Here is a 54,452-nt window from a genome sequence, read left to right as displayed (position 1 = left end):
AAAAGGAACCTTAATGAACAAACAGGAACTGATCGACGCCGTCGCCGCCCAAACGGGCGCCAGCAAGGCTCAAACCGGCGAAACGCTGGACACGCTGCTCGAAGTCATCAAGAAGGCCGTGTCGAAGGGTGATGCGGTTCAGCTGATCGGCTTCGGCAGCTTCGGTTCGGGCAAGCGCGCAGCACGTACGGGCCGCAACCCGAAGACGGGCGAAACCATCAAGATCCCGGCAGCCAAGACGGTCAAGTTCACGGCTGGCAAGGCGTTCAAGGACGCCGTCAACAAGCGTTGATTCAGCGCCTGTTCCAGGAAAAAAACCCGCCGAGAGGCGGGTTTTTTGTTGGGCGCTCGCAGCATTTTCGCCACAGTTCGCGCCACTCTTGCAAGATTTAACGGTTGCTTTTCGCAGGCCGTTTTTTTACCGCGTATTACGCGTGCACGATCTGCGCGTCCGGATCTTCGTCGTCGTGCGCGTCGACATCCCATGCCGGGAACGGATCGTCGAACGCGGTCCATTGCGCCGCACCGAGCGTGAATTCCGCATCGGTGAGCAAGCATGCGTCGAGTTTCGCGCGCCATGCATCGGCATCGAGCCCGATGCCGATCAGCACGAGTTCCTGACGGCGATCGCCGACCGAACGGTCGTCGAGGTCGCCCTGCCACTCCGTGCGAATTTCGGCGAGCAACTCGTCATCGTCCGGCCATTCCGAGCGATCCTGCGCGGCCCACCAGAGGCCTGCCGGGCCATGCCGGCACACCCCGCCCGCCTGCGACAGCGAACCCGCGATGTCGTTGCGCGTCGCCAGCCAGAAGAAGCCCTTGCTGCGCAGCACGCCCGGCCACTCCTGATGCAGCAGCGCCCAGAGTCGTGCCGGATGAAACGGCCGGCGCGCGCGGTAAACAAAATTGCCGATGCCGAATTCGTCGGCTTCGCCGTGCACATGCGCATGATGCGGATCATGGCACTCGGGATCGTCGCAATGCGTGTGATCGTGATCGAGCGACGCGAGCCAGCCCGGCGCGTTCGCGGCTTCGTCGAAATCGAAGCGCCCGGTGCTCAGCACTTCGTCGAGCGGCACGTTGCCGAACGTCGACACGACCTGGTGCGCGCGCGGGTTGAGCCGCGCGAGGATGTGCTGCAGGCGCACGAGTTCGTCGGCGCCGACGAGGTCGGCCTTGTTGATCACCAGCACGTCGCAGAATTCGATCTGCTCGATCAGCAACTCGACGAGCGTGCGATCGTCTTCGTCGGACGCCGCAATGCCGCGCGTCGCGAGCGCGTCGTCGGAGCCGTAGTCGCGCAGGAAATTGTAGGCGTCGACCACGGTGACGAGCGTGTCGAGCCGTGCGACTTCCGACAGTGATGCGCCGTCGTCGTCGACGAACGTGAAGGTTTCGGCGATCGGCATCGGCTCCGCGATGCCGGTCGATTCGATCACGATCGCGTCGAAGCGGCCGTCCGCCGCGAGATTGCGGATCTCGACGAGCAGGTCGTCGCGCAGCGTGCAGCAGATGCAGCCGTTCGACATCTCGACGAGGCGTTCCTCGACGTGCGACAGCGCCTGCGCATCGCGCACGAGCGACGCGTCGATGTTGACCGCCGCGAGATCGTTGACGATCACGGCGACTTTCAGGCCCGCGCGGTTCGCGAGGATGTGATTGAGCAGCGTGGTCTTGCCGGCGCCGAGGAAACCGGACAGCACGGTGACGGGCAACGGCTGGTTCATTGCCGGATTCATAACGATTTGCACCAACGGAAAAAATGAAAAAGCGGCCGCGGCGCCCTCGCGGGGCGCGATCGGCACGGGGCCGGTCGAAACTGCGGCGTGAGATCCGCATTGTGCATCAAACGCGCGCCGGCCGAGCGGCACGGCGTCACTGCGCGGGCGGCAGCAGCTTCCACTGCGTCAGGATCGCGGCGATCTGCCGCGCATACTTGTCGCGCAGCGACGGCGTTTCGGAATGATAGGCGCCGACCGCCTGCCAGGTGTTGCCGTAGCGATTCATCTTCTGGCGCAGATGCCACGCGGCGATATAGACGTTCTTGCACGGCTCCATCAGCGTGTCGCGGCCGATGCCGTAGCGCGACAGCGCCGGCAGGTGGATCGAATTGATCTGCATCAGGCCGTAGTCGACCGAGCCGTTGGTGTTCTTGTTCTGCGCGTCGGGCCGGTTGTGCGATTCCTGCCATGCGATCGCACGGAGGATCAGCGGATTGACCTTCTGGTACCGGGCGGCTTCGTCGAAACAATCCGCGCGAGCGTTTCCGCAGGCGAACCACACGCCGGCGGCGATCAACGCGATCGAGGCGAACCGTCTGTTCATGGAGCGGAAACGAAAAGGGAATGACGCAAAAAGTCGGGAAAACCCGTGTCTGTTATACGTACGACAGGAAACGCGCCACCCGTATCATACCGACAGTCCGTCCCGTGGCGACATGCGAAAGACGGCAGCCCGTTATACCGCATTTCCGTGTCGATTCATCGCGAAACGACGGCGCTGGCCGGAATGCCGAGGCAGCGCCGAATCCTTACATATTGCATACGGCATGCCGGATACATGTCGTATGTGAGACAGTCTTCGGATCAATGTGATATTTCGGACATGAAAAACTGCTAATGTCGCGCCTTTAGGACCTGGATCCCAGCACTACCGCCGGAAGTGGCCTGAGCCGGCATCGACCCATTCATCCATGACAAGAAATCGCTTCGTTATGCGGCGCATCGCCACGACCCTGATGGTCGCCGGCATGATCGTCTCGCAGGCCGCCTACGCTCAGGTCACGCTCAATTTCGTGAATGCGGATATCGACCAGGTCGCCAAGGCGATCGGCGCCGCGACCGGCAAGACCATCATCGTCGACCCCCGTGTGAAGGGGCAGCTCAATCTCGTGGCCGAACGGCCGGTGCCGGAAGACCAGGCACTGAAGACGCTGCAATCGGCGCTGCGCATGCAGGGCTTCGCGCTGGTGCAGGATCACGGCGTGCTGAAGGTCGTGCCCGAGGCCGATGCGAAGCTGCAGGGCGTGCCGACCTATGTCGGCAATGCGCCGCAGGCGCGCGGCGACCAGGTGATCACGCAGGTGTTCGAGCTGCGCAACGAATCGGCGAACAACCTGCTGCCGGTGCTGCGGCCGCTGATCTCGCCGAACAACACGGTCACCGCCTACCCGGCGAACAACACGATCGTCGTCACCGATTACGCGGACAACGTGCGCCGCATCGCGCAGATCATCGCGGGTGTCGACAGCGCCGCGGGCGCGCAGGTTCAGGTCGTGCCGCTGCGCAACGCGAACGCGATCGACCTTGCCGCGCAGCTGCAGAAGATGCTCGACCCCGGCGCGATCGGCAACAGCGACGCGACGCTGAAGGTCTCGGTCACGGCCGACCCGCGCACCAACTCGCTGATGCTGCGCGCCTCGAGCGCCTCGCGCCTCGCGGCGGCAAAGCGCCTCGTGCAGCAGCTCGACGCGCCGAGCGCGGTGCCCGGCAACATGCACGTCGTGCCGCTGCGCAATGCCGATGCGGTGAAGCTCGCGAAGACGCTGCGCGGGATGCTCGGCAAGGGCGGCAACGACAGCGGCTCGTCCGCGTCGTCCAACGATGCGAACAGCTTCAACCAGGGCGGCGGTTCGTCGTCGAGCGGCAACTTCTCGACCGGCACGTCGGGCACCCCGCCGCTGCCGTCCGGCGGCCTCGGCGGCTCGTCTTCGTCGTCGACCTACGGCAGCGGTGCGTCGGGCAGCGGCGGGATCGGCAGCGGCGGCCTGCTTGGCGGCGACAAGGAGAAGGGCGACGACAACCAGCCGGGCGGGATGATCCAGGCCGACTCGGCGACCAACTCGCTGATCATCACCGCGTCGGACCCGGTCTACCGCAACTTGCGCTCGGTGATCGACCAGCTCGACGCACGGCGTGCGCAGGTCTATATCGAAGCGCTGATCGTCGAGCTGAATTCGACGACGCAGGGCAACCTCGGCATTCAGTGGCAGATCGCGAGCGGCCAGTTCCTCGGCGGCACGAACCTGGCGGCCGCGGCCGGCAACGTGGCGGGCAACAGCATCATCAACCTGACGACCGGCGGCACCGCGGCCACCACCGGGCTGGCCGCCAATCTCGCGAACCTGAACCAGGGCCTCAACATCGGCTGGCTGCACAACATGTTCGGCGTGCAGGGCCTCGGCGCGCTGCTGCAGTACTTCGCGGGCGTGAGCGATGCGAACGTGCTGTCGACGCCGAACCTGATCACGCTCGACAACGAGGAGGCGAAGATCGTCGTCGGCCAGAACGTGCCGATCGCGACCGGTTCGTATTCGAACCTGACGAGCGGCACGACGAGCAACGCGTTCAATACCTACGACCGTCGCGACGTCGGCCTGACGCTGCACGTGAAGCCGCAGATCACCGACGGCGGGATCCTGAAGCTGCAGCTGTACACGGAGGATTCGGCGGTCGTCAGCGGCACCACCAGCGCGCAGACCGGCCCGACCTTCACGAAGCGCTCGATCCAGTCGACGATCCTGGCCGACAACGGCGAGATCATCGTGCTCGGCGGCTTGATGCAGGACAACTACCAGGTGTCGAACAGCAAGGTGCCGCTGCTCGGCGACATCCCGTGGATCGGCCAGCTGTTCCGCTCCGAATCGAAGCAGCGGCAGAAGACCAACCTGATGGTGTTCCTGCGCCCCGTGATCATCTCCGATCGCAGCACCGCGCAGGAAGTCACGGCCAACCGCTACGACTACATCCAGGGTGTCACGGGCGCGTACAAGTCGGACAACAACGTGATCCGCGACAAGGACGATCCGGTCGTCCCGCCGATGCCGCTGGGCCCGAGCCAGGGCGGCACGCCGGCCGGGAACCTGTTCGACCTCGACAAGATGCGTCGCCAGCAGATGCAGCGTCAGGTCGCGCCGGTCCCGGCCCAGCCGCTGCCGGAGCAGACGCCCGTGCAGCCGCAGAGCGTGCCGCAGCAGTCGGTGCCGCAACAACCGCTGACCGCCACGCCGGGAGCCTCGCAGTGAGTGAAGTACTCGCGTCCTCGCCCCAGGACGGCGCGCCGGGCGAACGGCAGCCGCCGTCGCCGCTCGCCGCGCGGCTGTTGCCGTACGGCTTCGCGAAGAGCGGCCAGGTGCTGATCGCGCACCAGCTCGACGACACGCTCGAGGTATGGATCAGCGAACGCACGAACGATGCGGCGCTCGCCGAAATCGCGCGCAACTTCGGCTCGATCTCCGTGCATCGCGTGCCGGCCGACGAGCTCGCGCAGGCGATCAACCAGGCCTATGCGCGCCAGGACGGCAGCGCGGCGCAGATCGTCGGCGAGGTCGAAGGCGAAGTCGACCTGTCGCGGCTGATGCAGGACATCCCCGAAGTCGAGGATCTGCTCGAATCGGAAGACGACGCGCCGATCATCCGGATGATCAACGCGCTGCTCACGCAAGCGGCGCGCGAGCAGGCATCGGACATTCACATCGAGCCGTTCGAGAATGCGTCGGTCGTGCGGTTTCGCGTCGACGGCACGCTGCGCGACGTCGTGCGTCCGAAGAAGGCGCTGCACGGCGCGCTGATCTCGCGGATCAAGATCATGGCGCAGCTCGACATCGCCGAGAAACGCCTGCCGCAGGACGGCCGCATCACGCTGCGCGTCGGCGGCCGGCCGGTCGACGTGCGGGTGTCGACGCTTCCGACCGGGCACGGCGAGCGCGCGGTGCTGCGTCTCCTGGAAAAGGATGCGCAGCGCCTGAACCTGGAAGCGCTCGGGATGGGCCGCGACACGCTCGTCCAGTTCGACAAGCTGATCGGCCGCCCGCACGGGATCGTGCTGGTGACGGGCCCGACCGGGTCGGGCAAGACGACGACGCTGTATGCGTCGATGTCGCGGCTCGAAACCGCGACAACCAACATCATGACCGTCGAGGATCCGATCGAATACGACCTGTCCGGCATCGGCCAGACGCAGGTGAACGAGCGGATCGGGATGACCTTTGCCCGTGCGCTGCGTTCGATCCTGCGCCAGGACCCGGACGTGATCATGATCGGCGAAATCCGCGATCTCGAAACCGCGCAGATCGCGGTGCAGGCATCGCTGACGGGCCACCTCGTGCTCGCGACGCTGCACACCAACGACGCGGCATCGGCCGTCACGCGCCTGACCGACATGGGCGTCGAGCCGTACCTGCTCGCGTCGTCGCTGCTCGGCGTGCTCGCGCAGCGCCTGGTGCGCCAGCTCTGTCCGGTGTGCAAGGAAGAACGGCACGAGGAAGGCCGCACCGTGTGGCATCCGGTCGGCTGCGACAAGTGCGGGCATTCGGGCTATACGGGCCGGCGCGGCGTCTACGAACTGCTGGTGGTCGACGATTCGATCCGCACGCTGATCCACCGCAACGCGGCCGATGCGGAGATTCTCGCCGCCGGGCGCGCGGAAGGGATGCGCACGCTGCGCGACGACGCCGAGCGCTGGCTCGCGGCCGGCGCGACGTCGCTCGAGGAAGTGCTGCGCGTGACGGGAGGCGCATAGCGCGATGCCGGCATTCCGTTTCGAAGCAATCGATTCGGCGGGACGCGCGCAGAAAGGCGTGATCGATGCCGACAGTGCGCGCGGCGCGCGCGGCCAGCTGCGCACGCAGGGGCTCACGCCGCTCGTCGTCGAGCCGGCCGCCAGCGCGACCCGCGGCGCACGCTCGCAGCGGCTCGCGTTCGGCCGCAAGCTGTCGCAGCGCGAACAGGCCATCCTCACGCGCCAGCTCGCGAGCCTGCTGATCGCGGGGCTGCCGCTCGACGAGGCGCTCGGCGTGCTGACCGAGCAGGCCGAACGCGACTACATCCGCGAACTGATGGCCGCGATCCGCGCCGAGGTGCTCGGCGGCCATTCGCTCGCGAATGCGCTGGGCCAGCATCCGCGCGACTTCCCGGAAATCTATCGCGCGCTCGTCGCGGCGGGCGAGCACACCGGCAAGCTCGGCATCGTGCTGTCGCGCCTCGCCGACTACATCGAGCAGAGCAACGCGCTGAAGCAGAAGATCCTGCTGGCGTTCACGTATCCGGGGATCGTCACGCTGATCGCATTCGGCATCGTCACGTTCCTGCTGAGCTACGTCGTGCCGCAGGTCGTCAACGTGTTCGCCAGCACCAAGCAGCAGCTGCCGCTGCTGACGATCGTGATGATGGCGCTGTCGGATTTCGTGCGGCACTGGTGGTGGGCGATCCTGATCGCGGTCGCGCTCGTCGTGTGGTTCGTGAAGGCGACGCTGTCGCGCGACGGGCCCAGGCTCGCGTTCGACCGCTGGGTGCTGACCGCGCCGCTCGCGGGCAAGCTCGTGCGCGGCTACAACACGGTGCGCTTCGCGAGCACGCTCGGCATCCTGACCGCGGCCGGCGTGCCGATCCTGCGCGCGTTGCAGGCGGCCGGCGAGACGCTGTCGAACCGCGCGATGCGCGCGAACATCGACGATGCGATCGTGCGCGTGCGCGAAGGCTCCGCGCTGTCGCGCGCGCTGAACAACGTGAAGACGTTTCCGCCGGTGCTCGTGCACCTGATCCGTTCCGGCGAGGCGACGGGCGACGTGACGACGATGCTCGACCGCGCGGCGGAAGGCGAGGCGCGCGAGCTCGAGCGGCGCACGATGTTCCTGACGAGCCTGCTCGAGCCGCTCCTGATCCTGGCGATGGGCGGCATCGTGCTCGTGATCGTGCTGGCCGTGATGCTGCCGATCATCGAGCTGAACAACATGGTGCAGTGACGGCCTGACCGCCGGTCAGGCCACCACCGTTCAACGCATGTAGATCGCGGGGGACGGCGTGTTCGCGGGGAGCTGGACTTCGGCGCGTGCGCCGTTGCGGTCGACGATGATCGAGCGGCTGCGGACTTCGGCGAGCTTCGCGCCGGGCGTGAGCTCGGTGCCGAGCGACACGGCACGCGGCGGTTCGCCACCGATACCGACGATCGCGGCGGCGCCACGATCGAGCGAGAGAATGCCGAACAGGTGGATGTCCTGTACGGGATTCTTGTCGAGCTGTCCGCCGAAGAGCGCGGCGGCGTCCTCGGTGCGGATCGGCAATCGCGCGGCGGCGGCGGGCAGCGGCGCTTCGCGGGCGGACAGCGTGACGACCCAGTAGGTGGCCGTCGCGCACAAACCCGCGAAGAGGGCGAGGGAGAGGATCCGGATCGAGAGCGCGTTCATGCGCGCTATTGTACGGATGTATATGAAATTTGCGTTGGGTGAAAGCCCTCGGCAATGCGCGCCTTACAATGCGTGCTCCGCGCCCGGGGTATCGGAAGCTTGCTGTCAGGCAATCGTCCGGAATGCGCCGGGTGCGTCACTCAATCGACGATATTTTTTGGAAAGAGGTAGTCAGTCATGCAAACGTGGATCACTCGCCGTAATGCGGCCGTGCGCCGTCAGCGCGGTTTCACGCTGATCGAGATCATGGTGGTGGTCGCGATCCTCGGGATCCTGGCGGCACTGATCGTGCCGAAGATCATGAGCCGTCCCGACGAGGCGCGCCGTATCGCCGCGAAGCAGGACATCGGCACGGTCATGCAGGCGCTCAAGCTGTACCGTCTCGACAACGGCCGCTATCCGACCCAGGAGCAGGGCCTGAACGCGCTGATCCAGAAGCCGTCCACCGATCCGATCCCGAACAACTGGAAGGACGGCGGCTATCTCGAGCGTCTGCCGAACGATCCGTGGGGTAACGGGTACAAGTACCTGAACCCGGGCGTGCACGGCGAGATCGACGTGTTCAGCTACGGCGCCGACGGCAAGGAAGGCGGGGAAAGCAACGATTCCGACATCGGTTCGTGGCAGTAAGCCTGCGCTGACCGGCCCCACACCCGTTCCCGCTTGTCAATTTCATGCCCGCCCTTCGCACGTCCTTGCGCTCCGCTCGCGCTCGCCGCGACGACCGCGTGTGTCGCGGCGCGGCCGCGGCACGCGCGCACGCACGCGGTTTCACGCTGCTCGAGATGCTGGTCGTGCTCGTGATCGCGGGCCTGCTGGTGTCGCTCGCGTCGCTGTCGCTGACGCGTAACCCGCGCACCGACCTGCGCGAGGAAGCGCAGCGCATCGCGCTGCTGTTCGAGACGGCCGGCGACGAAGCGCAGGTGCGCGCGCGCCCGATCGCGTGGCAGCCGACCGAGCACGGCTTCCGTTTCGACGTAAGCTCGCCCGACGGCTGGCGCACGCTGCGCGACGACCTGCTGCGCCCGCGTGACTGGGACGGCGGCGTCACGGGCGCCGATATCGATTATCCGGGGGCCGACACGCGCGCGAGCCGCGTCGTGTTCGGCACCGAAAGCATCGACACGCCGGTACGCGTGACGCTGCATTCGGCGGTCGGCAGCGCGACGATCGTCGGCACCGGCAACGGCCGCTACGAGGTGCAATGACGATGCGTCGTCGCCTGCCCTTCCCGGCTTCTTCTTCCCAAGGCTTCACGATGATCGAGGTGCTGGTCGCGCTCGCGATCATCGCGGTCGCGCTCGCCGCGTCGATCCGCGCGGTCGGGACGATGGCGACCAATGCATCCGACCTCCACCGCCGGCTGCTCGCCGGCTGGAGTGCCGACAACGCGCTCGCGCAGCTGCGGCTCACGCATGCGTGGCCGGAGGTCGGCGAGCAGAGCTTCGATTGCTCGCAAGGCAACGTGCAGCTGATGTGCACGCAGCGCGTGAGCACGACGCCGAACCCGGTGTTCCGGCGCGTGCAGGTGTCGGTGAGCATGCCGGGGCGCGCCGGCGTGCTCGCGCAAATGGTGACGGTGGTCGCGAATGAAACCAGCCGTCCGCTCTGACGCGCCGATGCGGCGCCGGCCCGTGCGCTCCGTCGGCTCGCGCCGCGTGCGGGGCTTCACGCTGATCGAACTGATGATCGCGATCGCGATCCTCGCGGTGGTCGCGATCCTCTCGTGGCGCGGGCTCGACCAGATCATGCGCGGCCGCGACAAGGTCGCGTCCGCGACGGAAGACGAGCGCGTGTTCGCGCAGATGTTCGACCAGATGCGCATCGACGCGCGGCTCGCCGCGACCGACGACGAAGCCGGCCAGCCGGCGATCGGCGTCGCCGGCAACACGCTGCAGATCGTCCGCGAACTCGACGTGCCGGGCGCCGCGCCGCGGCTGCAGGTGGTCCGCTACCGGATCGCCGGCGGGCGTGTGGTGCGCTATGTGTCGCCGCCGCTCGACGACGCGAACCGCTTGCGCGACGTGCTGAAGGACAGCAGCGTCGACGGCTGGAGCTGGGTGGCGCTGATGGGCGGGGTCGGTGCGATCGACGCGAAGCTGTACGTGCCGCGCGTCGGCTGGACCACCAACCTGCAGACGGCCAACGACGCGCTGTCGCAGAACAACGATGCGCTGAAGGTGCCGCAGATCGGCAACGCGCCGCCGGCGCGCGCGGTGACGGGGCTGCAGGTCAGCATCGGCGCGACGTCGCTGCGCGTGCCCGTCACGCGCATCTTCCTCGTCGGGGAATGACGATGCGCACGCGCCCTCCCCGTTCCCGCTTCGCCGCACGCGCGCACGCACGCCGCGAGCGCGGCGCGGCGATCATCACTGCGCTGCTCGTCGTCGCGCTGTCGGCGATCCTCGTGTCGGGGATGCTGTGGCGCCAGCAGGTGCAGATTCGCCGGATCGAGAACCAGCGCGTGATCGCGCAGGCGCAGTGGGTCGCGCGCGGCGCGCTCGACTGGACGCGCATGATCCTGCGCTCCGAAGGCGACACGGCGCCCGGCATCACCTATCTCGGCGGGATCTGGGCCGTGCCGATCGCGAAGACCAAGCTGTCGGACTTCCTCGGCCGGATCGGCGCGCCGAACGACAACGGCGGCGAAGACACCTATATCTCCGGATCGATCGAGGACGCGCAGGCGAAGTACAACCTGCGCAACCTCGTGTCGTCGCCGGCGCCCGGCGTGCTGCAGCTCAACGTGCTGCAGCTCCAGGCGTTCCAGCGGCTGCTGGCGACGCTCGGCTACGACGGCGCGCTCGCGAAGCGGATCGCGCTGCAGATGCGCGCGGGCCTGATGCATTCCGCGACACGCTTCCAGACGCCGACGCTGCCCGGCGCCGGTACGGCAGCGACCGCGCCGGTGGCCGGCGGCGACCTGCAGGCCGGCAACTTCACCGACGAACCGGGGATGTCCGACGGCGACCGCGGGCCCGCGCCGCTCGTGATGACGGGCGTCGACAGCCTGCTCGACGTGGACGGCGTGACGCCCGAGATGGTCGCGCGGCTGCGCCCGTTCGTCACCGTGCTGCCGACCACGACCCCGGTGAACATGAACACGGCGCCGGCCGAGGTGATCGCGGCGCTGGTGCCGGGGATGAGCGTGTCGTCCGCGCAGGCGCTCGTGTCGCGCCGCGAGACCGTGTTTTTCCGCAACGTCGGCGACGTGCAGCTCGCGCTGCGCGGCGCCGGCGCGCCGAACGTGACGATCGACTCGAGCCTCGTCGACGTCAATTCCGGTTACTTCATCGTGCATGGCCGGATCCAGCACGATCGCGCGGAGGTGGATCGCACCTCGCTCGTGTATCGTGATCCGACCACGCACTCGACGCGGGTCGTGCGCATCCGCGACCAGCTATAACGACGCCATTCGGGAGAGGAGCTCTTGAGCACGCTGATTGTTTCTTTGCCGCCGCGCGAGCCGGCCGTGCCGTTGCAGGAGTGGCAGTGGCCCGAGCTGCCGTTCACGCTCGTGGACAAGGCCGGCCAGGTGCAGCGCGCGGGCCGCGCCGCGCTCGCGCTGCTGCCGCGCGCGAACGCGACGCTGCTGATCGTCGCCGCGCGCGACGTGCTGCTGCTGGCCGCGACCGTGCCGCCGCTCAAGGGGCCGAAGCTGCGCCAGGCGCTGCCCAACATCGTCGAGGATCAGCTGATCCAGGATCCGCTCGGCTGCCATATCGCGCTCGATCCGGTCGCATTGCCCGACGGCCGACGCGTGCTCGCCGTCGTCGACCGGGCGTGGTTCCGCACGATCTGCGACGCGTTCATCGGGGCCGGCCACCGGCGCCTGGGCGCGGTGCCCGCGACGCGCTGCCTGCCCGCGCCGCGCGCGTCGGCGCCAGCGCCGCTCGATGCGCCTGCCGACGGTGAGGCCGTCAAGGCCGACGCGATCGCGGACGCGGTCGAGCCGGCCGCCCGCCCGGCGACGGTGGCCGCGGTGCTCGGCCTCGCGACGGCGGTCGAACCCGCGCTCGTCGAAGCCGGCGCGCAGCCGGCCGCGCCCGGTGCGCGGCGCCTCGAACTCGCGGTCGCGCGTGGCGCGCTCGGCGAAGGTTTCGCGGCGCCCGCGTCGCGTGCCGGCGGCACGCTGGCCGCGCTCGCGGGCGGCGGCGACGTCGAACTGTACGAACTCGGCGAGCCGGGCGCGGAGCCGCGCCTCGCGTCGGTCGGACGCGCCGACGGCCCGCTGCTGCCGGGCGCGCAACCGCTGTCGTTCGACGCGTTCGCGCGGCGTGCGCTGACCGAGCGCTTCGATCTGTGCCAGTTCGAATTCGAATCGCAGCCGTGGCGCTTCGACCGCGCGACGGTGAAGCGCCTGCGCGTGCCGATCGCACTCGCCGCGGCAACGCTCGGCGTCGCGGTGATCGGGATGAACCTGCACTGGTGGAAGCTGTCGCGCGAGCGAGATGCGCTGTCCGCGCAGATCACCGAGACGCTCCTGTCCGCCTTCCCGAAGACGACGACGGTGCTCGATCCGCCCGCGCAGATGCAGCGCCAGCTCGACCAGCTGCGCCTCGCGGCGGGCGAGCTGTCGCCGAACGATTTCCTCGCGCTGTCGAGCGGGCTGTCGCGTTCGATGGGCGCGCTGCCGCTGAACGGAATCGCATCGCTCGATTATCACGACCGGCGGCTCGACGTCGGCTTCAAGCCGGAGGTCAAGGTCGACCCCGATTTCCCGCAGCGTCTCGCGCGCAACGGGCTGACCGGCGAAGTCGACAGCAGCACCGGCAAATGGACCATCCGGAGCCGTTCATGAAGATGGAACAACTGAACCAGACGCTGGCCCAGTTCTGGGGCGAGCGCACGCCGCGCGAGCGTACGCTGCTCGGCTGGGGCGGCGCCGTGCTGGCCGTCGCGATCGCGTATTCGGTGCTGTGGTCGCCCGCGCAGGAAGGCCGCGCGCGCATCCGGCACGCGCTGCCGACGATGCGCGGCGAGCTCGCGCAGATGACCGCGCAGGCCAACGAGGCGAAGTCGCTGACGGCCGCCGCGCAAGGCGTCGCGCCGACCGGCCTCGCGCTGAAGGACGCGCTCACCGCCTCGCTGTCCGATCACGGGCTGCAGGGCGCGCAGGTGCAGGTCGTCGGCAACGGCGTGCAGATCCAGATGAAGAACGTGCCGTTCCCGGTGTGGACGCAGTGGCTCGACGACGCGCGCCGGCAGTTCAAGGTGCAGGTCGGCGAAGCGCACGTGACCGCGCTGAAGGAAGACGGCCAGGTCGACCTGACGGCCGTGATGCAACCCTCGACGCAGAAATGACGCAGTGGATGAAACCAGCGGCGGCCAGCCGATGAGGCCGGGACTCAGGCGGCTCGTCGCCGCGCTGCCGTGGCTGGCGGCAGGCGGGCTCGCGACGGTGCTGACGCTCGTCGCACTCGCGCCGGCCGCGTGGATCGCGCCGCAGTTCGCGCGCGCGACCGGCGGGCACGTGAACCTCGTCGATCCGGACGGATCGCTGTGGCACGGTTCGGGCACGCTGATGCTCGCGCCGGGCGCGGACCAGGGCGCGGCGACGCTGCTGCCGGGCCGGGTCCAATGGACCACGCGCTTCTGGCCGCTGCTGACCGGACGCGTGCAGATGCGCATGCGGCAGACCGAGGCGATGCCCGACGCCGTCACGCTCGACGCGACGTGGCGCGGCGCGGTGCTGTCGGCGGGCGCGATGGCCGTGCCCGCGTCGCTGCTCGCGGGGCTCGGCACGCCGTTCAACACGCTCGACCTGCAGGGCGACGTGCGGCTCGGCTGGACCGACTGGCGGATGATCGGCAACAACGCGTTCGGCCAGCTGACGGTGACGATCGATTCGATGAGTTCGCGCGTGTCGCGCGTGAAGCCGCTCGGGTCGTACCGCGCGGTACTGCAGGCGAAGGGTTCGGGCGCCGATCTCGACCTGTCGACGACGCAGGGCCCGCTGTTCCTCGACGGGCACGGCAGCTTCGGCCCCGGCCAGGGTTCGTTTCGCGGTACCGCGCATGCGGCGCCCGAGCAGCAGCCTAACCTCGCGGGGCTGCTGAACCTGCTCGGCCATCCGATCGGCGACAACCAGGTGACGCTCACCTTCGGCGACGCGATGCGCTGAAGCACGCGGCGCCCTCTCCCTTTCCTTCCTACTTCTGCGCGAGCGGCACGGCGGCCGACGGTGCGGTCGCGGACGGCGCCGCCGCACCGGACGCCGGCGCCGGTGCGGGCGCAGCCATGTCGCCCGTTTCGCGCGCCATGTCCGACGCATCCCAACTGCCGCCGAGCGCCTTCACGAGCCCGACCGACGACACCATCCGCTGCCCGGCGATCGTCGCGAGCTTCTGCTGCGCGGTGAACGCGGTGGTCTGCGCGGTCAGCACGTTCAGGTAGGCGACCGTGCCGGCCTTGTACTGGTTCGTGACGATCGCGAGTGCGTGCTCGGCGCTGTCGACGGCCTGCCGCTGCACGTCGACTTCCTGCGCGAGGATGCGCTGCGACGCGAGGTTGTCCTCGACGTCCTGGAACGCGGTGAGTACCGCGAGGCGATACGCGGCGACGTCCTGGTCGTAGGTCGCGCGTGCGGCATCGGTCTGCGCGGCGCGCAGGCCGGCGTCGAACAGCGTCGCCGCGAGTTGCGGGCCGACCGTCCAGAACCGCGCGGGCAGCGTGAACAGTTGCGACCACACCGAGCTCTGGAAGCCGCCGGTGGCCGACAGCGTGAGCGTCGGGAAGAACGCGGCGATCGCGACGCCGATCTGCTCGTTCGCGGCGGCCGCGCGGCGCTCGGCCGCCGCGATGTCGGGCCGGCGCTCCAGCAGCGCGGACGGCACGTCGACCGGCGTGATCGGCGGTTGCGCCGTGAGCGGGTTCGGCGGCAGCGAAAACGTCGACGCCGGTTCGCCGATCAGCGTTGCGATCGCATGCTCGTACTGCGCGCGTGCGACGCCGTTGTCGATCGACGCGGCCTGTGCGCTCTGCAGCTGCGTCTGCGCCTGGATCACGTCCGCACGCGCGGCGACGCCCTGCGCGTACTGGTTCTGCGTGAGCTTCAGCGATTCGCCGTACGACTTCACGGTGTCGTCGAGCAGCTTCTGCAGCGCATCGGACGTGCGCAGCTGGAAGTAGGTCTGCGCGAGCAGCGCCTGCTGCGACAGCCGCGCGTTCGCGAGATCGGCCGCGGCGGCCGCTTCGCCGGCGCGCTGCGCGCTGACGCTGCGGCTCACCTTGCCCCACAGGTCGGGCTCCCAGCTCGCGTCGAGGCCGACGCTGTAGCTGTTGCTGATCGACGAACTGCTGCCGAAGCTCGACGTGCTCGACGACGTTGACGTGCGGCCCGCGCGTGAGCGCGAGCCCGACGCGCTCAGCCCGACGGTCGGGAAATACGCGGCGCGGGCCTCGGTGACGAGCGCGCGGGCCTGCCGGTACGCGGCGGCCGATTGCGCGATGGTCTGGTTCGATGTGTTGAGCTTGCCGATCAGCGCGTCGAGTTGCGGATCGTCGTAGACAGTCCACCACGGGCCGCGGTCGGTCCGGTCGGCGGGCTGCGCGACCTTCCAGCCGGGCGGCGCTTCCTTGAAGGCGGCGGGGATCGACGTGTCGGGCCGGTGATAGTCGGGCCCGACGGCGCAGCCGGCGAGCAGCACGGCCGTCGCAACGGCGACGGCGGCGCTCAGCGGGCGAAGGGCGCGCGGGAGGGGGGCGTACGGCATCGTGGTTTTCCTGTCTGGGCGGGACGGCCGGCGGGCGGCGTCGCGCGGTGCGGTGATTCTGCCGCTGGCGGACAAATGGTAACTGACGGCGGGAAAGCCGCGCAGCCCCAAGGGTACGGTGCGCGGCGGCACGCATGTGTTACCGGCACGGCCGGCCGGTTTACCGGCCATTACGGATCGCTTGCGGGCGAGACGGGAAAGGCGCGCATCGCATGCGGCGCCGGGCCGCGGGCGCGGCCGGCGTTCAGTCGGGACGGCGGGAGCGGTGCGGCTTCAGTGGCAGTGCACGGGCACCGGAACGGGATCGGCGGCGGACCGCCATGTCGTCGACGGCTCCGTTGCTGCCGGCTGGCTCGTGCGGCGGGCCGCGCCCTTCGCGTTGCGCTGCCGGCGATGATCGAACCATGCGAACCCGAGCGCCGCGAGCGATCCGCCCGGTACCACCAGCATCGTCACGTACAGCGCGATCTTCCAGCCGCGGTGCGGCCCGGAGAACACATGATGAGCGGTATCGGTCAGGTTGCGGCGCAGCGCGCCGGCGGCATTTTTCAGGAACAGCATCGCGAACATCCTCGGGGGGCCCGGCAGCGCGGGCTAAGCGGTCAGAACATAGTCTCCGGCAGTGCGACATGCACGTCGTAACTGGTTGACTGAAATAATATTGACTAAGCAATCATTTTTCAAGATACTGGGCGCGTTCTGACCTGAAATGCACTGTTGCTGCGCGCGCAATCGCCATGAACGGCGGCCTCTACGATCCCGACACCATCGCACTGGAAACGAGCCTCGGTTATTACCTGACCAAGGCGCGGCAGGCGCTCGTCGAGCGGATGGACCGCGCGCTCGAGCCGTACGACCTCACCGCGCAGCAGATCGGCGTGATTCTGCTGCTGTCGCGCGGCTATGCGCGCACGCCGTTCGAGCTGTCGCGCAAGATGTCGTACGACAGCGGCTCGATGACGCGCATGCTCGACCGTCTCGAGCGCAAGGGCCTGGTCGCGCGCTCGCGCAGCGAGCAGGACCGCCGGGTGATCGAGCTGACGCTGACCGAGCGCGGCGCCGAGGCGGCCCGCGCGCTGCCGTCGCTGATCGCGACCGCGCTGAATGCGCAGCTCACCGGCTTCTCGGCCGACGAACTCGCGACGCTCACCGGCCTGCTGCAGCGGTTCATCGCCAACGGGCCCGGCGACACCGGCTGCCCGAAGCCCGACGAACCGGGCTGCTGAGCACGGGAGGCCCGATGTCTAGGTTAAGCATTCGCTTATTTCTCTGTCTGGGCAGAAGATGACAAGGCACATGCTCCGTCTCTTCCCTTACCCGTTCCACCCGGCCGGGCCGCGCGGTATCGCGCGCCCGTGCGTTGTGCCGGCGCGTCGTGCGCGCCGCGTCTAGGAGATTCCGATGTCCGCCACCACGGCATCCGCCGCGCCGCCTGCCGCCCAACCCGCGCCGCTGACCGGCGGCGCGCTCGCGCTCCTCACCGTCGGGCTCGCGCTCGGCACCTTCATGGAAGTGCTCGACACGTCGATCGCGAACGTCGCGGTGCCGACCATCTCGGGCAGCCTCGGCGTCGCGACGAGCGAAGGCACGTGGGTCATCTCGTCGTATTCGGTCGCGTCCGCGATCGCGGTGCCGCTGACCGGCTGGCTCGCGCGGCGGGTCGGCGAGGTACGCCTGTTCACGCTGTCGGTGCTCGCGTTCACGCTCGCGTCCGCGCTGTGCGGCCTCGCGTCGAATTTCGAGACGCTGATCGCATTCCGGCTGCTGCAGGGCCTCGTGTCGGGCCCGATGGTGCCGCTGTCGCAGACGATCCTGATGCGCAGCTACCCGCCCGCGAAGCGCGGGCTCGCGCTCGGGCTATGGGCGATGACGGTGATCGTCGCGCCGATCTTCGGCCCGCTGCTGGGCGGCTGGATCAGCGACAACTACACGTGGCCGTGGATCTTCTACATCAACCTGCCGATCGGCATCTTCTCCGCGGCCTGCGCGTACTTCCTGCTGCGCGGCCGCGAGACGAAGACGACGAAGCAGCGGATCGACGCGATCGGCCTCGCGCTGCTCGTGATCGGCGTGTCGTGCCTGCAGATGATGCTCGACCTCGGCAAGGACCGCGACTGGTTCAACTCGACCTTCATCGTCGCGCTCGCGCTGATCGCGGTCGTGTCGCTCGCGTTCATGCTCGTGTGGGAGGCGACTGAGAAGGAACCGGTGGTCGACCTGTCGCTCTTCAAGGACCGCAACTTCGCGCTGGGCGCGCTGATCATCTCGTTCGGCTTCATGGCGTTCTTCGGCTCGGTCGTGATCTTCCCGCTGTGGCTGCAGACGGTGATGGGCTACACGGCCGGCAAGGCCGGCCTCGCGACCGCGCCGGTCGGGCTGCTCGCGCTGGTGCTGTCGCCGCTGATCGGGCGCAACATGCACCGGCTCGACCTGCGGATGGTCGCGAGCTTCGCGTTCATCGTGTTCGCGGGCGTGTCGGTCTGGAATTCGACGTTCACGCTCGACGTGCCGTTCAACCACGTGATCCTGCCGCGGCTCGTGCAGGGGATCGGCGTCGCGTGCTTCTTCGTGCCGATGACGACGATCACGCTGTCGAGCATCTCCGACGAGCGGCTCGCGAGCGCGTCGGGGCTGTCGAACTTCCTGCGCACGCTGTCCGGCGCGATCGGCACCGCGGCCAGCTCGACGTTCTGGGAGAACGATGCGATCTACCACCACGCGCGGCTGTCGGAATCGGTGAGCGTCTACGCGCAGAACACGACCGACTACCAGGGCGCGCTCGCGCAGCTCGGGGTCGTCGGGCAGACGGCCAACGCGCAGCTCAACCAGCTCGTCACGCAGCAGGGCTTCATGATGGCGACCAACGACTTCTTCCACCTGTCGGCGGGCGTGTTCATCGCGCTCGCGGCGCTCGTGTGGATCACGAAGCCGAGGAAGGGTGCAGGGCCGGCGATGGGGCACTGAAACCGGCAGGACTGGCGACGGGTACTTTCGGCCTACGCGCTCGCCTTGTGTGGATTGCCGAGTTGAACTAAGCTAACAATGAAAGTGAACTTAGTTCAATTGGAGGGCGTGATGCAGACCTACAACATGCATGACGCGAAAACGAATCTGTCGCGTCTGATCGACGAAGCCGTGCATGCCGGCGAACCGTTCGTGATCGCAAAAGCCGGCAAGCCGCTCGTCAAGGTGGTTCCGATCGATATGCCGGACCCGGTCCGGCCGAGCCGGATCGGTTTCATGAAGGGGCAGATCCGCGTCCCGGACGATTTCGACACAATGGGGAGCGACGAAATCGGCAAGCTGTTCGAGGGTGACGCATGAAGTTGCTGCTCGACACACACTTGCTTCTTTGGGCGGCAGCCGGTGCGGCCGAGCTGCCCGCCCGCGCCAGCGCACTCATCGACGATCCCGCCTATACACCGCTTTTCAGCGTTGCGAGCCTCTGGGAGATCGTCATCAAGCGTGGATTGGATCGCGACGATTTCCAGGTGGACCCAAACGTGCTCCGCCGCAATCTTCTTGATGCCGGCTACGTGGAATTGCCGATCACGAGCGCGCATGCACTGGCGGTCGAACAACTGCCGTCGATCCACCGCGATCCGTTTGACCGTCTCCTGGTCGCCCAGGCGATCTCGGAGGGCATCACGCTGCTCACGCACGACCAAACCGTCGCGCGCTATCCGGGCCCGATCACACACGTCTGATTGCGCCGGGCATCGGCCTGGCCTCACTCCCTCGCCCGCAACCCGCCAAACGCCAGGTCGTCGCCCGACGCGATCGGCAGCGTCGCCCGCGCGACCTCGAGCCAGGCACGCGCCGCGTGCGACAGGTAGCCCTTCTTCAGCCAGCCGAGCGCGATCGCCCAGGTGATCTCCGGCTCGACGATCGGCCGGCACGTGAACTGCCGCGCATCGAGCCGCCGGCAGTACGGCTCCGGCAACAGCGCGATGCCGACGCCCGCGTGCACCAGCGCGGCCATGAAGTCCCAATGACCGCTGCGGCTCACGATCGACGGCGTGAACCCGACCTGCCGGCACGCGTCGAGCACCGCATCGTGCAGCGCGAGGCTTTCCGCATAGAACACGAACGACTCGCGCGCGAGATCGGCGAGCGGCACGGCCGCGTGATCCTCCCAGCGCGACTCGCGTGGCGCGACGAGCCACAGCGGCGCGCGCACCATCGGCAGCCGGTCGAACGTGTCGGGGTCGACCGGCTCCAGCAGCCCGCCGAGCTCCAGCTCGCCCGACATCAGCGCGGCCTCGATCATTCGCGCACCCTGCTCGAACAGCTTCAGCTCGATGTTCGGATAGCGCTGCTTGTACGCGGCGATGATCGGCGTGAACAGCGACCCGCCGAGCGGCGGAATGCCGATCGTCAGCTCGCCGCGCCCGAGCGTGCCGAGATCCTTCAGCTCCGACTGCAGCTGCGCCTGCGCGGCGAGCACGTCCTGGCCGCGCTGGAACACGATCCGCCCCGCGTCGGTCAGCACCATCTGCCGGCCGTCGCGCAGCAGCAGCGGCGAGCCGATCTCGTCCTCGAGCGCCTTCACCATCTTGCTGATGGTCGGCTGCGTGACGAACAGGCGGTCGGCGGCCGCCGTGAAGCTCTGTTGACGGACCACCTCGACGAAGTACCGCAGTGCGCGCAATTCCATCGATCACTCCCCAGATTGGTGCGGCGAACCCAAAGCGAATTCCGAATTGGAATGACAAGGATAGAGACAAGTCATTTTATTTATGGTTAGGGGAAACCCTATACTCACACCATCAACGGAATATCTGTATGGAGCCCGCAATGACCAAGCCGATCGCTACTGCCGCCGCCCGCCCCGCTTCGGGCCACGTTGCGCGCACGGGCCGGATCGTGCTGCAGGCCGCCGCACTCGGCGTGCTGTGGATGGCGGTCGACTGGGCCGTGCGCGCGATCGGGCTGCCGGTGCCGTCCGGCGTGATCGGCCTCGCGGTGCTGCTCGTGCTGCTGTTCTCGGGCCGCGTCGCGCCCGCGTGGGTGAAGGACGGCGCGAACTGGCTGCTGTCCGACATGCTGCTGTTCTTCGTGCCGGCCGCCGTCGCGGCGGTCCAGTACGGCGGGCTGTTCCGCGAGGACGGCTGGCGCATCGCGCTGGTCATGCTCGCCGGCACCGCGTTCGTGATGGTCGCGGTGGCTGTTGCGGTCGACCTCGCCGCGAAGCTCGAGCGCCGGCTCGCCGCGCAGCGCGTGTTCGCCGAACGCCGCCGCGCGCGCCTCGCCACCGTGTCCGCCCACTGAGCCGGGGCCTGCGATGCCTGCGCTGCTGTCGATCCTGTCCGCCGACCAGGTGAATACCGCGATCTCCGTCGGCTGCTTCGTGCTGACGGTCGTGCTGTATTTCGCGTCGAAGCGGCTCTACGCATACAGGAAGACGCTGCTGTTCTCGCCGCTCGTGTTCGTGCCGGGCGTGCTGGTGCTGCTCGTGTTGCTGACCGGCATCCCGTATTCGGTCTACTTCCGCGACACGCGCTGGCTGATGTGGCTGCTCGGCCCGGCAACGATCGCGTTCGCGGTGCCGATCTACGACTATCGCGACCTGATCCGCCGCCACTGGCTGTCGCTGTCGGTCGGCGTCGCGGTGGGGATCGCCGCGGGCGTGTGCGGGTCGCTGCTGCTCGCGAAGCTGCTGCACCTGTCGCCCGAACTGCAGCGCTCGCTGATGACGCGCTCGGTATCGACCCCGTTCGCGCTCGCCGTGTCCGACAAGATCCACGCGCCGAAGGATCTCACCGCCCTGTTCGTGATCGCGACCGGCATCTGCGGGATGCTGCTCGGCGAGATCGTGCTTGCGCTGGTGCCGCTGCGCACGCGGCTCGCGCGCGGCGCGCTGTTCGGCGCGGCCGCCCACGGCGTGGGCACCGCGAAGGCGCGCGAGATCGGCAACGAGGAAGGCGTCGTCTCGAGCCTCACGATGATGATCGCGGGCGTCGCGATGGTGCTGATCGCGCCGCTCCTGTCGCTGCTGCCGACCTGACGCCACCCGGGCGGGCGCCGCTGCCCGCCCTCCCCGCGCCCTGCGGCCCGGGCGCCCGTTCTGTCCCGCCGGGTCGTTTTCCCGCTGCTCCCGCCCTGCCTCGCGCCGACACCCGGCCGACAATCGGCTGAGATAGCCGCAATTCCCCCCTCTTTTCCGCCCATCGGGCCCGGCCCGGATGCCGAACAATGCATGCTACGAGACATCACGCACGCATTCACATGGCCTCCACGACCGCAAACCCGACTGCCGACAAGCCGGCTTCGTCCGGCAAGTTCAAGCGCATCGCGCTCATCGCCGTCATCGCGCTGGGCGCGGCCGCCGCCGCCGCGGGCGGCATGTACGTGTTCCTGAGCAAGGCTGGCGTCGGCCATGCGAGCGCGCCCGCCGAGCCGGCGCCGCTTGCCGCGCCGGTGTTCTTCCCGCTCGACCCGCTGACCGTGAACCTGCAGTCGGACGACGGCGTGCAGCACTACCTGCGCGTCGGCCTGTCGCTGAAGCTCACCGACCCGAAGGCGCAGGAGCAGCTGACCGCGCGCATGCCGGAGATCCGCAGCCGGATCCTGCTCGCGCTGTCGAACAAGCATCCCGAGGACCTCGCGACGCCGGACGGCAAGCATTCGCTCGCGAAGGAACTGCGGGACCTGATCGAGCAGCCGACGCAGCCGGGCAACCAGCGCGCGAAGGTCGACGACGTGCTGTTCACCGAATTCGTCGTCCAGTAACGCGGCCGCAAAAGGAGCGCGCATGGGCCACCAGGAGTTCATGTCCCAGGAGGAGGTCGACGCCCTCCTCAAGGGCGTCACGGGCGAAACCGACGCGGTCGACGAGCAGCGCGACACGTCGGGCGTCCGCCCCTACAACATCGCGACGCAGGAGCGGATCGTCCGCGGCCGGATGCCCGGCCTCGAGATCATCAACGACCGCTTCGCGCGCTTGCTGCGGATCGGCATCTTCAACTTCATGCGGCGCACCGCGGAAATCTCCGTGAGCCAGGTGAAGGTGCAGAAGTACAGCGAGTTCACCCGCAACCTGCCGATCCCGACGAACCTGAACCTGGTGCACGTGAAGCCGCTGCGCGGCACGTCGCTGTTCGTGTTCGACCCGAACCTCGTGTTCTTCGTCGTCGACAACCTGTTCGGCGGCGACGGGCGCTTTCACACGCGCGTCGAGGGCCGCGACTTCACGGCCACCGAGCAGCGGATCATCGGCAAGCTGCTGAACCTCGTGTTCGAGCACTACACGACCGCATGGAAGAGCGTGCGGCCGCTGCAGTTCGAATTCGTGCGCTCGGAGATGCACACGCAGTTCGCGAACGTCGCGACGCCGAACGAGATCGTGATCGTCACGCAGTTCTCGATCGAGTTCGGGCCGACGGGCGGCACGCTGCACATCTGCATGCCGTACTCGATGGTCGAGCCGATCCGCGACGTGCTCGCGTCGCCGATCCAGGGCGAGGCACTCGAAGTCGACCGCCGCTGGGTGCGCGTGCTGTCGCAGCAGGTGCAGTCGGCCGAGGTCGAGCTGAGCGCGGATCTCGCCGAGATCCCGTCGACGTTCGAGAAGATCCTGAACCTGCGTGCGGGCGACGTGCTGCCGCTGGAGATCGACGACACGATCACCGCGAAGGTCGACGGCGTGCCGGTGATGGAATGCGGCTACGGCATTTTCAATGGTCAATATGCGTTGCGCGTGCAGAAGATGATCAGCGCGGGCGACACGATGAAGGAAGGTGGATATGAGTGAGCTGAACCCGACGCCCGAACTCGACCCGCAGGCGCTCGCCGACGCGGCGCTCGCGGAATCGGCCGCGGCCGTGCAGGTGGCACCCGCGGCGGCGGAAGAGGATCCGGGCATGGACGACTGGGCCGCCGCGCTCGCCGAGCAGAACCAGCAGCCGGTGCCGGCGGGCGCGACCGGCGCCGGCGTGTTCCAGCCGCTGTCGAAAGCCGCGGCAAGCTCGACGCACAACGACATCGAGATGATCCTCGACATCCCGGTCAAGATGACCGTGGAGCTCGGCCGCACGAAGATCGCGATCCGCAACCTGCTGCAGCTCGCGCAGGGTTCGGTCGTCGAGCTGGACGGCATGGCCGGCGAGCCGATGGACGTGCTCGTGAACGGCTGCCTGATCGCGCAGGGCGAGGTCGTGGTCGTCAACGACAAGTTCGGCATCCGGCTGACCGACATCATCACGCCGGCCGAACGCATCCGGAAGCTGAATCGGTGAACGCCGGGAAGTCCGGCCGCGGCGTGCGCCTGTTCCCGAGCGTGGCGGCGCTGGCCGTCGCCGCGTCGTTCGCATGCGCGCCGGCCTGCGCCGCCGACATGAACGCGGTGAACAACGCCGGCGCGATCGCGTCGGGCGTGATGGTCGGCTCGGCCGCGCCGTCGCTCGGCGTCGGCGCGGTGCTGCAGACGCTCGTCGGGCTTGCGGTCGTGATCGGCCTCGTGTTCGGCTGCGCGTGGCTCGCGCGCCGCTTCGGGTTCCAGCCCGCGCGGCGCGGCGGCCCGCTGAAGGTCGTGTCGAGCGTCGGGCTCGGCGCGAAGGAAAGCGCGACGATCGTCGAGATCGGCGATACCTGGCTCGTGCTCGGCGTCGCGCCGGGCAACGTGCGGCTGCTGCATACGCTGCCGGCCGGCTCGACGGTGGCGCCGGCTTCGGCGTCGCCCGACACCCCCGCCGGCGCCGCATCCGCCGAACACGGCCAGCCCGGCACGTTCGGCACGCGGTTTCGCGACGCGCTCGCCGGCGAAGCCGCGAAGCGCTTCGGGCGCGGCAAGGACCGCTGACATGGCGTCGTGCCCTCTTTCCGTTCCTGCATTCCGATGAAACACGAATTCCTGCGTCGCGCGGCGCGTTTCGCGCCCGTGCTGATCCTCTGCCTCGCCCCCGCGCTCGCTTGCGCGCAGGCGGCCGGCCTGCCCGCGTTCAACACGAGCCCGGGCCCGAACGGCGGCACCACCTATTCGCTGAGCGTGCAGACGATGCTGCTGCTCACGATGCTGTCGTTCCTGCCGGCGATGCTGCTGATGATGACGAGCTTCACGCGCATCATCATCGTGCTGTCGCTGCTGCGCCAGGCGCTCGGCACCGCGACGACGCCGCCGAACCAGGTGCTGGTCGGCCTCGCGATGTTCCTCACCTTCTTCGTGATGTCGCCGGTGCTCGACCGCGCCTACGCCGACGGCTACAAGCCGTTCTCCGACGGCGCGATGCCGATGGAACAGGCCGTGCAGCGCGGCGTCGCGCCGTTCAAGACCTTCATGCTGAAGCAGACCCGCGAGACCGATCTCGCGCTGTTCGCGAAGATCTCGAAGGCCGCGCCGATGCAGGGTCCGGAAGACGTGCCGCTGTCGCTGCTGGTGCCCGCGTTCGTCACGAGCGAGCTGAAGACCGGCTTCCAGATCGGCTTCACGATCTTCATCCCGTTCCTGATCATCGACATGGTCGTCGCGAGCGTGCTGATGTCGATGGGGATGATGATGGTGTCGCCGTCCACCGTGTCGCTGCCGTTCAAGCTGATGCTGTTCGTGCTGGTCGACGGCTGGCAGCTGCTGATCGGCTCGCTCGCGCAGAGCTTCAGTTGAACGGAGGAGTCGCGCGATGACGCCCGAACAGGTGATGACGCTGGCGCACCAGGCGATGATGGTCGGCCTGCTGCTGGCCGCCCCGCTGCTGCTGGTCGCGCTCGCGGTCGGCCTCGTCGTGAGCCTGTTCCAGGCCGCGACGCAGATCAACGAATCGACGCTGTCGTTCATCCCCAAGCTGCTCGCGGTGGCCGCGACGCTCGTGATCGCCGGCCCGTGGATGCTGACGACGATGCTCGACTACCTGCGGCAGACGCTGCTGCACGTCGCGACGCTCGGCGCCGGCTGACCGGCACGCCCGGCCCGCGTCCCCCGCGATGTTCTCGGTTACCTACGCGCAGCTCAACGGCTGGCTGACCGCCTTCCTGTGGCCGTTCGTGCGGATGCTCGCGCTCGTCGCGACGGCGCCCGTGGTCGGCCACGCGGCGGTGCCGGTGCGCGTGAAGATCGGTATCGCCGCGTTCATGGCGCTGGTCGTCGCGCCGACGCTCGGCGCGATGCCGGGCGTCACGGTGTTCTCCGCGCAAGGCATCTGGATCATCGTCACGCAGTTCCTGATTGGCGCGGCGATGGGCTTCACGATGCAGATCGTGTTCGCGGCCGTCGAGGCGGCCGGCGACTTCATCGGCCTGTCGATGGGGCTCGGCTTCGCGACCTTCTTCGACCCGCATTCGAACGGCGCGACGCCGGCGATGGGCCGCTTCCTGAACGCGATCGCGATGCTCGCGTTCCTCGCGGTGGACGGCCACCTGCAGGTGTTCGCGGCGCTGGCTGCGTCGTTCCAGTCGCTGCCGGTGTCGGCCGACCTGCTGCACGCGCCCGGCTGGCGCACGCTCGCCGCGTTCGGCGCGACCGTGTTCGAGATGGGGCTGCTGCTCGCGCTGCCGGTCGTCGCGGCGCTGCTGATCGCGAACCTCGCGCTCGGGATCCTGAACCGCGCGGCGCCGCAGATCGGCATCTTCCAGATCGGCTTTCCGGTCACGATGCTGGTCGGGCTGTTGCTCGTGCAATTGATGATCCCGAACCTCGTGCCGTTCGTGTCGCACCTGTTCGACATGGGGCTCGATGCGATGGGGCGGGTGTTGCTTGGCTGGCGCTAGTCCGCTTGCGTCCCCGATTGCTGGAAAACCCCTAACGGAATCGCCGTCCCGCGAAAGGTAGCAGAAGGTTTCGCCTCCCTATACTCGTTATCACGATGCAGCAAGCATCGCGCCATACGAATACAACGAAGGAGACGACCCTGATGCGACCCATCCTGCGCACCCTTGCCGTTGCAGCCAGCCTGAGCTGCGCGCTCGCCGCTCACCCCGCTTTCGCCGACGACGGCGGAAAGATCACGATCATGGTCGGCGGGATCGCGAAGCTGATCTACCTGCCCGCGCGGCTCACACAGGAGCTCGGCTACTTCAAGGCCGAAGGCCTCGACGTCGAACTGCTGTCGCAGCCGGCCGGCGTCGACGCCGAGAACGAGCTGCTGGCGGGCGCCGTGCAAGGCGTCGTCGGCTTCTACGACCATACGGTCGACCTGCAGAGCAAGGGCAAGGAAGTCAAGGCGATCGCCGTGTTCGGCCAGGTGCCGGGCGAGGTCGAGATGGTGTCGACCAAGGCCGCGCCGACCTTCAAGTCGATGGCCGACGCGAAGGGCAAGACGCTCGGCGTGACGGGCCTCGGCTCGTCGACGAGCTTCCTCACGCAATACCTCGCGCTGCAGCACGGCGTGCCGTCGACGCAGTACACGATGCTGCCGGTCGGCGCCGACGCGAGCTTCATCGCCGCGATCAAGCAGGGCCGCATCGACGCCGGGATGACGACCGAGCCGACCGTGTCCGCGCTCGAGAAGATGGGCGACGCGAAGGTGCTGGTCGACATGCGCACCGTCGAAGGCACGCGCGCCGCGCTCGGCGGCACCTATCCGGCCGCGAGCCTGTACGTGCAGTCGGCGTGGGCCGATTCGCACAAGGCGGAAGCCACCCGGCTCGCGCACGCGTTCGCGAAGACGATGCAGTTCATCCACACGCACAGCGCCGAGGAAATCGCCGCGAAGATGCCCGCCGACTACCAGAAGGACAAGGCGCTGTACGTGAGCGCGCTGAAGGCGTCGCTGCCGATGTATACGGCCGACGCGAAGATGCCGGCCGACGGCCCGGCGACCGTGCTGAAGGTGCTGTCGGCGTTCAACCCTTCGGTGAAGGGCAAGCATATCGACCTGGCGCGCACCTACACCAACGATTTCGTGAACGCGAAGTAATCGATATCGGTACAGGCGCCGGCGGCGGCGATCCCGCCGCCGCGCGTTCCCCGTTCCGGCCCGGCTGACCGGCCCGGCGTCGCCACGATGCGATGCCCTCCTCACCCGCAGGACGAATGCGATGAACCAGGCAGTTTCCCCGAGCACACCGGCGATCGAGTTTCGCAATGTGTCGTGCCGCTTCATTTCGCCGGAAGGCAAGGCCACCGTCGCGCTGCGCGACTTCAGCATGAGCGTCGCGCGCGGCGAGTTCATCGCGATCGTCGGGCCGACCGGCTGCGGCAAGTCGACCACGCTGAACATGATCACCGGGCTGCTCAAGCCGGTGTCGGGCGAGGTGCGCGTGATGGGCCGCCCGGTCGACGGGATCGACCCGCGCATCGGCTTCGTGTTCCAGGCCGACGCCGTGTTCCCGTGGCGCAACGTGATCGACAACGTCGCGGCAGGCCCCTTGTTTCGCGGCCGCTCGAAGGACGTCGCCTACGCGCAGGCCGAGGAATGGATCCGCAAGGTCGGCCTCGACAAGTTCACGAAGCACTACCCGCATCAACTCTCGGGCGGGATGCGCAAGCGCGTCGCGCTCGCGCAGACCTTCATCAACCAGCCGGAAATCCTGCTGATGGACGAGCCGTTCTCCGCGCTCGACATGCAGACGCGCACGCTGATGCAGGACGAGCTGCTGCAGCTCTGGTCCGCCAACAAGGGCTCGGTCGTGTTCGTCACGCACGATCTCGAGGAGGCGATCGCGCTCGCCGACCGCGTGTTCGTGCTGACCGCGCGCCCCGCGACGCTCAAGCGCGTGTACGAGATCGACCTGCCGCGTCCGCGCGTCACGTCGGAGATCCGCTACGAGCAGCGCTTCATCGAGATTTCCAAGGACATCTGGCACGACCTGCGCGAAGAAGTGCAGATCGGCTGACGCATACGCCGCACGGCAAGCAATGGCAAGAGACACAGCAAGGACAGGAGCATGACCGACATGACGCTTCCCACTACCGCCCTTCCGGCGACGACGCTCGAGGACGACGAGCGCGCCGCGCAACGCCGGCTGCGCCGCCGGCGCAACCTGATCGTCACGCTGCGGATCGCCGTGCTCGTCGTCGTGCTCGGCGGCTGGGAGCTCGCCGCACGCCTGAAGTGGATCGATCCGTTCTTCTTCTCGATGCCGTCGCTGATCTTCGCGCAGCTCCAGGACTGGTTCGCGAACGGCACGTCGCAGGGCCCGCTGCTCACCCAGGTGTGGGTCACGCTGGAGGAAACCGGGATCGGCTTCATCATCGGCTCGGTCGCCGGCGTGTTCTGCGGGATCGTGCTCGGCCGCAACAAGCTGATGGCCGACGTGTTCGGCCTGTACATCCAGATCGCGAACTCGATCCCCCGCGTCGTGCTCGGCTCGATCTTCGTGATCGCGCTCGGCCTCGGGATGGCGTCGAAGATCGCGCTGGCCGTCGTGATGGTGTTCTTCGTCGTGTTCGGCAACGCGTTCCAGGGTGTGCGCGAGGCCGACCGCTACCTGATCGCGAATGCGCAGATCCTCGGCGCGTCGCGCCGGCAGATCACCACGGCTGTCGTGATCCCGTCCGCGCTGAGCTGGATTCTCGCGAGCCTGCACGTGAGCTTCGGCTTCGCACTGGTCGGTGCGGTCGTCGGCGAATTCCTGGGTTCCAAGCAGGGCATCGGCCTGCTAATCTCCACCGCCCAGGGCGCGTTCAACGCGAGCGGCGTGTTCGCGGCGATGATCGTGCTGGCCGTGGTCGCGCTGGCCGCCGACTACCTGCTGACCTGGGTCGAGAAGCGCTTGCTCAAGTGGCGTCCCGCCGCGTTCTGAGCATCGCACGCATCGGATGACACGCCCGAACCGCGCCGGTTGCCCCGGCGCGGTTCGGCATTGAGGAGAAGGAATGGCGCATAGCCTGCGCGGGCGGCTCTTGTGGTGGCTGCTGCTGCCGCTCGCGGCTTTCGTGCTGATCGCGGGCGCAATGTCGTACGACACCGCGCGGCGCACGGCCGCGCTCGTGCAGGACAGCGCGCTGGTCGCATCCGCGCGCACGATCGGCGAGGACGTCGAATGGCGCAACGGGCTGCCGGCCGCCGACGTGCCGCCGGCCGCGCTGGAGATCTTCGAATCGCCGTCGCGCGATTCGGTGTTCTACAAGGTGATCGACGGCCACGACCGGCTGCTCGCGGGCAACCCGACGCTCACGGTGCCCGAGCGGCACGGCGTCGAGCCGACGCTGTACGACACGTCGCTCGACGGCGTGCGGCTGCGCGCGGCCGCGTACGATCGCCAGCTGTACAACGAGGGGCAGGTCGAGACGGTCACGGTGGTCGTCGCGAAGACGACGCGCTCGTACGACGCGATGGTCGCGACGATCTGGCGGCCGCAGCTCGTGCGCCTGTCGCTGATGCTGGTGCTCGCGATCGTGCTCGTCTACCTCGGCCTCACGCTCGAGCTGCGCCCGCTGATGAAGCTGAAGGACGATGTCGCCGACCGCGGGCCGATGGAACTGGAGCCGATCCGCCCGGAGCGGCTGCAGCACGAGCTGCGGCCGATCGTCGACGCGATCAACCAGTGCATCGCGCGGCTGAACACGCACACGGCCACGCAGCGCCGCTTCATCGCCGACGCCGCGCACCAGTTGCGCACGCCGATCGCCGTGCTCGACACGCAGATCCAGTACGCGCAGCAGCGCGACCATGACGATCGCGAGCTGGCGTCGGTGCTCGACAGCATGCAGCGCAGCAGCCGCAAGATGGCCGACGTGACCGACAAGCTGCTGCTCCTCGCGCATGCGGAAGCGACGCCGTCGACACTGCTCACGCATCGCGTCGATCTCGCCGCCGTGGTGTCGAGCGTGCTCGAGGAAACGATCGTGCTCGCGCAGCGGCGCGACATCGACCTCGGCGCCGATCTCGGCGAGCGGCTCGACGTCGCGGGCAGCGACAGCCTCTTGACCGCGCTGGTGATGAACCTCGTCGACAACGCGGTACGCTACACGCAGCCGGGCGGCTGCGTGACGGTCGCCGCGCGGCGCGACGGCGACGCGGTCGTGCTCGACGTGGTCGACAACGGCCCCGGCATTCCGGCCGAAGCGCGGCCGCACGTGTTCAAGCGGTTCTACCGCGTGTCGGCCGACACCGAAGGCTCGGGCCTCGGCCTCGCGATCGTTCGCGAGATCGCGCAGGCGCACGGCGGCAGCGCGTCGCTCGCGCCGGGGGCCGGCAATCGCGGTATCGTCGTGACCGTGCGGCTGCCCGCCTTTGATTGAAGAGATGATGCCGTCATGAAACTCCTGCTGGTCGAAGACAATGCCGAACTCGCGCACTGGATCGTGAACCTGCTGCGCGGCGAGGACTTCGCGGTCGACTGCGTCGGCGACGGCGAGCGCGCCGATACGGTGCTGAAGACCGAGCGCTACGACGCGGTGCTGCTCGACATGCGGCTGCCCGGCATCAGCGGCAAGGAAGTGCTCGCGCGATTGCGGCGCCGCAACGACAACGTGCCGGTGCTGATGCTGACCGCGCACGGCTCGGTCGACGACAAGGTCGACTGCTTCGGCGCGGGCGCCGACGACTACGTGGTGAAACCGTTCGAATCGCGCGAACTCGTCGCGCGGATCCGCGCGCTGATCCGCCGGCAGGCTGGAGTGGGCACGACGCAGCTCGTGTGCGGCGATCTCGTCTATGCGTTCGGCACGCGCGAATTCCGCTGCGGCGACGCGGTACTCGCGCTGCGCCGCCGCGAGCACGCGATCCTCGAAACGCTGATGCTGCAGCAGAACAAGACCGTGTCGAAGGCGCGGCTGATGGACAGCGTGTTCGCGCTGGACGACGAGCCGAGCGCCGACGCGATCGACATCTACATCCACCGGCTGCGCAAGCATCTCGCAGGCAGCACGGCCGAGATCATCACGCTGCGCGGGCTCGGCTACATCCTGCGCGCGAAGACCGCGCAGGACTGACGGCCCTGCCCCGGGCGTCGATTCGTAGCACGTAATGTGCCGGCAGCCAGCCAACTGGCGGCCGGCCGGGCACGCGTTCGCCCGCCTGCCCGATTCTCGATTATTGCGATTTCGGTGTTTTCACCGATCCGATTCTTTCCTCCGGGAAAGCGGCGTGAAGGATTGCACCCTCTACGATGCTACGCGTCGGCCCTCTCGCTGTGGTCGGCAACATCCGGCATACATTACGTACTGCCAACGAACAGATTTCAATGCGGCAGCTCGGAGGAGACGATCTTGAAACGAAAAACCCTTGCCCTTTCCATCGCGGCGGCAGGCCTGTGCGCCGGCACCCAGGCGCACGCGCAGTCGAGCGTGCAGCTCTACGGCCTGATGGACCTGAGCTTCCCGACCTACCGGACCCACGCCGACGCGAACGGCAATCACGTGATCGGCATGGGCAACGAAGGCGAGCCGTGGTTCAGCGGCAGCCGCTGGGGCCTGAAAGGCGCCGAGGACATCGGCGGCGGCACGAAGATCATCTTCCGCCTCGAAAGCGAATTCGTGGTCGCGAACGGCCAGATGGAAGACGAAGGCCAGATCTTCGACCGCGACGCGTGGGTCGGCGTCGAGGACGAGCGCTTCGGCAAGCTGACGGCCGGCTTCCAGAACTCGATCGCGCGCGACGCGTCGGCGATCTACGGCGACGCGTACGGCTCCGCAAAGCTCACGACCGAGGAAGGCGGCTGGACCAACTCGAACAACTTCAAGCAGATGATCTTCTACGCGGCCGGACCGACCGGCACGCGCTACAACAACGGCCTCGCGTGGAAAAAGCTGTTCAGCAACGGCATCTTCGCGAGCGCCGGTTACCAGTTCAGCAACTCGACCGCATTCGCGACCGGCTCCGCGTACCAGGTCGCACTCGGCTACAACGGCGGGCCGTTCGCCGTGTCGGGCTTCTACAACCACGTGAACCACAACGGCTTCACGAACCAGACGTTCTCGGTCGGCGGCAACTACGCGTTCAGCATCGTGCGCCTGAACGCCGGCTACTTCCGCTACAACGGCGACCAGGGCTCGCTCGGCCAGCGTCACGACGATTCGTGGACGGTGTCGATGAAGATCGCGCCGAAGGGCGCGCTCGACTACGAGCTCGGCTATCAGCAGATGCGCATCAAGAATGCCGCGTACAACGCCGACGGCTTCACGCCGAACGCGAACCTCGGCGCGTTCAGCCTGACCAACGGCGTCGGCAACGGCTTCAAGGAGACGATCTACGGGTCGGTGTTCTACCACCTGAGCAAGCGCACCGAGCTGTACCTGGCCGGCGACTACATGCGCCTGCACGGCGGCTACAAGGTGTCGTCGACGTTCGGCGCGAAGAACCAGCTCGAACTGACGTCGGGCATCCGCACGCGCTTCTGACCTCGGCGACGGCCATCCGGGCGGGGCCATCCGGCCCTGCCGCACCCTCCCTCCGGGATTTCTCCATGCGGGCACGCCGGCGCTTTGCGCCGACCGTGCCCTTTTTTTCGTCGTTTCCGGTGCGTTCCGGAACGCCCGGGAAGCGCCCGCCGGCCGGCCCGTGCGGCACCGCCCGAAGCCGCCTGCGGCCCGTGGGGCGGGCGTTTCGCGCCCGATGCGCGCACGATCGCCTCACATCGGTGCTTGACCTGCGCCGACCGACTCGCTAGCGTTTCGGGTTTGCCCGGGCGGCCATTGCCGCCGGTGCCGTGAGTGCGCCCGACGTCCTGGCGCACGCGGCCGGGCTCCGATGGAAAAAACGATGCAGAAACTCGATGCGGCGAGCCCGCAGGCGATGTCGACGGATTTCACCGCCGACAACGTCGCGCGCCTGAAGGCGCTGTTCCCCGAACTCGTGACCGAAGGCCCGGACGGCGCGTCGGTCGACGTCGACGTGCTCAAGGCGCTGGTCGGCGAGCGCACCGTCGGCGGCGCCGACGAGCGCTACGGCTTCCACTGGCACGGCAAGCGCGGCGCGCGCCAGGCCGCGCTCACGCCGTCGACGGGCACGCTGCGCCCCTGCCCCGACGACAGCGTCGCGTGGGACGACACGCGCCATCTCGTGATCGAGGGCGACAACCTCGACGTGATGAAGCTGCTGCACAAGAGTTACGCGGGCAAGGTGAAGCTCGTCTATATCGACCCGCCGTACAACACCGGCAGCGATTTCGTCTATCCGGACGACTTCAGCGACAGCATCCGCCACTACCTGGCGATGACGGGCCAGACCGACGGCGGCGTGAAGCGCAGCACCAATACCGAGGCGAACGGCCGGTTCCACACCGACTGGCTGAACATGATGTATCCGCGCCTGAAGCTCGCGCACGCGCTGCTGTCCGACGAAGGGCTGATCGCCGTGCACATCGACGAGCACGAGGTGCATGCGCTCGTGCTGATGCTGCGCGAGATCTTCGGCGAGGAGAACGAGCTCGGCGTCGCGGTATGGGACAAGCGCAATCCGAAGGGCGACGCGCGCGGCGTCGCGTACCAGCACGAATCGCTGGTGCTGTTCGCGCGCAACGCCGAGACGCTGCTCGAACAGGCGCCGCTGAAGCGCCCGAAGCGCAACGCGCAGCGCATGCTCGACGCCGCGCACGACGCCGTGTACCGCAGCGGCAACGCGAAGGACGCGCAGAAGGCGTACCGCGCGTGGATGAAGGCGCAGACCAACCTGTCGGGCGGCGAGGTAATGTACGACCGGCTGTCGGAAGAAGGCCGCGTGTACCGCCTCGTGTCGATGGCCTGGCCGAACAAGAAGAAGGCGCCGGAAGAGTATTTCACGCCGCTGATCCACCCGGTCACCGGCAAGCCGTGCGCGATGCCCGCGCGCGGGTGGCGCAATCCGCCCGCGACGATGCAGGCGCTGATCGAGCGCGGCCAGATCGAATTCGGCGCGGATGAAACCACGCAGCCGCAGCGGATCTACTACCTCGACGAGAACATGTACGAGAACGTGCCGTCGGTGCTGCCGTTCGCCGGTTCCGACGACGCGTTGCTGAAGACGCTCGGCATCCCGTTCGACCTGCCGAAGCCGGTCGATTTCGCGGCGGCCGTGATCGGCTGGTGCACGCGCGGCGACGACATCGTGCTCGACTGCTTCGCCGGCTCCGGCTCGACCGGCCACGCGGTGATGCAGGTGAACGCGACCGACGGCGGCGCGCGCCGCTACATCCTCGTGCAGCTGCCCGAGGCGCTCGACCGCCGCGACAAGACGCAGCTCGCGGCCGCCGATTTCTGCGCGAAGCTGAAGAAGCCGCTGACGCTCGCGGAAGTGACGAAGGAACGCCTGCGCCGCACCGCGCAGCAGGTTGCGCGCGACTATCCGGAAAGCTATGGCGACCTCGGTTTCCGCGTGTACCGGCTCGACACGACCAACGTGATCGAGTGGGATCCGCGCCGTGACGACTTCGACCACGCCCTCTTCGCATCCGTCGAACACGTGAAGACCGGCCGCACCGAGGACGACCTGCTCGCCGAGCTGACGCTGAAGCTCGGCCTCGATCTGTGCACGCCGGTCGAGCATCACCAGGTCGCCCGCAAGACCGTGCACCTGATCGGCCGCTCGATCGTCGCGTGCTTCGATGCGCGGATTTCGCGCGACGACGCGGGCCCGCTCGCCGACGGCATCGTCGAGCTGCTCGATGCGACCGGCGCGACGCGCGACGTCACGTGCCTGTTCCGCGACAGCGGCTTCGTCGACGACGTCGCGAAGCTCAATCTCGCCGCGCTGCTCGAACAGCACGGCGTGAAGCGCGTGCGGAGCCTGTGATGCGGCTGCATTTCGAAGCGGATCTCGACTACCAGCGCGAGGCGATCGACGCCGTCTGCGACCTGTTTCGCGGCCAGGAATCGTATCGCGGCGACTTCAGCGTGCTCGCGAACGCCGCGCCCGGCACGACGGCCGCCGCGCAAGGCTCGCTCGGCTTCGCGGTGTCGGAACAGGGTGTCGGCAACCGGCTGTCGCTGACCGACGACGCGCTCGCGCGCAATCTCGCCGACGTGCAGCTGCGCGGCGGGCTGCCGCCGTCCGGCCTGCCCGGCTCGCGCGACTTCACCGTCGAGATGGAGACCGGCACCGGCAAGACCTACGTGTACCTGCGCACGATCTTCGAGCTGAACCGCCGCTACGGCTTCACGAAGTTCGTGATCGTCGTGCCGTCGATCGCGATCAAGGAAGGCGTGCACAAGACGCTGTCGATCACCGAGGATCATTTCCGCTCGCTGTACGCGGGCGTGCCGTACGACTACTTCCTGTACGACTCCGCGAAGCTCGGCCAGGTGCGCCACTTCGCGGCGAGCGCGGCGATCCAGATCATGGTGATGACGGTCGCCGCGATCAACAAGAAAGAGATCAACAACCTCTACAAGGACAGCGAGAAGACCGGCGGCGAGAAGCCGATCGACCTGATCCGCGCGACGCGGCCGATCGTGATCGTCGACGAGCCGCAAAGCGTCGACGGCGGGCTCGAGGGGCGCGGGCGCGAGGCGCTCGCCGCGATGGCCCCGCTCTGCACGCTGCGCTATTCGGCCACGCACGTCGACCGTCACCACATGGTGTACCGGCTCGATGCGGTCGACGCGTACGAGCGCAAGCTCGTCAAGCAGATCGAGATCGCGTCGGCGATCGTCGAGGATGCGCACAACAAGCCGTACGTGCGGCTCGTCGGCGTGTCGAACCGGCGCGGTGCGATCAGCGCGCGCATCGAGCTCGACGTCGCGACCGCGGCCGGCGTGAAGCGCCAGATCGTGTCGGCGACCGACGGCGACGATCTCGAACGCCTGACCCGGCGCGCGCTGTACGTGGGGCTGCGGGTCGGCGAAGTCCATGCGGTGAAGGGCGCCGAGTACGTCGAGCTGCGTCATCCGGAAGGCGAGGCATTCCTGTCGCTCGGCGAGGCGTTCGGCGACATCGACACGCTCGCCGTGCAGCGCGAGATGATCCGCCGCACGATCCGCGAGCATCTCGACAAGGAATTGCGCCTGGCCGAGCGCGGCGTGAAGGTGCTGTCGCTGTTCTTCGTCGATTCGGTCGAACGCTATCGCCGCTACGACGAGAACGGGATGCCCGTGAAGGGCGACTACGCGCTGATCTTCGAAGAGGAATATGCGCGCGCGGCCCGTGTGCCGGCCTACCGTGCGCTGTTCGACGGCGTCGACGTCGCGCTCGAGGTCGAGCGCGCGCACAACGGCTACTTCTCGATCGACCGCAAGGGCGGCTGGACCGACACGAGCGAGAGCAGCGCCGCGGCGCGCGAGAACGCGGAGCGCGCGTACGGCCTCATCATGCGCGAGAAAGAAGCGCTGCTGTCGTTCGACACGCCGCTGAAGTTCATCTTCTCGCACTCGGCGCTGAAGGAAGGCTGGGACAACCCCAACGTATTCCAGATCTGCACGCTGCGCGACATCCAGACCGAGCGCGAGCGCCGCCAGACGCTCGGCCGCGGGCTGCGGCTTGCGGTCGACCAGGACGGCGAACGCGTGCGCGACCCGGGCGTGAACACGCTCACCGTGATCGCGACCGAGCGCTACGAGTCGTTCGCCGAGAACCTGCAGAAGGAAATCGAGGCCGATACCGGCATCCGCTTCGGGATCGTCGAGGAACACCAGTTCGCGGCGCTGCCGGTGCAGGAAGGCGATGGGCCTGCGCATGCACTCGGCATCGAGCTGTCGCGCGTGCTGTGGACCCATCTGCACGAGCAAGGCTACGTCGACGCGCAGGGCAAGGTGCTCGACCGGCTGAAGGATGCGCTGCGCCAGAGCGCGCTCGTGCTGCCCGAAGCGTTCGAATCGCTGCGCGCGCCGATCGTCGCGACGCTGCGCAAGCTGTCGGGCCGCTTCGCGGTGCGCAATGCAGACGAACGTCGCGCGATCGCGTTGCGGCGCGACGCGTCGGGCAAGGCCGTCGTGTTCGGCGACGACTTCCGCGCACTGTGGGAGCGTATCCGTCATCGCACCGTGTACAGCGTCGAGTTCGACAACGCGAAGCTCGTGCGCGACTGCACGGCCGCGCTGCGCGACGCGCCGGACATCGCGCGCGCACGGCTGCAGTGGCGCAAGGCCGAGATCGACATCGGCAAGGCCGGCATCGAGGCGATCGAAGTGGCCGGCGCGGGCACGGTGCTGATCGACGAAGGCGAACTGCCGCTGCCCGACCTGCTCACCGAACTGCAGGACCGCACGCAGCTCACGCGCCGCTCGCTCGCGACGATCCTGGCCGACAGCGGCCGGCTCGACGATTTCCGCGTGAATCCGCAGCAGTTCATCGCGCTGGCCGCCGATGCGATCAACCGCTGCAAACGGCTCGCGCTGGTCGCGGGCATCGCGTACCGCACGCTCGGCGATCGCCACGTGCATGCGCTCGAATCGTTCGAGAGCGAGGCGCTGACCGGTTATCTGCGCAACCTGCGGCCCGATGCGCGCAAGTCGATCCACGAGGCCGTCGTGTGCGAGACCGATGCGGAGCGTGCGTTCGCCGATGCGCTGGAAGCGCACGACGGCGTGAAGCTGTATGCGAAGCTGCCCGCGTGGTTCCGCGTGTCGACGCCGCTCGGCAGCTATCACCCGGACTGGGCGGTGCTCGCGGAGCAGGACGGCGGCGAGCGGCTGTATTTCGTCGTCGATACGCCGAATGCCGATGGCGACGTGACGACCGAGCACGAGCGCGCGAAGCTCGCGTGCGGCGAGGCGCATTTCCGTGCGCTGGTGGACGGCGAAGACGCCGCGCGATTCGTGCGTGTCAGGCGGGCCGATGCGTTGTTCGAGCCTGTTGCAACCATCGCGCCGCTGGCAGGCGCGGGACGCTGAAGCGAAGGGGCGGCCACGAGCCGCCCTTTTTTCATGGACGGGCCCGCGCAGCCCGCTTCAATATGACGAATCCGTCTGTCATTCGCATGAAAGCGATTCGTATCCTCGCGCGCCGGCGTACGCCGTTACGGCTGGTTGCAAATCGGGTCGGTTCGATGTTTCGGCGCGACAGGCCCTTTTGCTGCCGCGATGAAAAAAGGGCGCCGAAGCGCCCTTCTTCCTCCTGCATGCGCCGGCTTACAGCGTGCGGCCGAACGCGTTGCGATGCGTGTGATGCGTGGACGTCGTCTTGGTGTGCGCGGTATGGCTGTGCGTATGCCCGTGGCCCGGCTGCGTACCCGCCCGATCGGCGATCGAGTCCGAGCGGTCGGCCGCGCGCGCGAGGCCCTTGTCGCGGTCGCCCGAGCTGAAGCCGTTCGAGTTGCTCAGCGCTTCGCCGCTCATGTGGCCGGCGGACATGCCGCCCGCGTTGCCACCCATCCCACCCATCCCGCCTGCGCCGTGACCGCCGCCGTTGCCGCCGCCGCCACCACCATTGCCGCCGGCTGCCGCATGCGCGGAGACGGCACCGAGTGCGAGCAGCGCGGCTGCCAGCACGGACAGATATCGTTGGGTTTTCATTATTTGCTCCCGGGAGCGTGTTTGAATGATTGCATTCTAGGAACACGCGGTTTCCGCGCTACCTGGCGTTGTAAATGATCGTAACGACGCGCATTACATGCATTCGTCCGATCAATGTCCGGTATGCCGGCCACGTGCGCGGAATGCGCGGCCGGCCGTCGCCAGACAAGGAAGTTGAAAGGCGGAAACGGCGCCTGCCGTTCCGCCGGTCAATGAGCTTACTGCGCCGCCGCCATCCCATGCGCGGCGGCCTTGCGCTGCGCGGCCTGTTCCTGCTCGTGCTTCTTCGCCATGTGGTGGCCGACGATACAGCCGCCGACCGCGCCGACCACCGCGTGATGTCCCGCGTAGTGACCAGCGACGCCGCCTACTACCGCGCCCTTCATGCAACCCGCCGCGTGCGCGCTGCCGATCGTTGCGAGCGCAACGACGGCGGCCGTTGCGCTCGCCCTGATGTGTCGAATGGGCATCATGCGATCACTCTCCTCTTGTCGTCGTGATCAGTGTCTCGCGAACCGGTCGCCGTGCTCAGTTCCAGCGGCCGCGCCAGCCGTCGCCGTCATGCCAGCGGCGCTCACGCCACTCGTGCTCGCGCCATTCACGGCGGCGCCACTCGTGTTCGCGCCATTGACGCGCACGCCAGTCGTCGTCGCGATAGCCCACCGGCGCGTACATCACCGGCGGCGGCGGCGCGACGTAGACCGGCTCCGGCGCCGCATAGACGCCCGGCACGCCGATGCCAACCGACAGGTCGACGTGGGCCGAGGCGACGCCCGAAGCTGCCAGCGCCGCTACACCGAGAACTGCACCGAGAATAAGTTTCTTGCTCATTTCGCGACTCCCTGCACGTGTCGTGCGTCATGTGACTACGGTTCGGAGTCTAGGCACCGTACGCCGACACAGGTGAAACCGGTCTGCGAGACCGGTAACGGACGTTTACGGAGGGGCGCAAAGCCTTGCGGGACAAGGGTGACGCGCGCTTCGACACGCCGTTGCAACGGCGCATCGAAGCGGCGGAAGCGGGAATTTTTGCCGGAAAGCGGGCCGTCGACACATGCAGCACGCAAACTGCATGCACGCCTTGCGAGCCGTCCGCGTCGACGTTACGCGCGGATATCGTCGACGCTGCGCAGCCAGTGCACGCTGAACAGGCTGTCCGCGTCGGTCCACACGGTATCCGGCTCGAAACCTGCACGCCGCGCGATCGCGTGGAAGCCGTCGATCGTGAACTTGTGCGAGTTCTCCGTGTGGATGCGCTCGCCGGCCTCGAAGCGGAACGCATGGCCGCGTACATGCACCGTCTGCGCGATATCGCTGACGAGATGCATCTCGATGCGCTGCCGCTCGCGATCGTAGAACGCGCAATGCGAGAACGCGTCGAGATCGAAGTCCGCGCCGAGCTCCGCGTTCGCGCGGGCGAGCAGGTTCAGGTTGAACTGCGCGGTCACGCCCTGCGCGTCGTTGTACGCGTGATGCAGCGTGCGCTCGTCCTTCACGAGATCCGCGCCGACCAGCAGGCCGCCGCCGCGCAACAGCCGCGCGGCGTCACGCAGGAACGCGTCGGCTTCTTCCGGCGAGAAGTTGCCGATCGTCGAGCCGGGGAAGAAGCCGATGCGCCGGCGCGGCGTCTCGGTCAGCTCGGCCAGCTGGTCGGCCTTCGTGTAGTCGGCCGCGATCGGTGCGACGTCGAGCCACGGATACGCGGCACGCAGCCGCGCGGCCGCGCCGTGCAGGTAGTCCGCCGAGATGTCGATCGGCACGTAGCGCGCCGGCGCGTTCGCGTAGTTGTCCGCGCACGCGTCGAGCAGCACGCGGATCTTCTCTAGCGAACCGGCGCCGAATTCGACGATGTCCGCATGCGGGCCGACGCGCTGCACGATCTCCGCCGCGCGATCGCGCAGGATCCCGAGCTCGGTGCGCGTCGGGTAGTACTCGGGCAGTTCGCAGATCCGGTCGAACAGCGCGGAGCCGGCCGCGTCGTAGAAGTATTTCGGCGAAATGCTGCGCGGCGTGCGCGACAGTCCGTCGATCAGGTCGCGCTCGAACGCGCTCGGCCGCGAATCGCGGGCGGGTTGCAGGCCACCGCTCGTGGCCGTCAGGTCAGACGTCTCGCGCAAGTCGCACTCCCGTGAATTGCCAGCGCGCGGCCGGCGGAAAGAAATTGCGGTACGTCGGCCGTTCGTGCCCAGGCGGCGTCGCGATGCTGCTGCCGCGCAGGACCTGCTGGCCGACCATGAACTTGCCGTTGTATTCCGCGGCGACTCCCGCGAGCGGACGGAAGCCCGGATACGGCTCGTAGGACGAACGCGTCCACTGCCATACGTGCCCGAGCATCTGCTGAATGCCGTCCGTGCCGAACGCGGCTTCCCATTCGAACTCCGTCGGCAGGCGTGCGCCGGCCCATTCCGCATATGCGGCCGCTTCGTAGAAGCTCACGTGACACACGGGCGCATCGGGCGCGAGTGGCTCCACGCCGTGCAGGCCGAACGCGCGCCATGCATGGACGGTTTTTACATCGCCGTCGTCGTCGGGAATCCAGTAAGCGGGCCCTGACCACCCTTCCCGCTGCACCGTTGCCCAGCCATCGGACAGCCAGTATTCGGGACGTGCGTAGCCGCCGTCCGCGATGAAGTCCGCGAATTCCGCGTTCGTCACGAGACGGTTCGCGATCTCGCACGGACGCACGAGCGCCGTATGGCGAGGACGTTCGTTGTCGAACGAGAACGCGTCGCCGTCGTGGCCGATCTCGACGAGTCCGCCCGGCTGGTGCAGCCAGCGCAACGGGCCGGCGTCGCCCGCGGCCAGTGCGGCGTGCGTGGCGGCGCCGTTGCGCGGCCGGAACGCAGGCTTCAGCGGATTGCACGAGAACGCATGCAGCATGTCCGTGACGATCAGCTCCTGATGCTGCTGCTCGTGATGCAGGCCGAGCTCGATCTCGGGCGCGATCGCGGCGAGCAGCGCCGGATCGGCATCATCGAGCGCGCGCAGCATCGCTGTGTCGACGTACTGCCGGTACGCATGCACTTCGTCGAGCGACGGACGCGTGAGCAACCCGCGCTGCGGCCGCGGATGGCGCGGGCCGAGCGCTTCGTAATAGGAATTGAAGAGGAACTGGAATGCCTCGTCGAACGGCGCGTAGCCGGGCACGCGGCGCATCAGCACGACGGTTTCGAAGAACCAGGTCGTATGCGCGAGATGCCATTTCACCGGACTCGCGTCGGGCATCGACTGCACGGCCTGGTCTTCGGCGGACAGCGTCGCGGTCAATGCGACGCTATGGGCGCGCACGTCCTGGTAACGGCGCTGAAGCTGGGATGCAGGGAGGCTCATCGGTTTACCGTTCACGTCGCGATTCGCTGCGTTGCGTTGCCGGAAAAAGGAAAGCCTTGCGCTCGGATGCGCGCGGCTGACGTGCGACCTTCGTTGCTGCGTCGTCGGGCAGCCGGCGCGCGCGCCGGGCCGCTGATGCGGCGTCACTTCATCTGCCCATGCAGAACAGTATGGGCCAGAAATGTGAACGTCGCGAATCGGATTTCGGGTGAAACGAATGCGAAAGAAAAATGAAAGCATTCGCCATGCGCGGGCCGGCGGCGTGACGAACCGTCGATGCCCGTGATGACAGGGCTTGGCAGGTGAACGCAATGTACATGCCTGCGCGTTCGCGCTACCGACGCCTCGTGACAGCCGCGCGACGCCGATGAAAGGTCGATGGCGCGGGTTCGCCGGGGGAACGGCGCCACGCAACCGATATCGGTCCCGATCCAGGCGCCGGTATCGCGGCCGTCCGCGCGATGGTCAGCGGCTCTGCCCTCCGCATGCTTCCCGGCGTTTGAAAAATTTTTTGCGCCGATGTCACGCGCGCGGGGTGCTCGCTCGTCATATCACCGGAACCCACACGAAAGGAGAAGGAACCATGACTGCGAAACTCAATCCGTTTGCCGCCGCCCCCGCGCTGATGAAGAGCTGGATGACCATGTCGGTCGCCGCTGCCGGGAGCCTCGAGCCGACGCTGATCGAGCTGGTCAAGATCCGCGCGTCGCAGATCAACGCATGCGCGAACTGCCTTAACATGCACACCGTCGAGGCGCGCGAGCAAGGCGAGACCGAGCAGCGCATCAACCTGCTGGCCGCGTGGCGCGAAGCGCCCTGCTACACCGACCGCGAACGCGCGGCGCTCGGCTGGACCGACGCGCTCACGCGGCTGTCGGAGGGCCACGGCGCGCACGAAGCCGCGTATGCGGCGCTGAACGACCACTTCAGCCAGGAGGAACAGGTGAAACTCACGCTGATGATCAACGTGATCAATGGCTGGAACCGGCTTGCCGTCGGCTTCGGGCTGTGGGTCGATCCGGCCGAAGCGAAGGCCGCGGCGGCGAAGATGGTGGCGTGATGACCCGCCACGATCCGGCCACGGGCAGTGCTGAAGACCGGGCCGACGCAGCGGCGAGCTTCGACCCGCTGCGTCGCACGCTGATCCGCGTCGCGTACCGGATGCTCGGTTCCGTCGCGGACGCCGAGGACATGGTGCAGGAGGCGTTCATCCGCTGGATGGACGTCGATCGCACCGAAGTGCGCGTGCCCGAGGCGTTCCTGCGCCGCATGGTGATGCGCATGTGCCTCGACCAGCTGAAGTCCGCGCGGCACCAGCGCGAGACCTATATCGGCCCGTGGCTGCCCGAGCCGGTCGTCGAGGAAGATGAGCAGGAGGACGTCACGCTGCCGCTGATGCTCGCGCTCGAACGGCTGTCGCCGCTGGAGCGCGCGGCGTTCCTGCTGCACGACGTGTTCGGCCTCGAGTTCGACGAGATCGCGACGACGATCCAGCGCGACCCGGCCGCATGCCGGCAGCTCGCGGCACGCGCACGCACGCATGTGCGCGAGGCGCGGCCCCGGTTCCATGTCGAGAAGCAGCGCGGGATCGAGCTGGCCGAGGCGTTCTTCGCGGCGTCACGCAGCGGCGACATGCGCGCGCTCGGCGCAATGCTCGCCGAGGACGTGAGCCTGCATTCGGACGGCGGCGGCAAGCGCCCGGCCGCGGGCAAGCCGGTGTTCGGCTTCGAACAGGTGATGAAGGTGCACGAATACCTGGCCGAACTGTTCACCACGCATGCGTCGAAGCTCGTGCGTGCGGGGTTCATCAACGGGTTGCCTGGGTTCGTCACGCTGGAAGCCGACGGCGAGCTGCAGACCACGGCGCTCGAGATCGACGACGGGAAGATCGTCGCGATCTATGTCGTGCGGAATCCTGACAAGTTGAAGCATCTGCATTGAGGGTGGCCGGTGGGCGCCTTGCGCCCGCGTTCCCTGCTCCGCGCCCTGCCTGGTCGATTGCCGGCTCTTTGCCGTGCGTGGCTCGCACGATGCATCGCGCACCTGCATGCGCAGTTTCGACCGCAAAAAGAAAAACGCCACGCGATGTTGCCGCGTGGCGTTCGTATGTTTGGCGAGCCGGATTGCCTGTAGGCAATTCGCGCTGCCGGACCCCTTCATTTTGTTCGTTGGTAGGCTCGATTGGATTCGAACCAACGACCCCCACCATGTCAAGGTGGTGCTCTAACCAACTGAGCTACGAGCCTAAGAAGCCGCGAATTATAGAGAGGGTTTTCGAGGAGCACAAGCCCCTTCGTGAAAATTTTTTGAATCGGGGATGATGCTTGGGGAGATTGTCCGGTGCTCGAGGCAAACCGCAGTCGCATCCGGGTTCATCCTCACTGCGACGTCTCACCGGGCCGAAGCACGTTCCGTCATAATGGATTCGTCGCGAATCCGGGGCCGGGGGTTGCGAACGACAATCAAGAGCAGGAACCGGCCCGATCCGGTCACGGGGAACAGGAACAGGCGCGCGTGATGCACGACCCGCCCGCCACATTGCACGAACCAGTAGCACCTCGTGACGACGACAGACCGCAACGTACGCGTAACGATATCGGGGTGGGTATGGTCGCGCTGAATCTGGTGATTCCCTGCTTCAACGAAGAAGCCGTGTTGCCGGAAACCGTACGCCGGCTCACGATCCTGCTTGACCGGCTTACCCGCGACGGCATCATTGACCGCGCGAGCGGTGTGACGTTCGTCGACGACGGTTCACGCGACCGGACCTGGTCCCTCATCGAAGGCTTCCATGCCGCCGATCCGCGTATCCATGGCCTCAAGCTGTCGCGCAACCACGGGCACCAGAATGCGTTGCTTGCCGGCCTCATGAAAGTGAACGGCGACGTGCTGATCAGTCTCGACGCCGATCTCCAGGACGACCTCGATGCGATCCCGCGCATGCTGGGCGAATATCAATCCGGCGCCGAGATCGTATTCGGCGTGCGGCAGCGCCGTGACAGCGATGGCTTCTTCAAGCGCGTCAGCGCGCGCGGGTATTACCGGCTACTGCGCCGCTTCGGCGTGGACATCTTGCCGGATCACGCGGACTTCCGCCTGATGAGCCGCCGGGCGATCGAAGAATTGCGCGGCTTCCGCGAGGTCAACCTGTTCCTGCGCGGCATCGTGCCGCTACTGGGCTTCCGTACCGCGATCGTCCGGTACGACCGGCAACCGCGCTTCGCCGGCGAAAGCAAATATCCATTGGCGAGAATGATCTTGCTCGCATCGGACGGCGTCGCGTCGTTTTCCACGAAGCCGCTGCAATGGAGCGCGTACGTTGGTGCCCTGCTCGCGCTGGCCTCGACCGTGTGCGGCATCTGGGCGCTGTCGATCCGGCTGTTCACCGACCGCTCGGTGCCCGGTTGGGCGTCTACCGTGATCCCGATGTACTTTCTCGGCGGCCTGCAGTTGCTGTTCCTCGGCGTGATCGGCGGCTATGTCGCGAAGATCTATGCGGAGACGAAGCAGCGCCCGCGCTTCATCGTCGAGAAGACGCTATGACGGGCAATCGGTCCTGTGCCGCAACGATCCGGCGCGAGGCCGGCGGCGTCCGTATCTCACGCGGGGGACTCGCGCAATGGATGACAGCACGGTAAGCGGCCGCCTGCCGCGCGCGTGGTCATATCGCGCAGTGGATCGCGCGTTGCGCGCGTTGTTCGTTGCGACGGTCGCGGCGGCCGGCCTGCTGTTCTGGCTCGCGCCGCACCCGCCAATGGTCGATCTTCCGCAGCATGCGGCACAGGTCGCGACGCTGCACGACATGCTGCGCGGCCAGTCGCCTTGGGCGCCACTGCTGCGGATCAACCTGTTTACGCCCTACCTGCTCGGCTATGGCGCGGCGGCCGTACTGTCGTTCGTGATGCCGGTCACTGCCGCGTTCAAGGTCATGCTGACCCTGTCGTTCTACGGTTTCGTCGCCGCGTACATCGCGCTGCGCCGGCGTCTCGGTACGGACCCGCGCCTCGACTGGCTGTGCGTGCCGGCGTTCTTCGGCTTCGCGTATGAATTCGGCCTCTATTCGTACCTGGTCGCCGCGCCGGTCGCGATGATCTTCCTTGCGCTCGCGCTCGACTATGCCGAGCGGCCAGCCTTTCGCCGCGGCGCCGTGCTGGCGCTCGTGAATCTTGCGCTGTTTTTCTCGCACGGGCTGATCTTCGTGTTCGCGAATGCGATCGGCGGGTTGTTCCTGCTGGTGCGCCGGCCCCGCACGCTTCCGCGCGCACTGCTCGCCGCGTGGCCGTATGCGGTGCTCGCGCTTGTCACGGTGCTGTACGCGCTATTGCATCGTGACGTCGATCTGGCGCCGATGTATCCGTTCACCGTGATCTGGACCATCAATCCGCTGGTGCGAATGATTGCCGCCGTGTTCTATCCGTGGGGTATTACCGCCGACAACGGGTCGCTGCTGGCCTTCCTGCTGATGGCCGCCGCACCGTTGCTGATGGCGTCGAAGGCAAACCGGCACGTCACCGCCTATGTGCCGGCGACCATCATGGCCGTTGTCTGGTTCGGCGTGCCGCTGTTCGCGATCAATACGTTCTTCCTGTTTCCGCGCTTCGCGCTGTTTCTGTTTCCGTTCTATGCATTGATGTTCCGGGCGCCCATGCCGGCGGAACCAGTTCGAGGGGCGACGCCATGGCTCGCGCTGATGACGCAGTTGGTCCTTGCCGGAATCTGCGCCGGCTTCGTCGCGCAGCAAGGCGTGCGCGCGCTGCGCTTCGCCGACGAGAGCGCTGATTTCGACGCGGTGGCCAACGCGATCGAACCGGCGCAGCGCGGCCTCGGGATCATCGTCGACCGGGCGAGCGTGGCCGCGGATAATCCGTTCGTCTACGAGAACTTTGCGGTCTGGTATCAGGCCGAGCATCGCGGTTTCGTCGATTTCAATGCCGCGCGGTTCCCGCCGCAGATCGTCCGCTTTCGGCTCGACCGGTTGCCCGGCGTCGGCCCGTCCGACGTCTCGCCTCAGCAACTGTACCGGCACTTCAACTGGCAGCGGCACCAGGGACGCCTGTACCGGTATTTCTTCGTCCGCGCCGAGACACCGCTGCCGGACGCGTTTTTCGCCAATCCGGACTGTCGCGTCGTACGCGTGAAGACGGCGGGCGAATGGTCGGTGTATGAGAAGCAGGCTTGTCGGGGCGATTGATTGCACGGTCGTCGCATGAGGTGCGTTGCGTCGCGCCACGTCATGCACCGATCGCGCCATCGGGAGATTGCGATGCCACCTGGATTCATCGCGGACGATACGCCGCGGCCGTATGACGAGACGTTCTACCGGTACCAGCGCGAAGGATCGGTACGGTCCGCGCGCGGCGTGCTGCCGAGCGTCAATGCCGTGCTGAGCCCCGCGAGCATCCTCGACGTCGGTTGCGGCGCCGGAGCGTGGCTCAGCGTGCATCGCGAGCTCGGCGTGCAGGACGTGACCGGCATCGACGGCGACTATGTCGATCGTTCGGTATTGCTGTTCGACCACGCCCACTTCGTGCCGGCCGATATTTCGAAGCGCTTCGATCTCGAGCGATCGTTCGACCTCGTTCAGTGCCTCGAAGTCGGCGAGCACGTACCGAAGGCATCCAGCGAGATACTCGTCGACAATCTCGTCCGGCATGGCAAGCATGTGCTGTTTTCCGCCGCCGTGCCCGGCCAGGGCGGCGAAAACCACATCAACGAACAGGGCTACGGATTCTGGCGCGACCTGTTCGCGCGGCGTGGCTACCTGCTGTTCGATTTCATACGGCCGTTGATCGCCGCGGACACCCGCATCGAGCCGTGGTACCGCTACAACCTGCTCTTCTTCGTTGCCGCCGAAGAAGCGGAACGGCTGCCGGACGCGATCAGACAACACCGCGTCGACGGCCGTTCGGGCGTACCGGACGTGTCGCCGCCCGGCTACAAGGCGCGCAAGTTCTTGCTGCGCTGGCTGCCGGTGCGCATCAAGACCGGCATCGCCATTCTGAAGAGCCGCATGGTCGCCAACCGATTGAAGCGCAACGAGGAAGACCGGTGAAACTGTCCGTGTACGTTGTCATTCTGGCTGGCGTGTTCCTGGCTGCAACCGGCCAGATCGCGTTCAAGGTCGGGGCCGATGGTCGCCACGCATTCGTCGAATTCATCAACGCCTGGGTTGTGCTCGGGCTGGTCTGCTACGGCGGCGGCACGGTGCTCTGGATCTTCGCATTGAGCAAGGCCGGGCTCACCGCCGTGTATCCGTTTACCGCACTCACGTTCGTGCTCGTCTTTTTGGCCGGAATCGTGTTCTTCGGCGAGCGCGTGTCGTATGCGCAATGGGGAGGCGTCGCGATGATCCTTGGCGGGCTGTACCTGACTGCCGCGGTTCGATAGCGAGCCGACTCGCGACGAAACTTATCCACAGCGCGCTTTGGATAACCGTCCGACAAGCCTCTGGATTCACAGTGGAACGATTGAGGATATGTCGGCGTGGCCGTGAATCGATGAAAAGTTGTTCTGTGCTGCACAGAGCTTTGCCTGTGCATTGCCTGTGGTTATGCATTCCGCTTCTTGTTGAAAATTCAGGGTGTTACGGAAGTTATCCACTGTGAAGCGGCGGACTTGTTAACTATCACTACGTATATATACGAACTCTGTTAACACCGTTGGATAAGCACAGTCCGGAGACTGTGATCCAGGCGCGATATGCACTGCGCGCGGTGGACGGATAACCGAATCCGCAGGCTGTGAGGCCCGCGGTCGGTCAGTGAATGGGTTGGTCTGTAGAATCGCCGGGATTCAGAATGCCAAGTCCGACGGACCGGCTCACCACAGATGGCTGATTCCTCATCGACCCGACTCGACGCACTCGATATCGACGCTGTCGTACACCGGATGCAGCAACACCCGGGCAACATCGTGTTCGAGCAACACGCGTCGATACCGGAAGTCGAAGTCCTGTGTTGTCGCTACAAGGGCGTGGGATTCAACGTGAAGTTCGATCTCGCTTACGCGATGTTTGTCAATCGTGTTGGCCAGCTGTCCGGTGAAGACATCGCAGAGATCGTCGGATGACAATGTGGCGCCGATCCGCACTGGGGAGGTCTGTCCGGTTTCCGGAGTGTGGCGTACGGACGAGTATGGCGGTAAGACAATCCGCGTCGAGCGCGGTGCTGCGATGCCGGACATGCTGGTCAAGGACAATGTGGGCTCGTTGAAGGTGCACTGGGTGACGGGGCGGTTGGTCAAGGTTTTGTAGTCGGTCGCCAATACGAATTCGCTGATGGAGCACCTTCGGATGAGTCGGCGTGGTTGAAGATTGTTCGTCTGGCAGCTGGCGTTTCGGGAAAGAGATGACGCGATGCCACTGATAAATTGCCCGTCCCACGGACATACCGGCGGCGACCTCGTGACACAGGCCGTGTCCGACTTCGTCAACAATCGCGGCAACTGGAAAGGCGGCCGTCGGGTCGTCCCGCTGACGCTTGTGCGTGACGACATCGAGTATCCCGGCTACATGCTCGAATCCGAAGAGGCGAACGTGCTCGAGCTGGGCGGTACGCGTGAAGGAGGCGGCGTCTACCGCTTCGACGACGACGAGTCGATGGAATCAGCCATCGGATTGCTGACGGCAACTTGTGCGGATTGCTTGAGGGAATTGATGGCCGTGCAGGAAGGAGGGTAGGCGAGCGGAATGCCTCAGGGGAGAGGGATGACCAAACTGAATTTCGGGACGATCGGGCGGTGCTCCGTCGATCTCGATACCGCGACGCTGCTCGGTCTGAAGGCTGCCTATGAGGACTTTGCGAAGACCGGGCAGGATCTGAGAAATTTCAGGATCTGCATCACGGATGAAAGTGCGGCCAGAATGGATCCTGGGCCCGAGGACTACGTCATTGGCATGACCTTCGTGGCGAAGATACCACCCGGCATGCGCGGGCTCGGCAATGCAAGCCCTCTCGGGACGTCGATCAAGTACGTGGTTTCCCCGGAAACCGGCGAGATTCTCGGGATTTACTTGATCAGGTGACGTCCGTGCCGGCGAAGCGCCTGATCGTCACGTGTGGATAACCGGCACACGAAACAACCCGAAACGCTGTGCAATTTCCCGGTGAGCTTCGGCCCGAAGCGCTCACGCGCATGCGGACAACCCGAGCGGAGTCGAATCGAAACCCTGTGCATCGGCTCGGGGAGAGCAGTGTGGATATCGCCGCCCGACGCCACTCGAAATGCTGTGCGACTCGAAAGTGAAGAGTTCGACAAGCGACGGCCTGCCGAGTCGTTGCGGCAGATGTGGATATCCCGCGTCCACAAAACGCCAAACCCTGTGATACCGGAACCGAAGAGGGTACGCCCATTCGCGAACGCCTCGCGACGAGATTCGCGGGGTGGATAACCGCCACGAAAGCGTATCAAAACGCTGTGGGCCCGAATGGTGAGCGTGAGCGCTTTCGGGCTAGTTGAGCCGCACTGGCAGCACCTCAGGCAACACTTGACGGCCGCCAACGCGGCGCGCATTGTACCGATCAAATCTGCTGATCGAGCGCCCGCGCGACTGCCTGTTCACCAAGACTATCGGCCGGCCCGACCACCGCGAAGTTAATCCCGTTCACCGACCCATACCGCGCCAGCAACGCGCCATCCACGCGTTGCCCGGCCGGCAGCAGCCGATGTGCCGATTCCGCTGGCCGGAGATAGAAGCTCAGCGTCCGCCCGGCATTGTCCTCATAGAGCACCATCGCAGCCGTGGCCCCGCTGTCCGTCGTGAACAACCGCCCGCCGACCGGCCTGAACCCCGCCGCACTCAAATCCGGCAGCTTCGCCGACGCGCCGACGCGCCGAGTGAGCCACCCCTGCAAATCCCCCGCACTCGTCGGCCGGAAATCCACCTTCGCTGTCTGATCGACCACCATCATCCGGTAAGCCTCGACCGCATCGCTCATCGGCGCGACGGCCGGCGGCGCGTTCCACCCGCGTGCCTGCCACCCGCCGAACGTCCCGAGTCCGATACAGAACACGAACGAAGCGGCCATCGCGAACCGCATCCGCGAACGCTCCGCCCGCCGCGCGCGAATCGCCGCCGGATCGAGCTCGGGATTCTCCCCCGGCATCCGCACGCTCTCCAGCGCGGCGCGCAACCGCTGCGCATCCTGCTGCCATTGCTTCACCTGTTCCGCACTTTCCGGATGCAGCGCGAGGTATCGCTCGACCGCGGCGCGCGCATCGTCGTCGAGCTGGCCGTCGACATAGGCCTGGAGATCGTGTTCGTCGGGGCGGAGGGTGTTCATTTCATCAAGCGGAGAGAAGGAGCGGGAAGCTCGCCGTCGCTGAGCTGGCGCAGCGCCTGGCGCGCGCGGGAAAGTCGCGACATCACGGTGCCAATCGGCACGTCGAGCAGGTCGGCGACTTCCTGATACGTGAAGCCTTCGACCGCGACGAGCAGCAGCAGGCTGCGCTGCTCGTCGGACAGGCGGCCGAACGCTTCGAGCGTCGCGCGCGCGGCGACCTCGCGTTCGGCGGAAGGCCAGTGCGGCTCGTCGTCGGTGCGGATCCGGCCGAGCAGCCACGCGTAGCGCTTCGCGCTGCGTTTGCCGTCGAGAAACTGCCGGTAAAGGATCGTGAAGAGCCAGCTGCGCAGCGATGCGTCGTCGCGGCGGCTGGTCCAGCGCGACAGCGCGCGCTCGAGCGTCGACTGGACGAGATCGTCGGCCGCGTGGACATCACGCGCCAGCCAGAGCGCGAAGCGTCGCAGCCTGGGGATGAGTTCGCGCAATGCGACGTCGTCGGGGGCGTTTGGGGGCATGGCCTGGGCGCTAGCCGATAAGCATGGAGATGCCACGTAGGACGCCGGTCGGCGCCGCTTATTCCGTCAGCATACGAAAAATTTCTTCATGGAATAAAGCGGCGCGGGCGGCGTCCTACGCCTGTTCGACAATGATCTGACGATCGGGAGTGCATCCATGAAGCAATCTTCCTCTTCTTCGCCGCCGCGCGAGCCCGGGCGCGGGTGGTGGCGCTGGGCCGTGATCGGCGGCGCGGTGGCCGGCGTGGCCGTGACGTTCGGGTATGTCGGCGGCTGGCTCGCGCCGGCGCGTCTGACCCCGCACCGGCTCGTCGACGCGCTGCAGACGGCCGGCGGCGAGCATCCGGGCTTCCGGCGCAATCATGCGAAGGGCGTGTGCGTGACCGGCTACTTCGAGGGCAACGGCGCCGCGAGCGCGTATTCGGTCGCGCCGTTCTTCAAGGCGGTGCGCACGCCGGTGGTCGGGCGGTTCGCGCTGCCGGGCGGGAATCCGTATGCACCCGACAGCAGCGTGCCGATCCGCAGCCTCGCGCTGAAGCTCACCGCGCCGGACGGCCAGCAATGGCGGACCGGGATGAACGCGATGCCCGTGTTTCCGGTGGCGACGCCGAAGGCGTTCTACGCGCAGTTGCTGGCGACCCGGCCGGATCCGGCGACGGGCAAGCCCGATCCGGTGAAGGTGAAGGCGTTTTTCGGCGCGCATCCGGAGACGGCCGCGTTCCGCGCATGGGTGAAGGGTGCGAAGCCGAGCGCGAGCTACGTCACCGAAAGCTATTACGGGCTGAACGCGTTCTACTTCGTCGACGCGTCGGGCAAGCGCCAGGCGGTGCGGTGGCGGGTCGTGCCGGAGCAGACGGCCGGCGCCGGCGACGTCGCCACGGCCGCGGATCCGAACGTGTTGCAGCAGGACCTGACGCGGCGTATCGCGGACGGTGCGCAGAAGTGGAAGCTGCTGGTCACGCTGGCCGAGCCCGGAGATCAGGTGGACGACGCGACGAAGACCTGGCCCGCGCAGCGGACGACGATCGACGCGGGGACGCTCGTGCTCGATCGCGTGGAGCCGCAGGACAGCGGGCCGTGCCGGGACGTGAATTACGACCCGACGGTGTTGCCGCAGGGGATTCAGGTGTCGGGGGATCCGTTGCTGGCGGCGCGGTCGGCGGCTTATGCGGATTCGTATCTGCGCAGGACGAGTGAAAAGGCCGGCGTGGCCGGGGCGGCGCGATTGAGTGCGGAGGGACGGTGATGAAGGCTGCTACGACGTTTGGCTTGCCGGCGAGGCTGCTGCATTGGGTGATGGCCGCGATGATCGTCGCGATGCTGTTCATCGGGGTGGGGATGGTGGCGTCGGTTTCCGGGCGGCACGATGTTCTGGTGGCCTTGCACAAGCCGCTGGGAGTTGCCGTGCTGGTGCTGGTGTGTGTGCGGATCGTGGTGCGGTTCGTGTCGAAGCCGCCGGCGTTGCCCGAGGATCTGCCTGGGTGGCAGAAGGTTGCCGCGCATGGGTCGCATCTGGTGCTGTATGCACTGATGCTGGCGATGCCGCTGATCGGGTGGGCGATGCTGTCGGCCGGCGGATATCCGGTGACCTTGGGCGGCGGCGTGCAGTTGCCGGCGCTGGTTTCGGCGGATCCGGTGACGTTTGCCTGGCTCCGGGTCGCGCACCGGGTGCTGGCTTACTTGTTCTTCGCTACGTTCCTCGCGCACTTTGCGGCTGCGCTGTATCACGGGTTGATCCGTCGGGACGGGGTGGTGAGGGCGATGGTGGGGCGGTGAGCGACGGAGGGTTGCGTTTGACGCGGCGGGGCTTGTTCACGGGATACCGAGGTCTGGCCTGCCGTGTCGCTTATATATGATCAATGGCGTGGCTTAACGGGTCCCTGGCGCCGCATGTCAAAATAATTTCACAAAAGGGGTTGCGGAGTCCGAGACAGGTGCTTAGAATCACGCCTCTTTCGCGCTAACGGAAACGCAGCGCGGGGGAAAGAAGGGAAGCGGGTGCGGTTGATGGCAAGTTGTAGAGCCCCAGCGCACACGGATTTAAACCGCAGTCGTCGCAACGAAGTAGTTAAAAAAGTTGTTGACGAGTTTTAAAAAACGGTTAATAATCTCGCTTCTCTGCTGCTGAAAACGCAGCGCTGCTGAGAAACACGAAGTTTCTCGCAGAAATGCTCTTTAAAAATTAACAGC

57 protein-coding genes, 1 tRNA gene and 1 pseudogene are annotated in these 54,452 nt (G+C 67.1%); 45 read left to right on the top strand and 14 right to left on the bottom strand.

Translation table 11 applies throughout. From position 1 onward, the window contains the following. The first annotated feature begins 13 nt into the window (after window positions 1-13). Complete coding sequence (locus DIE21_RS21765) at window positions 14-292, top strand: HU family DNA-binding protein (protein ID WP_006401505.1); 279 nt, start codon at window positions 14-16, stop codon at window positions 290-292. Between the two features lie 136 nt (window positions 293-428). Here the strand turns inward: DIE21_RS21765 and DIE21_RS21760 are convergent, their stop codons facing one another. Together DIE21_RS21760 and DIE21_RS21755 are read right to left on the bottom strand one after the other, a co-directional pair. Beyond that, on the bottom strand, window positions 429-1,739 hold the full coding sequence (locus DIE21_RS21760) for a GTP-binding protein (protein ID WP_124499661.1): 1,311 nt from the start codon (window positions 1,737-1,739) through the stop codon (window positions 429-431). A gap of 136 nt (window positions 1,740-1,875) precedes the next feature. Next, entirely contained in the window at window positions 1,876-2,325 is a 450-nt protein-coding gene (locus DIE21_RS21755) for a lytic transglycosylase domain-containing protein (RefSeq protein ID WP_124499660.1), read from the bottom strand. A gap of 367 nt (window positions 2,326-2,692) precedes the next feature. Here DIE21_RS21755 and gspD point away from each other — a divergent pair, with 367 nt between their 5' ends. Genes gspD through gspF form a run of 3 tightly spaced genes read left to right on the top strand, consistent with a single transcriptional unit; the run spans window position 2,693 to window position 7,741 of the window. Further along, window positions 2,693-5,023 carry a type II secretion system secretin GspD gene (gene gspD, locus DIE21_RS21750; protein WP_124499659.1) on the top strand — a complete coding sequence of 777 codons (2,331 nt, stop codon included), beginning with the start codon at window positions 2,693-2,695 and terminating at the stop codon, window positions 5,021-5,023. Then, window positions 5,020-6,519, top strand: a complete 1,500-nt coding sequence (gene gspE / locus DIE21_RS21745) for a type II secretion system ATPase GspE (RefSeq protein WP_124499658.1) — start codon at window positions 5,020-5,022, stop codon at window positions 6,517-6,519. Before gspD ends, gspE begins: the two co-directional genes overlap by 4 nt. Window positions 6,520-6,523: 4 nt before the next feature. Then, a complete protein-coding gene (gene gspF / locus DIE21_RS21740; RefSeq protein WP_124499657.1) occupies window positions 6,524-7,741 on the top strand; it encodes a type II secretion system inner membrane protein GspF in 1,218 nt (405 codons plus the stop codon). Between the two features lie 30 nt (window positions 7,742-7,771). Here the strand turns inward: gspF and DIE21_RS21735 are convergent, their stop codons facing one another. After that, window positions 7,772-8,182 carry a general secretion pathway protein GspC gene (locus DIE21_RS21735; RefSeq protein WP_124499656.1) on the bottom strand — a complete coding sequence of 137 codons (411 nt, stop codon included), beginning with the start codon at window positions 8,180-8,182 and terminating at the stop codon, window positions 7,772-7,774. 177 nt (window positions 8,183-8,359) lie between these two features. On the opposite strand from DIE21_RS21735, the gene gspG reads away from it, so the two are divergent. Genes gspG through DIE21_RS21695 form a run of 8 tightly spaced genes read left to right on the top strand, consistent with a single transcriptional unit; the run spans window position 8,360 to window position 14,306 of the window. After that, a complete protein-coding gene (gspG, locus tag DIE21_RS21730) occupies window positions 8,360-8,812 on the top strand; it encodes a type II secretion system major pseudopilin GspG (RefSeq protein ID WP_124499655.1) in 453 nt (150 codons plus the stop codon). A gap of 44 nt (window positions 8,813-8,856) precedes the next feature. Further along, window positions 8,857-9,390, top strand: a complete 534-nt coding sequence (locus tag DIE21_RS21725) for a GspH/FimT family pseudopilin (RefSeq protein WP_124499654.1) — start codon at window positions 8,857-8,859, stop codon at window positions 9,388-9,390. Window positions 9,391-9,392: 2 nt separating this feature from the next. Further along, the gene (gspI, locus tag DIE21_RS21720; protein WP_409364644.1) at window positions 9,393-9,794 is read left to right on the top strand and encodes a type II secretion system minor pseudopilin GspI; all 402 of its coding nucleotides are present in this window, start codon (window positions 9,393-9,395) and stop codon (window positions 9,792-9,794) included. Continuing rightward, window positions 9,772-10,476 (top strand): type II secretion system protein J, encoded by a 705-nt coding sequence (locus tag DIE21_RS21715; RefSeq protein WP_124499652.1) that lies wholly within the window; start codon window positions 9,772-9,774, stop codon window positions 10,474-10,476. Before gspI ends, DIE21_RS21715 begins: the two co-directional genes overlap by 23 nt. A gap of 2 nt (window positions 10,477-10,478) precedes the next feature. Beyond that, entirely contained in the window at window positions 10,479-11,588 is a 1,110-nt protein-coding gene (gene gspK, locus DIE21_RS21710) for a type II secretion system minor pseudopilin GspK (protein WP_124499651.1), read from the top strand. 24 nt (window positions 11,589-11,612) lie between these two features. Then, entirely contained in the window at window positions 11,613-12,983 is a 1,371-nt protein-coding gene (gene gspL / locus DIE21_RS21705) for a type II secretion system protein GspL (protein ID WP_124499650.1), read from the top strand. Beyond that, window positions 12,980-13,486: a type II secretion system protein GspM gene (gspM, locus tag DIE21_RS21700; RefSeq protein ID WP_124499649.1), complete on the top strand. Its 507-nt coding sequence runs from the start codon at window positions 12,980-12,982 to the stop codon at window positions 13,484-13,486. Before gspL ends, gspM begins: the two co-directional genes overlap by 4 nt. Window positions 13,487-13,517: 31 nt before the next feature. Then, window positions 13,518-14,306: a type II secretion system protein N gene (locus DIE21_RS21695; protein ID WP_124499717.1), complete on the top strand. Its 789-nt coding sequence runs from the start codon at window positions 13,518-13,520 to the stop codon at window positions 14,304-14,306. Window positions 14,307-14,334: 28 nt separating this feature from the next. Here DIE21_RS21695 and DIE21_RS21690 read toward each other — a convergent pair whose 3' ends face one another. Further along, window positions 14,335-15,897 carry an efflux transporter outer membrane subunit gene (locus DIE21_RS21690; RefSeq protein ID WP_124499648.1) on the bottom strand — a complete coding sequence of 521 codons (1,563 nt, stop codon included), beginning with the start codon at window positions 15,895-15,897 and terminating at the stop codon, window positions 14,335-14,337. A 273-nt stretch (window positions 15,898-16,170) separates the two neighbouring features. Next, a complete protein-coding gene (locus tag DIE21_RS21685; protein WP_124499647.1) occupies window positions 16,171-16,458 on the bottom strand; it encodes a multidrug ABC transporter ATPase in 288 nt (95 codons plus the stop codon). Window positions 16,459-16,634: 176 nt separating this feature from the next. On the opposite strand from DIE21_RS21685, the gene DIE21_RS21680 reads away from it, so the two are divergent. From DIE21_RS21680 to DIE21_RS21665, 4 genes are all read left to right on the top strand, one after another. Continuing rightward, complete coding sequence (locus tag DIE21_RS21680; RefSeq protein WP_124499646.1) at window positions 16,635-17,123, top strand: MarR family winged helix-turn-helix transcriptional regulator; 489 nt, start codon at window positions 16,635-16,637, stop codon at window positions 17,121-17,123. A gap of 175 nt (window positions 17,124-17,298) precedes the next feature. Next, window positions 17,299-18,861: a DHA2 family efflux MFS transporter permease subunit gene (locus DIE21_RS21675; protein ID WP_124499645.1), complete on the top strand. Its 1,563-nt coding sequence runs from the start codon at window positions 17,299-17,301 to the stop codon at window positions 18,859-18,861. Window positions 18,862-18,972: 111 nt separating this feature from the next. Continuing rightward, on the top strand, window positions 18,973-19,221 hold the full coding sequence (locus DIE21_RS21670; protein ID WP_124499644.1) for a type II toxin-antitoxin system Phd/YefM family antitoxin: 249 nt from the start codon (window positions 18,973-18,975) through the stop codon (window positions 19,219-19,221). After that, window positions 19,218-19,604, top strand: coding sequence for a type II toxin-antitoxin system VapC family toxin (locus tag DIE21_RS21665; protein WP_124499643.1), 387 nt, complete (start codon window positions 19,218-19,220; stop codon window positions 19,602-19,604). Before DIE21_RS21670 ends, DIE21_RS21665 begins: the two co-directional genes overlap by 4 nt. A 23-nt stretch (window positions 19,605-19,627) precedes the next feature. Here DIE21_RS21665 and DIE21_RS21660 read toward each other — a convergent pair whose 3' ends face one another. After that, window positions 19,628-20,554 carry a LysR family transcriptional regulator gene (locus DIE21_RS21660; protein ID WP_124499642.1) on the bottom strand — a complete coding sequence of 309 codons (927 nt, stop codon included), beginning with the start codon at window positions 20,552-20,554 and terminating at the stop codon, window positions 19,628-19,630. A 140-nt stretch (window positions 20,555-20,694) separates the two neighbouring features. Between DIE21_RS21660 and DIE21_RS21655 the strand changes: the two genes are divergently transcribed. From DIE21_RS21655 to DIE21_RS21575, 17 genes are all read left to right on the top strand, one after another. Next, window positions 20,695-21,168: a CidA/LrgA family protein gene (locus DIE21_RS21655; protein WP_124499641.1), complete on the top strand. Its 474-nt coding sequence runs from the start codon at window positions 20,695-20,697 to the stop codon at window positions 21,166-21,168. Window positions 21,169-21,181: 13 nt separating this feature from the next. Further along, window positions 21,182-21,904 (top strand): LrgB family protein, encoded by a 723-nt coding sequence (locus DIE21_RS21650; protein ID WP_124499640.1) that lies wholly within the window; start codon window positions 21,182-21,184, stop codon window positions 21,902-21,904. Between the two features lie 188 nt (window positions 21,905-22,092). Further along, window positions 22,093-22,629, top strand: a complete 537-nt coding sequence (gene fliL, locus DIE21_RS21645) for a flagellar basal body-associated protein FliL (protein ID WP_124499639.1) — start codon at window positions 22,093-22,095, stop codon at window positions 22,627-22,629. Between the two features lie 22 nt (window positions 22,630-22,651). Next, window positions 22,652-23,650: a flagellar motor switch protein FliM gene (fliM, locus tag DIE21_RS21640; RefSeq protein WP_124499638.1), complete on the top strand. Its 999-nt coding sequence runs from the start codon at window positions 22,652-22,654 to the stop codon at window positions 23,648-23,650. Continuing rightward, window positions 23,643-24,134 (top strand): flagellar motor switch protein FliN, encoded by a 492-nt coding sequence (gene fliN / locus DIE21_RS21635; RefSeq protein WP_124499637.1) that lies wholly within the window; start codon window positions 23,643-23,645, stop codon window positions 24,132-24,134. The genes fliM and fliN overlap by 8 nt, the downstream gene beginning before the upstream one ends. Then, complete coding sequence (gene fliO / locus DIE21_RS21630; RefSeq protein ID WP_124499636.1) at window positions 24,131-24,697, top strand: flagellar biosynthetic protein FliO; 567 nt, start codon at window positions 24,131-24,133, stop codon at window positions 24,695-24,697. The genes fliN and fliO overlap by 4 nt, the downstream gene beginning before the upstream one ends. Window positions 24,698-24,733: 36 nt before the next feature. Further along, window positions 24,734-25,495 carry a flagellar type III secretion system pore protein FliP gene (gene fliP / locus DIE21_RS21625; protein ID WP_124499635.1) on the top strand — a complete coding sequence of 254 codons (762 nt, stop codon included), beginning with the start codon at window positions 24,734-24,736 and terminating at the stop codon, window positions 25,493-25,495. Between the two features lie 16 nt (window positions 25,496-25,511). Beyond that, window positions 25,512-25,784: a flagellar biosynthesis protein FliQ gene (gene fliQ / locus DIE21_RS21620; RefSeq protein WP_006750427.1), complete on the top strand. Its 273-nt coding sequence runs from the start codon at window positions 25,512-25,514 to the stop codon at window positions 25,782-25,784. Window positions 25,785-25,812: 28 nt separating this feature from the next. Then, window positions 25,813-26,595: a flagellar biosynthetic protein FliR gene (gene fliR, locus DIE21_RS21615; protein WP_124499634.1), complete on the top strand. Its 783-nt coding sequence runs from the start codon at window positions 25,813-25,815 to the stop codon at window positions 26,593-26,595. Window positions 26,596-26,738: 143 nt separating this feature from the next. Next, a complete protein-coding gene (locus tag DIE21_RS21610; protein ID WP_124499633.1) occupies window positions 26,739-27,743 on the top strand; it encodes an ABC transporter substrate-binding protein in 1,005 nt (334 codons plus the stop codon). 121 nt (window positions 27,744-27,864) lie between these two features. Beyond that, entirely contained in the window at window positions 27,865-28,662 is a 798-nt protein-coding gene (locus DIE21_RS21605; protein ID WP_124499632.1) for an ABC transporter ATP-binding protein, read from the top strand. Window positions 28,663-28,722: 60 nt separating this feature from the next. Next, complete coding sequence (locus tag DIE21_RS21600) at window positions 28,723-29,571, top strand: ABC transporter permease (RefSeq protein WP_185640773.1); 849 nt, start codon at window positions 28,723-28,725, stop codon at window positions 29,569-29,571. A gap of 73 nt (window positions 29,572-29,644) precedes the next feature. Next, window positions 29,645-31,012: a sensor histidine kinase gene (locus DIE21_RS21595; protein ID WP_124499630.1), complete on the top strand. Its 1,368-nt coding sequence runs from the start codon at window positions 29,645-29,647 to the stop codon at window positions 31,010-31,012. Window positions 31,013-31,027: 15 nt separating this feature from the next. Further along, the gene (locus DIE21_RS21590) at window positions 31,028-31,705 is read left to right on the top strand and encodes a response regulator (protein ID WP_124499629.1); all 678 of its coding nucleotides are present in this window, start codon (window positions 31,028-31,030) and stop codon (window positions 31,703-31,705) included. 276 nt (window positions 31,706-31,981) lie between these two features. Next, window positions 31,982-33,112 carry a porin gene (locus DIE21_RS21585; protein ID WP_124499628.1) on the top strand — a complete coding sequence of 377 codons (1,131 nt, stop codon included), beginning with the start codon at window positions 31,982-31,984 and terminating at the stop codon, window positions 33,110-33,112. Between the two features lie 349 nt (window positions 33,113-33,461). Continuing rightward, the gene (locus DIE21_RS21580; protein ID WP_124499627.1) at window positions 33,462-35,480 is read left to right on the top strand and encodes a site-specific DNA-methyltransferase; all 2,019 of its coding nucleotides are present in this window, start codon (window positions 33,462-33,464) and stop codon (window positions 35,478-35,480) included. Next, on the top strand, window positions 35,480-38,515 hold the full coding sequence (locus DIE21_RS21575; RefSeq protein WP_124499626.1) for a type III restriction-modification system endonuclease: 3,036 nt from the start codon (window positions 35,480-35,482) through the stop codon (window positions 38,513-38,515). Before DIE21_RS21580 ends, DIE21_RS21575 begins: the two co-directional genes overlap by 1 nt. Before the next feature lie 237 nt (window positions 38,516-38,752). Here the strand turns inward: DIE21_RS21575 and DIE21_RS21570 are convergent, their stop codons facing one another. The 5 genes from DIE21_RS21570 to egtB form a co-directional block, all read right to left on the bottom strand. Continuing rightward, entirely contained in the window at window positions 38,753-39,136 is a 384-nt protein-coding gene (locus DIE21_RS21570) for a hypothetical protein (RefSeq protein WP_124499625.1), read from the bottom strand. Between the two features lie 218 nt (window positions 39,137-39,354). Next, on the bottom strand, window positions 39,355-39,609 hold the full coding sequence (locus tag DIE21_RS21565) for a hypothetical protein (RefSeq protein ID WP_124499624.1): 255 nt from the start codon (window positions 39,607-39,609) through the stop codon (window positions 39,355-39,357). Between the two features lie 55 nt (window positions 39,610-39,664). Further along, on the bottom strand, window positions 39,665-39,967 hold the full coding sequence (locus tag DIE21_RS21560; RefSeq protein ID WP_124499623.1) for a hypothetical protein: 303 nt from the start codon (window positions 39,965-39,967) through the stop codon (window positions 39,665-39,667). Window positions 39,968-40,239: 272 nt separating this feature from the next. Further along, window positions 40,240-41,253: an L-histidine N(alpha)-methyltransferase gene (gene egtD / locus DIE21_RS21555; RefSeq protein WP_124499622.1), complete on the bottom strand. Its 1,014-nt coding sequence runs from the start codon at window positions 41,251-41,253 to the stop codon at window positions 40,240-40,242. Then, window positions 41,237-42,466 carry an ergothioneine biosynthesis protein EgtB gene (gene egtB, locus DIE21_RS21550; RefSeq protein ID WP_124499621.1) on the bottom strand — a complete coding sequence of 410 codons (1,230 nt, stop codon included), beginning with the start codon at window positions 42,464-42,466 and terminating at the stop codon, window positions 41,237-41,239. Before egtB ends, egtD begins: the two co-directional genes overlap by 17 nt. Window positions 42,467-43,049: 583 nt before the next feature. Here egtB and DIE21_RS21540 point away from each other — a divergent pair. Next, complete coding sequence (locus DIE21_RS21540; RefSeq protein ID WP_124499620.1) at window positions 43,050-43,526, top strand: carboxymuconolactone decarboxylase family protein; 477 nt, start codon at window positions 43,050-43,052, stop codon at window positions 43,524-43,526. After that, on the top strand, window positions 43,526-44,407 hold the full coding sequence (locus DIE21_RS21535; RefSeq protein ID WP_124499716.1) for a sigma-70 family RNA polymerase sigma factor: 882 nt from the start codon (window positions 43,526-43,528) through the stop codon (window positions 44,405-44,407). The genes DIE21_RS21540 and DIE21_RS21535 overlap by 1 nt, the downstream gene beginning before the upstream one ends. Window positions 44,408-44,635: 228 nt before the next feature. Here the strand turns inward: DIE21_RS21535 and DIE21_RS21530 are convergent. Beyond that, a tRNA-Val gene (locus DIE21_RS21530) sits at window positions 44,636-44,712 on the bottom strand. A 361-nt stretch (window positions 44,713-45,073) separates the two neighbouring features. On the opposite strand from DIE21_RS21530, the gene DIE21_RS21525 reads away from it, so the two are divergent. The 8 genes and pseudogenes from DIE21_RS21525 (at window position 45,074) to DIE21_RS21490 (ending at window position 50,489) form a co-directional block, all read left to right on the top strand. Continuing rightward, the gene (locus tag DIE21_RS21525; RefSeq protein ID WP_124499715.1) at window positions 45,074-46,009 is read left to right on the top strand and encodes a glycosyltransferase family 2 protein; all 936 of its coding nucleotides are present in this window, start codon (window positions 45,074-45,076) and stop codon (window positions 46,007-46,009) included. Between the two features lie 76 nt (window positions 46,010-46,085). Next, a complete protein-coding gene (locus tag DIE21_RS21520) occupies window positions 46,086-47,657 on the top strand; it encodes a hypothetical protein (RefSeq protein ID WP_124499619.1) in 1,572 nt (523 codons plus the stop codon). 72 nt (window positions 47,658-47,729) lie between these two features. Then, window positions 47,730-48,518, top strand: coding sequence for a bifunctional 2-polyprenyl-6-hydroxyphenol methylase/3-demethylubiquinol 3-O-methyltransferase UbiG (locus tag DIE21_RS21515; RefSeq protein WP_124499618.1), 789 nt, complete (start codon window positions 47,730-47,732; stop codon window positions 48,516-48,518). Then, complete coding sequence (locus tag DIE21_RS21510; RefSeq protein ID WP_124499617.1) at window positions 48,515-48,853, top strand: EamA family transporter; 339 nt, start codon at window positions 48,515-48,517, stop codon at window positions 48,851-48,853. The genes DIE21_RS21515 and DIE21_RS21510 overlap by 4 nt, the downstream gene beginning before the upstream one ends. 441 nt (window positions 48,854-49,294) lie before the next feature. After that, a complete protein-coding gene (locus tag DIE21_RS37900; RefSeq protein WP_124499616.1) occupies window positions 49,295-49,534 on the top strand; it encodes a hypothetical protein in 240 nt (79 codons plus the stop codon). Beyond that, window positions 49,533-49,718: pseudogene (locus DIE21_RS37895) on the top strand (hypothetical protein); the annotation flags it as partial. The gene DIE21_RS37900 and the pseudogene DIE21_RS37895, both read left to right, overlap by 2 nt. A gap of 162 nt (window positions 49,719-49,880) precedes the next feature. Beyond that, window positions 49,881-50,144 carry a hypothetical protein gene (locus tag DIE21_RS21495; protein WP_260432543.1) on the top strand — a complete coding sequence of 88 codons (264 nt, stop codon included), beginning with the start codon at window positions 49,881-49,883 and terminating at the stop codon, window positions 50,142-50,144. 27 nt (window positions 50,145-50,171) lie between these two features. Continuing rightward, window positions 50,172-50,489 carry a hypothetical protein gene (locus DIE21_RS21490; RefSeq protein WP_124499615.1) on the top strand — a complete coding sequence of 106 codons (318 nt, stop codon included), beginning with the start codon at window positions 50,172-50,174 and terminating at the stop codon, window positions 50,487-50,489. Between the two features lie 496 nt (window positions 50,490-50,985). Here the strand turns inward: DIE21_RS21490 and DIE21_RS21485 are convergent, their stop codons facing one another. Together DIE21_RS21485 and DIE21_RS21480 are read right to left on the bottom strand one after the other, a co-directional pair. Continuing rightward, window positions 50,986-51,747 carry an anti-sigma factor gene (locus DIE21_RS21485; protein WP_124499614.1) on the bottom strand — a complete coding sequence of 254 codons (762 nt, stop codon included), beginning with the start codon at window positions 51,745-51,747 and terminating at the stop codon, window positions 50,986-50,988. Then, a complete protein-coding gene (locus DIE21_RS21480; protein WP_124499613.1) occupies window positions 51,744-52,262 on the bottom strand; it encodes a sigma-70 family RNA polymerase sigma factor in 519 nt (172 codons plus the stop codon). Before DIE21_RS21480 ends, DIE21_RS21485 begins: the two co-directional genes overlap by 4 nt. Window positions 52,263-52,419: 157 nt before the next feature. Between DIE21_RS21480 and DIE21_RS21475 the strand changes: the two genes are divergently transcribed. Together DIE21_RS21475 and DIE21_RS21470 are read left to right on the top strand one after the other, a co-directional pair. Beyond that, on the top strand, window positions 52,420-53,508 hold the full coding sequence (locus DIE21_RS21475) for a catalase family peroxidase (protein WP_124499612.1): 1,089 nt from the start codon (window positions 52,420-52,422) through the stop codon (window positions 53,506-53,508). Next, window positions 53,508-54,038, top strand: a complete 531-nt coding sequence (locus DIE21_RS21470; RefSeq protein WP_185642818.1) for a cytochrome b — start codon at window positions 53,508-53,510, stop codon at window positions 54,036-54,038. The genes DIE21_RS21475 and DIE21_RS21470 overlap by 1 nt, the downstream gene beginning before the upstream one ends. Window positions 54,039-54,452 lie beyond the last annotated feature (414 nt).

It is taken from the genome of Burkholderia sp. Bp9140 (assembly GCF_003853425.1).
GTDB lineage: Bacteria > Pseudomonadota > Gammaproteobacteria > Burkholderiales > Burkholderiaceae > Burkholderia.
The sequence above is the reverse complement of the archived record's forward strand: the minus strand, read 5'-3'. Positions and strand labels throughout refer to the sequence as shown.

What these genes read in the sequence shown, in the direction of transcription:
- DIE21_RS21590 (WP_124499629.1), top strand. Translation starts at nt 31,028, where the DNA reads ATGAAACTCCTGCTGGTCGAAGACAATGCCGAACTCGCGCACTGGATC.
- DIE21_RS21695 (WP_124499717.1), top strand. Translation starts at nt 13,518, where the DNA reads ATGAGGCCGGGACTCAGGCGGCTCGTCGCCGCGCTGCCGTGGCTGGCG.
- DIE21_RS21675 (WP_124499645.1), top strand. Translation starts at nt 17,299, where the DNA reads ATGTCCGCCACCACGGCATCCGCCGCGCCGCCTGCCGCCCAACCCGCG.
- DIE21_RS37900 (WP_124499616.1), top strand. Translation starts at nt 49,295, where the DNA reads ATGGCTGATTCCTCATCGACCCGACTCGACGCACTCGATATCGACGCT.
- gspG (WP_124499655.1), top strand. Translation starts at nt 8,360, where the DNA reads ATGCAAACGTGGATCACTCGCCGTAATGCGGCCGTGCGCCGTCAGCGC.
- fliM (WP_124499638.1), top strand. Translation starts at nt 22,652, where the DNA reads ATGGGCCACCAGGAGTTCATGTCCCAGGAGGAGGTCGACGCCCTCCTC.
- fliN (WP_124499637.1), top strand. Translation starts at nt 23,643, where the DNA reads ATGAGTGAGCTGAACCCGACGCCCGAACTCGACCCGCAGGCGCTCGCC.
- fliQ (WP_006750427.1), top strand. Translation starts at nt 25,512, where the DNA reads ATGACGCCCGAACAGGTGATGACGCTGGCGCACCAGGCGATGATGGTC.
- DIE21_RS21575 (WP_124499626.1), top strand. Translation starts at nt 35,480, where the DNA reads ATGCGGCTGCATTTCGAAGCGGATCTCGACTACCAGCGCGAGGCGATC.
- DIE21_RS21570 (WP_124499625.1), bottom strand. Translation starts at nt 39,136, where the DNA reads ATGAAAACCCAACGATATCTGTCCGTGCTGGCAGCCGCGCTGCTCGCA.
- DIE21_RS21520 (WP_124499619.1), top strand. Translation starts at nt 46,086, where the DNA reads ATGGATGACAGCACGGTAAGCGGCCGCCTGCCGCGCGCGTGGTCATAT.
- DIE21_RS21490 (WP_124499615.1), top strand. Translation starts at nt 50,172, where the DNA reads ATGACCAAACTGAATTTCGGGACGATCGGGCGGTGCTCCGTCGATCTC.
- DIE21_RS21690 (WP_124499648.1), bottom strand. Translation starts at nt 15,897, where the DNA reads ATGCCGTACGCCCCCCTCCCGCGCGCCCTTCGCCCGCTGAGCGCCGCC.
- egtB (WP_124499621.1), bottom strand. Translation starts at nt 42,466, where the DNA reads ATGAGCCTCCCTGCATCCCAGCTTCAGCGCCGTTACCAGGACGTGCGC.
- gspM (WP_124499649.1), top strand. Translation starts at nt 12,980, where the DNA reads ATGAAGATGGAACAACTGAACCAGACGCTGGCCCAGTTCTGGGGCGAG.
- DIE21_RS21540 (WP_124499620.1), top strand. Translation starts at nt 43,050, where the DNA reads ATGACTGCGAAACTCAATCCGTTTGCCGCCGCCCCCGCGCTGATGAAG.
- DIE21_RS21470 (WP_185642818.1), top strand. Translation starts at nt 53,508, where the DNA reads ATGAAGGCTGCTACGACGTTTGGCTTGCCGGCGAGGCTGCTGCATTGG.
- gspD (WP_124499659.1), top strand. Translation starts at nt 2,693, where the DNA reads ATGACAAGAAATCGCTTCGTTATGCGGCGCATCGCCACGACCCTGATG.
- DIE21_RS21565 (WP_124499624.1), bottom strand. Translation starts at nt 39,609, where the DNA reads ATGATGCCCATTCGACACATCAGGGCGAGCGCAACGGCCGCCGTCGTT.
- DIE21_RS21485 (WP_124499614.1), bottom strand. Translation starts at nt 51,747, where the DNA reads ATGAACACCCTCCGCCCCGACGAACACGATCTCCAGGCCTATGTCGAC.
- DIE21_RS21595 (WP_124499630.1), top strand. Translation starts at nt 29,645, where the DNA reads ATGGCGCATAGCCTGCGCGGGCGGCTCTTGTGGTGGCTGCTGCTGCCG.
- DIE21_RS21610 (WP_124499633.1), top strand. Translation starts at nt 26,739, where the DNA reads ATGCGACCCATCCTGCGCACCCTTGCCGTTGCAGCCAGCCTGAGCTGC.
- DIE21_RS21515 (WP_124499618.1), top strand. Translation starts at nt 47,730, where the DNA reads ATGCCACCTGGATTCATCGCGGACGATACGCCGCGGCCGTATGACGAG.
- DIE21_RS21560 (WP_124499623.1), bottom strand. Translation starts at nt 39,967, where the DNA reads ATGAGCAAGAAACTTATTCTCGGTGCAGTTCTCGGTGTAGCGGCGCTG.
- DIE21_RS21760 (WP_124499661.1), bottom strand. Translation starts at nt 1,739, where the DNA reads ATGAATCCGGCAATGAACCAGCCGTTGCCCGTCACCGTGCTGTCCGGT.
- DIE21_RS21480 (WP_124499613.1), bottom strand. Translation starts at nt 52,262, where the DNA reads ATGCCCCCAAACGCCCCCGACGACGTCGCATTGCGCGAACTCATCCCC.
- DIE21_RS21605 (WP_124499632.1), top strand. Translation starts at nt 27,865, where the DNA reads ATGAACCAGGCAGTTTCCCCGAGCACACCGGCGATCGAGTTTCGCAAT.
- DIE21_RS21680 (WP_124499646.1), top strand. Translation starts at nt 16,635, where the DNA reads ATGAACGGCGGCCTCTACGATCCCGACACCATCGCACTGGAAACGAGC.
- gspI (WP_409364644.1), top strand. Translation starts at nt 9,393, where the DNA reads ATGCGTCGTCGCCTGCCCTTCCCGGCTTCTTCTTCCCAAGGCTTCACG.
- DIE21_RS21685 (WP_124499647.1), bottom strand. Translation starts at nt 16,458, where the DNA reads ATGCTGTTCCTGAAAAATGCCGCCGGCGCGCTGCGCCGCAACCTGACC.
- gspK (WP_124499651.1), top strand. Translation starts at nt 10,479, where the DNA reads ATGCGCACGCGCCCTCCCCGTTCCCGCTTCGCCGCACGCGCGCACGCA.
- DIE21_RS21755 (WP_124499660.1), bottom strand. Translation starts at nt 2,325, where the DNA reads ATGAACAGACGGTTCGCCTCGATCGCGTTGATCGCCGCCGGCGTGTGG.
- DIE21_RS21715 (WP_124499652.1), top strand. Translation starts at nt 9,772, where the DNA reads ATGAAACCAGCCGTCCGCTCTGACGCGCCGATGCGGCGCCGGCCCGTG.
- DIE21_RS21765 (WP_006401505.1), top strand. Translation starts at nt 14, where the DNA reads ATGAACAAACAGGAACTGATCGACGCCGTCGCCGCCCAAACGGGCGCC.
- DIE21_RS21535 (WP_124499716.1), top strand. Translation starts at nt 43,526, where the DNA reads ATGACCCGCCACGATCCGGCCACGGGCAGTGCTGAAGACCGGGCCGAC.
- DIE21_RS21650 (WP_124499640.1), top strand. Translation starts at nt 21,182, where the DNA reads ATGCCTGCGCTGCTGTCGATCCTGTCCGCCGACCAGGTGAATACCGCG.
- DIE21_RS21725 (WP_124499654.1), top strand. Translation starts at nt 8,857, where the DNA reads ATGCCCGCCCTTCGCACGTCCTTGCGCTCCGCTCGCGCTCGCCGCGAC.
- gspF (WP_124499657.1), top strand. Translation starts at nt 6,524, where the DNA reads ATGCCGGCATTCCGTTTCGAAGCAATCGATTCGGCGGGACGCGCGCAG.
- DIE21_RS21600 (WP_185640773.1), top strand. Translation starts at nt 28,723, where the DNA reads ATGACGCTTCCCACTACCGCCCTTCCGGCGACGACGCTCGAGGACGAC.
- DIE21_RS21665 (WP_124499643.1), top strand. Translation starts at nt 19,218, where the DNA reads ATGAAGTTGCTGCTCGACACACACTTGCTTCTTTGGGCGGCAGCCGGT.
- DIE21_RS21735 (WP_124499656.1), bottom strand. Translation starts at nt 8,182, where the DNA reads ATGAACGCGCTCTCGATCCGGATCCTCTCCCTCGCCCTCTTCGCGGGT.
- DIE21_RS21475 (WP_124499612.1), top strand. Translation starts at nt 52,420, where the DNA reads ATGAAGCAATCTTCCTCTTCTTCGCCGCCGCGCGAGCCCGGGCGCGGG.
- DIE21_RS21670 (WP_124499644.1), top strand. Translation starts at nt 18,973, where the DNA reads ATGCAGACCTACAACATGCATGACGCGAAAACGAATCTGTCGCGTCTG.
- DIE21_RS21655 (WP_124499641.1), top strand. Translation starts at nt 20,695, where the DNA reads ATGACCAAGCCGATCGCTACTGCCGCCGCCCGCCCCGCTTCGGGCCAC.
- fliL (WP_124499639.1), top strand. Translation starts at nt 22,093, where the DNA reads ATGCATGCTACGAGACATCACGCACGCATTCACATGGCCTCCACGACC.
- DIE21_RS21580 (WP_124499627.1), top strand. Translation starts at nt 33,462, where the DNA reads ATGGAAAAAACGATGCAGAAACTCGATGCGGCGAGCCCGCAGGCGATG.
- DIE21_RS21525 (WP_124499715.1), top strand. Translation starts at nt 45,074, where the DNA reads ATGGTCGCGCTGAATCTGGTGATTCCCTGCTTCAACGAAGAAGCCGTG.
- fliR (WP_124499634.1), top strand. Translation starts at nt 25,813, where the DNA reads ATGTTCTCGGTTACCTACGCGCAGCTCAACGGCTGGCTGACCGCCTTC.
- fliP (WP_124499635.1), top strand. Translation starts at nt 24,734, where the DNA reads ATGAAACACGAATTCCTGCGTCGCGCGGCGCGTTTCGCGCCCGTGCTG.
- DIE21_RS21660 (WP_124499642.1), bottom strand. Translation starts at nt 20,554, where the DNA reads ATGGAATTGCGCGCACTGCGGTACTTCGTCGAGGTGGTCCGTCAACAG.